This is a genomic window from Pseudomonas sp. UME65 (assembly GCF_014170225.1).
GTDB lineage: Bacteria > Pseudomonadota > Gammaproteobacteria > Pseudomonadales > Pseudomonadaceae > Aquipseudomonas > Aquipseudomonas protegens.
Window position 1 is genome coordinate 564,761 of sequence record NZ_LZZQ01000010.1, and the last position, 53,660, is coordinate 618,420.

62 protein-coding genes and 1 pseudogene (1 of these 63 cut by a window edge) are annotated in these 53,660 nt (G+C 63.1%); 31 read left to right on the forward strand and 32 right to left on the reverse strand.

All coding sequences use genetic code 11. The features are described from left to right. Window positions 1-96 precede the first annotated feature (96 nt). Window positions 97-285 (reverse strand): hypothetical protein, encoded by a 189-nt coding sequence (locus A9971_RS10320; protein WP_016962619.1) that lies wholly within the window; start codon window positions 283-285, stop codon window positions 97-99. Window positions 286-627: 342 nt separating this feature from the next. Between A9971_RS10320 and A9971_RS10325 the strand changes: the two genes are divergently transcribed. The 3 genes from A9971_RS10325 (at window position 628) to A9971_RS10335 (ending at window position 2,925) form a co-directional block, all read left to right on the forward strand. After that, a complete protein-coding gene (locus A9971_RS10325; protein ID WP_183000562.1) occupies window positions 628-1,464 on the forward strand; it encodes a S1 RNA-binding domain-containing protein in 837 nt (278 codons plus the stop codon). Between the two features lie 28 nt (window positions 1,465-1,492). Next, window positions 1,493-1,915, forward strand: coding sequence for a DUF2177 family protein (locus A9971_RS10330; RefSeq protein ID WP_053149681.1), 423 nt, complete (start codon window positions 1,493-1,495; stop codon window positions 1,913-1,915). Between the two features lie 86 nt (window positions 1,916-2,001). Beyond that, window positions 2,002-2,925, forward strand: a complete 924-nt coding sequence (locus A9971_RS10335) for a DMT family transporter (protein WP_183000597.1) — start codon at window positions 2,002-2,004, stop codon at window positions 2,923-2,925. Between the two features lie 8 nt (window positions 2,926-2,933). Here the strand turns inward: A9971_RS10335 and A9971_RS10340 are convergent, their stop codons facing one another. Continuing rightward, window positions 2,934-4,100 carry a YbfB/YjiJ family MFS transporter gene (locus A9971_RS10340; protein WP_183000563.1) on the reverse strand — a complete coding sequence of 389 codons (1,167 nt, stop codon included), beginning with the start codon at window positions 4,098-4,100 and terminating at the stop codon, window positions 2,934-2,936. A gap of 104 nt (window positions 4,101-4,204) precedes the next feature. On the opposite strand from A9971_RS10340, the gene A9971_RS10345 reads away from it, so the two are divergent. Further along, window positions 4,205-5,098, forward strand: a complete 894-nt coding sequence (locus tag A9971_RS10345; protein ID WP_011059907.1) for a putrescine utilization regulator PtrR — start codon at window positions 4,205-4,207, stop codon at window positions 5,096-5,098. Window positions 5,099-5,231: 133 nt separating this feature from the next. Further along, window positions 5,232-5,360 (forward strand): PA1414 family protein, encoded by a 129-nt coding sequence (locus A9971_RS32890; protein WP_011059908.1) that lies wholly within the window; start codon window positions 5,232-5,234, stop codon window positions 5,358-5,360. Window positions 5,361-5,448: 88 nt separating this feature from the next. On the opposite strand, the gene A9971_RS10350 is transcribed toward A9971_RS32890, so the two are convergent. The 6 genes and pseudogenes from A9971_RS10350 to speB all read right to left on the reverse strand — a co-directional run bounded on the left by A9971_RS10350 (window position 5,449) and on the right by speB (window position 9,355). Then, window positions 5,449-5,709: a hypothetical protein gene (locus A9971_RS10350; protein ID WP_011059909.1), complete on the reverse strand. Its 261-nt coding sequence runs from the start codon at window positions 5,707-5,709 to the stop codon at window positions 5,449-5,451. 27 nt (window positions 5,710-5,736) lie between these two features. Then, entirely contained in the window at window positions 5,737-5,994 is a 258-nt protein-coding gene (locus tag A9971_RS10355) for a phosphopantetheine-binding protein (RefSeq protein ID WP_183000564.1), read from the reverse strand. 304 nt (window positions 5,995-6,298) lie between these two features. Next, the gene (locus A9971_RS10360) at window positions 6,299-7,678 is read right to left on the reverse strand and encodes a sodium:solute symporter (RefSeq protein WP_011059911.1); all 1,380 of its coding nucleotides are present in this window, start codon (window positions 7,676-7,678) and stop codon (window positions 6,299-6,301) included. Between the two features lie 132 nt (window positions 7,679-7,810). After that, complete coding sequence (locus A9971_RS10365; protein ID WP_019093738.1) at window positions 7,811-8,026, reverse strand: hypothetical protein; 216 nt, start codon at window positions 8,024-8,026, stop codon at window positions 7,811-7,813. 21 nt (window positions 8,027-8,047) lie between these two features. Then, window positions 8,048-8,239 (reverse strand): annotated as a pseudogene (locus tag A9971_RS32895) (DUF4440 domain-containing protein); the annotation flags it as partial. A 165-nt stretch (window positions 8,240-8,404) separates the two neighbouring features. Continuing rightward, window positions 8,405-9,355, reverse strand: a complete 951-nt coding sequence (gene speB / locus A9971_RS10370; protein ID WP_011059912.1) for an agmatinase — start codon at window positions 9,353-9,355, stop codon at window positions 8,405-8,407. A gap of 359 nt (window positions 9,356-9,714) precedes the next feature. Between speB and A9971_RS10375 the strand changes: the two genes are divergently transcribed. Continuing rightward, complete coding sequence (locus A9971_RS10375) at window positions 9,715-10,608, forward strand: LysR family transcriptional regulator (RefSeq protein ID WP_011059913.1); 894 nt, start codon at window positions 9,715-9,717, stop codon at window positions 10,606-10,608. A 9-nt stretch (window positions 10,609-10,617) separates the two neighbouring features. Next, window positions 10,618-11,214, forward strand: a complete 597-nt coding sequence (locus A9971_RS10380) for a tRNA-uridine aminocarboxypropyltransferase (RefSeq protein ID WP_123473790.1) — start codon at window positions 10,618-10,620, stop codon at window positions 11,212-11,214. 76 nt (window positions 11,215-11,290) lie between these two features. Here the strand turns inward: A9971_RS10380 and A9971_RS10385 are convergent, their stop codons facing one another. Together A9971_RS10385 and A9971_RS10390 are read right to left on the reverse strand one after the other, a co-directional pair. Beyond that, window positions 11,291-11,686, reverse strand: coding sequence for a YbaN family protein (locus tag A9971_RS10385; RefSeq protein ID WP_011059915.1), 396 nt, complete (start codon window positions 11,684-11,686; stop codon window positions 11,291-11,293). Between the two features lie 10 nt (window positions 11,687-11,696). Next, window positions 11,697-12,284 (reverse strand): YecA family protein, encoded by a 588-nt coding sequence (locus tag A9971_RS10390; protein ID WP_011059916.1) that lies wholly within the window; start codon window positions 12,282-12,284, stop codon window positions 11,697-11,699. Window positions 12,285-12,558: 274 nt separating this feature from the next. On the opposite strand from A9971_RS10390, the gene recQ reads away from it, so the two are divergent. Continuing rightward, window positions 12,559-14,685, forward strand: a complete 2,127-nt coding sequence (gene recQ / locus A9971_RS10395; protein WP_065363346.1) for a DNA helicase RecQ — start codon at window positions 12,559-12,561, stop codon at window positions 14,683-14,685. 119 nt (window positions 14,686-14,804) lie between these two features. Further along, window positions 14,805-15,239, forward strand: coding sequence for a MarR family transcriptional regulator (locus tag A9971_RS10400; RefSeq protein WP_011059918.1), 435 nt, complete (start codon window positions 14,805-14,807; stop codon window positions 15,237-15,239). Between the two features lie 96 nt (window positions 15,240-15,335). Here A9971_RS10400 and A9971_RS10405 read toward each other — a convergent pair whose 3' ends face one another. Next, a complete protein-coding gene (locus A9971_RS10405; protein WP_015634596.1) occupies window positions 15,336-17,525 on the reverse strand; it encodes a patatin-like phospholipase family protein in 2,190 nt (729 codons plus the stop codon). Window positions 17,526-17,596: 71 nt separating this feature from the next. On the opposite strand from A9971_RS10405, the gene A9971_RS10410 reads away from it, so the two are divergent. Further along, complete coding sequence (locus A9971_RS10410) at window positions 17,597-17,884, forward strand: SelT/SelW/SelH family protein (protein WP_011059920.1); 288 nt, start codon at window positions 17,597-17,599, stop codon at window positions 17,882-17,884. Here A9971_RS10410 and A9971_RS10415 read toward each other — a convergent pair. Next, on the reverse strand, window positions 17,878-18,771 hold the full coding sequence (locus tag A9971_RS10415) for a DMT family transporter (RefSeq protein ID WP_015634597.1): 894 nt from the start codon (window positions 18,769-18,771) through the stop codon (window positions 17,878-17,880). The two genes, A9971_RS10410 and A9971_RS10415, sit on opposite strands and share 7 nt — an antisense overlap. A gap of 51 nt (window positions 18,772-18,822) precedes the next feature. After that, window positions 18,823-19,638, reverse strand: a complete 816-nt coding sequence (locus A9971_RS10420) for an AraC family transcriptional regulator (protein ID WP_077933576.1) — start codon at window positions 19,636-19,638, stop codon at window positions 18,823-18,825. A gap of 132 nt (window positions 19,639-19,770) precedes the next feature. On the opposite strand from A9971_RS10420, the gene A9971_RS10425 reads away from it, so the two are divergent. Further along, complete coding sequence (locus A9971_RS10425; protein WP_011059923.1) at window positions 19,771-20,592, forward strand: UDP-2,3-diacylglucosamine diphosphatase; 822 nt, start codon at window positions 19,771-19,773, stop codon at window positions 20,590-20,592. A 22-nt stretch (window positions 20,593-20,614) separates the two neighbouring features. On the opposite strand, the gene A9971_RS10430 is transcribed toward A9971_RS10425, so the two are convergent. Next, a complete protein-coding gene (locus A9971_RS10430) occupies window positions 20,615-21,205 on the reverse strand; it encodes an HD domain-containing protein (RefSeq protein ID WP_015634600.1) in 591 nt (196 codons plus the stop codon). 74 nt (window positions 21,206-21,279) lie between these two features. Then, complete coding sequence (locus A9971_RS10435; protein ID WP_011059925.1) at window positions 21,280-21,591, reverse strand: DUF962 domain-containing protein; 312 nt, start codon at window positions 21,589-21,591, stop codon at window positions 21,280-21,282. Window positions 21,592-21,750: 159 nt separating this feature from the next. On the opposite strand from A9971_RS10435, the gene A9971_RS10440 reads away from it, so the two are divergent. Beyond that, window positions 21,751-22,812, forward strand: coding sequence for an AraC family transcriptional regulator (locus tag A9971_RS10440; RefSeq protein ID WP_011059926.1), 1,062 nt, complete (start codon window positions 21,751-21,753; stop codon window positions 22,810-22,812). Here the strand turns inward: A9971_RS10440 and A9971_RS10445 are convergent. Next, window positions 22,769-24,223, reverse strand: coding sequence for a TrkH family potassium uptake protein (locus A9971_RS10445; RefSeq protein ID WP_041752016.1), 1,455 nt, complete (start codon window positions 24,221-24,223; stop codon window positions 22,769-22,771). The two genes, A9971_RS10440 and A9971_RS10445, sit on opposite strands and share 44 nt — an antisense overlap. A gap of 121 nt (window positions 24,224-24,344) precedes the next feature. Here A9971_RS10445 and A9971_RS10450 point away from each other — a divergent pair, with 121 nt between their 5' ends. Continuing rightward, window positions 24,345-24,911 (forward strand): nitroreductase family protein, encoded by a 567-nt coding sequence (locus A9971_RS10450; RefSeq protein WP_011059928.1) that lies wholly within the window; start codon window positions 24,345-24,347, stop codon window positions 24,909-24,911. 81 nt (window positions 24,912-24,992) lie between these two features. Here the strand turns inward: A9971_RS10450 and A9971_RS10455 are convergent, their stop codons facing one another. From A9971_RS10455 to A9971_RS10480, 6 genes are all read right to left on the reverse strand, one after another. After that, the gene (locus tag A9971_RS10455) at window positions 24,993-26,333 is read right to left on the reverse strand and encodes a HAMP domain-containing sensor histidine kinase (protein WP_011059929.1); all 1,341 of its coding nucleotides are present in this window, start codon (window positions 26,331-26,333) and stop codon (window positions 24,993-24,995) included. 66 nt (window positions 26,334-26,399) lie between these two features. Continuing rightward, window positions 26,400-26,837: a Spy/CpxP family protein refolding chaperone gene (locus A9971_RS10460; protein ID WP_015634603.1), complete on the reverse strand. Its 438-nt coding sequence runs from the start codon at window positions 26,835-26,837 to the stop codon at window positions 26,400-26,402. A 143-nt stretch (window positions 26,838-26,980) separates the two neighbouring features. Further along, window positions 26,981-27,658, reverse strand: coding sequence for a response regulator transcription factor (locus A9971_RS10465; protein ID WP_011059931.1), 678 nt, complete (start codon window positions 27,656-27,658; stop codon window positions 26,981-26,983). A gap of 7 nt (window positions 27,659-27,665) precedes the next feature. Further along, the gene (locus A9971_RS10470) at window positions 27,666-28,076 is read right to left on the reverse strand and encodes a translation initiation factor 2 (protein ID WP_019093743.1); all 411 of its coding nucleotides are present in this window, start codon (window positions 28,074-28,076) and stop codon (window positions 27,666-27,668) included. A gap of 110 nt (window positions 28,077-28,186) precedes the next feature. Further along, the gene (locus A9971_RS10475; protein ID WP_011059932.1) at window positions 28,187-28,486 is read right to left on the reverse strand and encodes a YciI family protein; all 300 of its coding nucleotides are present in this window, start codon (window positions 28,484-28,486) and stop codon (window positions 28,187-28,189) included. Between the two features lies 1 nt (window position 28,487). After that, window positions 28,488-29,084: a septation protein A gene (locus A9971_RS10480; RefSeq protein ID WP_011059933.1), complete on the reverse strand. Its 597-nt coding sequence runs from the start codon at window positions 29,082-29,084 to the stop codon at window positions 28,488-28,490. A gap of 87 nt (window positions 29,085-29,171) precedes the next feature. On the opposite strand from A9971_RS10480, the gene A9971_RS10485 reads away from it, so the two are divergent. The 6 genes from A9971_RS10485 (at window position 29,172) to rluB (ending at window position 34,125) form a co-directional block, all read left to right on the forward strand. After that, window positions 29,172-30,032 (forward strand): PHP domain-containing protein, encoded by an 861-nt coding sequence (locus A9971_RS10485; protein ID WP_011059934.1) that lies wholly within the window; start codon window positions 29,172-29,174, stop codon window positions 30,030-30,032. Between the two features lie 13 nt (window positions 30,033-30,045). After that, window positions 30,046-30,675 (forward strand): L-threonylcarbamoyladenylate synthase, encoded by a 630-nt coding sequence (locus A9971_RS10490; protein WP_011059935.1) that lies wholly within the window; start codon window positions 30,046-30,048, stop codon window positions 30,673-30,675. Between the two features lie 120 nt (window positions 30,676-30,795). Beyond that, the gene (locus A9971_RS10495) at window positions 30,796-31,494 is read left to right on the forward strand and encodes a ScpA family protein (RefSeq protein WP_169893818.1); all 699 of its coding nucleotides are present in this window, start codon (window positions 30,796-30,798) and stop codon (window positions 31,492-31,494) included. Window positions 31,495-31,506: 12 nt separating this feature from the next. Beyond that, window positions 31,507-32,520, forward strand: a complete 1,014-nt coding sequence (gene scpB / locus A9971_RS10500; protein WP_183000565.1) for an SMC-Scp complex subunit ScpB — start codon at window positions 31,507-31,509, stop codon at window positions 32,518-32,520. Between the two features lie 77 nt (window positions 32,521-32,597). Then, complete coding sequence (locus A9971_RS10505; protein WP_011059938.1) at window positions 32,598-32,789, forward strand: DUF1289 domain-containing protein; 192 nt, start codon at window positions 32,598-32,600, stop codon at window positions 32,787-32,789. Between the two features lie 145 nt (window positions 32,790-32,934). Continuing rightward, on the forward strand, window positions 32,935-34,125 hold the full coding sequence (rluB, locus tag A9971_RS10510) for a 23S rRNA pseudouridine(2605) synthase RluB (protein WP_041116636.1): 1,191 nt from the start codon (window positions 32,935-32,937) through the stop codon (window positions 34,123-34,125). A 140-nt stretch (window positions 34,126-34,265) separates the two neighbouring features. Here the strand turns inward: rluB and A9971_RS10515 are convergent, their stop codons facing one another. Further along, on the reverse strand, window positions 34,266-35,231 hold the full coding sequence (locus A9971_RS10515; protein ID WP_015634612.1) for a hypothetical protein: 966 nt from the start codon (window positions 35,229-35,231) through the stop codon (window positions 34,266-34,268). A 63-nt stretch (window positions 35,232-35,294) separates the two neighbouring features. Beyond that, complete coding sequence (locus A9971_RS10520) at window positions 35,295-35,432, reverse strand: hypothetical protein (protein ID WP_011059941.1); 138 nt, start codon at window positions 35,430-35,432, stop codon at window positions 35,295-35,297. 49 nt (window positions 35,433-35,481) lie between these two features. Here A9971_RS10520 and A9971_RS10525 point away from each other — a divergent pair, with 49 nt between their 5' ends. From A9971_RS10525 to arfB, 3 genes are all read left to right on the forward strand, one after another. Further along, entirely contained in the window at window positions 35,482-35,802 is a 321-nt protein-coding gene (locus A9971_RS10525; protein ID WP_183000566.1) for a hypothetical protein, read from the forward strand. Window positions 35,803-36,453: 651 nt separating this feature from the next. Continuing rightward, window positions 36,454-37,875 (forward strand): amino acid permease, encoded by a 1,422-nt coding sequence (locus A9971_RS10530; protein ID WP_011059942.1) that lies wholly within the window; start codon window positions 36,454-36,456, stop codon window positions 37,873-37,875. Between the two features lie 204 nt (window positions 37,876-38,079). Beyond that, window positions 38,080-38,493 carry an alternative ribosome rescue aminoacyl-tRNA hydrolase ArfB gene (arfB, locus tag A9971_RS10535; protein WP_011059943.1) on the forward strand — a complete coding sequence of 138 codons (414 nt, stop codon included), beginning with the start codon at window positions 38,080-38,082 and terminating at the stop codon, window positions 38,491-38,493. Here the strand turns inward: arfB and A9971_RS10540 are convergent. The 5 genes from A9971_RS10540 to A9971_RS10555 form a co-directional block, all read right to left on the reverse strand. After that, window positions 38,490-39,689 (reverse strand): MFS transporter, encoded by a 1,200-nt coding sequence (locus tag A9971_RS10540; RefSeq protein ID WP_011059944.1) that lies wholly within the window; start codon window positions 39,687-39,689, stop codon window positions 38,490-38,492. The genes arfB and A9971_RS10540 overlap by 4 nt on opposite strands. A gap of 116 nt (window positions 39,690-39,805) precedes the next feature. Beyond that, window positions 39,806-39,988, reverse strand: coding sequence for a hypothetical protein (locus tag A9971_RS10545; protein WP_011059945.1), 183 nt, complete (start codon window positions 39,986-39,988; stop codon window positions 39,806-39,808). Window positions 39,989-40,071: 83 nt separating this feature from the next. After that, entirely contained in the window at window positions 40,072-40,203 is a 132-nt protein-coding gene (locus A9971_RS32900) for a hypothetical protein (protein ID WP_015634613.1), read from the reverse strand. Window positions 40,204-40,431: 228 nt separating this feature from the next. Next, complete coding sequence (locus A9971_RS10550; RefSeq protein ID WP_047284470.1) at window positions 40,432-40,749, reverse strand: cupredoxin family copper-binding protein; 318 nt, start codon at window positions 40,747-40,749, stop codon at window positions 40,432-40,434. Window positions 40,750-40,761: 12 nt separating this feature from the next. After that, the gene (locus A9971_RS10555) at window positions 40,762-41,733 is read right to left on the reverse strand and encodes a metallophosphoesterase (protein WP_183000567.1); all 972 of its coding nucleotides are present in this window, start codon (window positions 41,731-41,733) and stop codon (window positions 40,762-40,764) included. A gap of 148 nt (window positions 41,734-41,881) precedes the next feature. Here A9971_RS10555 and A9971_RS10560 point away from each other — a divergent pair, with 148 nt between their 5' ends. Both A9971_RS10560 and A9971_RS10565 read left to right on the forward strand, forming a co-directional pair. Then, window positions 41,882-42,388: a sigma-70 family RNA polymerase sigma factor gene (locus tag A9971_RS10560; protein WP_065363353.1), complete on the forward strand. Its 507-nt coding sequence runs from the start codon at window positions 41,882-41,884 to the stop codon at window positions 42,386-42,388. Then, window positions 42,388-43,158: an anti-sigma factor gene (locus tag A9971_RS10565; protein WP_183000598.1), complete on the forward strand. Its 771-nt coding sequence runs from the start codon at window positions 42,388-42,390 to the stop codon at window positions 43,156-43,158. The genes A9971_RS10560 and A9971_RS10565 overlap by 1 nt, the downstream gene beginning before the upstream one ends. A gap of 104 nt (window positions 43,159-43,262) precedes the next feature. Here A9971_RS10565 and A9971_RS10570 read toward each other — a convergent pair whose 3' ends face one another. The 3 genes from A9971_RS10570 to phhA form a co-directional block, all read right to left on the reverse strand. After that, the gene (locus tag A9971_RS10570; RefSeq protein ID WP_183000568.1) at window positions 43,263-44,459 is read right to left on the reverse strand and encodes an amino acid aminotransferase; all 1,197 of its coding nucleotides are present in this window, start codon (window positions 44,457-44,459) and stop codon (window positions 43,263-43,265) included. After that, window positions 44,459-44,815 (reverse strand): 4a-hydroxytetrahydrobiopterin dehydratase, encoded by a 357-nt coding sequence (locus A9971_RS10575; protein WP_007930096.1) that lies wholly within the window; start codon window positions 44,813-44,815, stop codon window positions 44,459-44,461. Before A9971_RS10575 ends, A9971_RS10570 begins: the two co-directional genes overlap by 1 nt. A gap of 70 nt (window positions 44,816-44,885) precedes the next feature. After that, window positions 44,886-45,677: a phenylalanine 4-monooxygenase gene (gene phhA / locus A9971_RS10580; protein WP_011059947.1), complete on the reverse strand. Its 792-nt coding sequence runs from the start codon at window positions 45,675-45,677 to the stop codon at window positions 44,886-44,888. 307 nt (window positions 45,678-45,984) lie between these two features. On the opposite strand from phhA, the gene A9971_RS10585 reads away from it, so the two are divergent. From A9971_RS10585 to flgK, 7 genes are all read left to right on the forward strand, one after another. Then, window positions 45,985-47,553 carry a sigma-54-dependent phenylalanine hydroxylase transcriptional regulator PhhR gene (locus tag A9971_RS10585; RefSeq protein WP_015634615.1) on the forward strand — a complete coding sequence of 523 codons (1,569 nt, stop codon included), beginning with the start codon at window positions 45,985-45,987 and terminating at the stop codon, window positions 47,551-47,553. Window positions 47,554-47,758: 205 nt separating this feature from the next. Continuing rightward, window positions 47,759-48,499, forward strand: a complete 741-nt coding sequence (gene flgF / locus A9971_RS10590; protein ID WP_015634616.1) for a flagellar basal-body rod protein FlgF — start codon at window positions 47,759-47,761, stop codon at window positions 48,497-48,499. Window positions 48,500-48,544: 45 nt separating this feature from the next. Further along, entirely contained in the window at window positions 48,545-49,330 is a 786-nt protein-coding gene (gene flgG, locus A9971_RS10595) for a flagellar basal-body rod protein FlgG (RefSeq protein WP_011059950.1), read from the forward strand. Window positions 49,331-49,391: 61 nt separating this feature from the next. Next, the gene (gene flgH, locus A9971_RS10600) at window positions 49,392-50,087 is read left to right on the forward strand and encodes a flagellar basal body L-ring protein FlgH (protein ID WP_011059951.1); all 696 of its coding nucleotides are present in this window, start codon (window positions 49,392-49,394) and stop codon (window positions 50,085-50,087) included. 15 nt (window positions 50,088-50,102) lie between these two features. Next, on the forward strand, window positions 50,103-51,212 hold the full coding sequence (locus A9971_RS10605; protein WP_011059952.1) for a flagellar basal body P-ring protein FlgI: 1,110 nt from the start codon (window positions 50,103-50,105) through the stop codon (window positions 51,210-51,212). 10 nt (window positions 51,213-51,222) lie between these two features. Continuing rightward, on the forward strand, window positions 51,223-52,485 hold the full coding sequence (gene flgJ, locus A9971_RS10610; RefSeq protein ID WP_011059953.1) for a flagellar assembly peptidoglycan hydrolase FlgJ: 1,263 nt from the start codon (window positions 51,223-51,225) through the stop codon (window positions 52,483-52,485). 10 nt (window positions 52,486-52,495) lie between these two features. Next, on the forward strand, window positions 52,496-53,660 hold the 5' portion of the coding sequence (gene flgK / locus A9971_RS10615) for a flagellar hook-associated protein FlgK (RefSeq protein ID WP_011059954.1). It continues 887 nt past the right edge of the window; 1,165 of the gene's 2,052 nt are visible here — the first part of the coding sequence; it begins with the start codon at window positions 52,496-52,498; the stop codon falls past the right edge of the window.

The following is a 53,660-nucleotide window of genomic DNA, read 5'->3' on the forward strand; positions in this document are numbered from 1 at the left end:
CGTTCGTCGATTTGCTGGTAGTGGGGAGGAGAGCGGGTGCCTGTCCTAGCGCTTTGGGGGCAAAGCGCTAAGGGACCAGGATAATGCGCGGGGGAGTTACTTCTTGCCCAGGCTGATCTGCTTGGACGGGCCGAAAGTCTGGCCGCTGACGCCTTTGGCGATCTGCTGGATTTCGCCGCCCGATTTCAGGAACGCTGCGATCTGTTCGTTGATCGATTCACTGGTTTCAACGGCGGGAGCTGGTTTTGCTTTGCTGTTGGAGGCTTTTACTCGCATGGCGGCCATTTAACCTTTCGGGAAAATTAATTTGGCCAGGCATCTTATCAGAAATACTTGACAATTGCTTGGTAAATATCCCCTGGAACAGAAAGGCGCTTCCTGCTGTTTTTCCTAAGTTTATTTTTCGGATATTTTCCTAAGTCGCTGTTTTAACTAAGGACCCATCGAAAAAAATGCCCTCTCGCTGTGCTCCGCAAAGGCTCTATGCACGGCTGTTTGCCTGACGAGCGGCCGGTTGAGCGCCGGGAACGCCAGAAAAATCAAGGATTTCGTGGCCAGCGATTCAGGAGCGTCAACGCAGGCCTGGAAAACAGGTAGAATGCCGCCCACGCAATGAGGGTATTGGAAATGGCTTTAGTCGGGCGTTACAACAGTTTGCAAGTGGTTAAACACACTAACTTTGGTTTGTATCTGGACGGTGGGGCAGACGGCGAAATATTGCTGCCCAATCGTTATATCCCCAAGGACATTCCCAGTGAAGATGAAGACTGGCTGAATGTTTTTGTTTACTTGGACAGTGCTGACAAGTTAATCGCAACTACCGAAAAGCCGAAAGTTCAAGTTGGTGAGTTCGCCAGTCTTAAAGTCGTCGAAGTTAACAGTATCGGGGTGTTCCTGGACTGGGGGCTGCCCAAGGATCTGCTGCTGCCGTACTCCGAGGAAAAGCGCCAGATGAACGCCGGCGAATACTGCGTGGTGCATGTCTACCTGGACAAGCACACTCGCCGTATCACCGCCACGGCCCGTCTGGACCGCTACCTGGACAAGACGCCGGCCAACTACAAGGCCGGCCAGGAAGTCGACTTGCTGGTGGCCGAGTCCACCGACATGGGCTTCAAGGCCATCATCAACAACAAGCACTGGGGCCTGATCCACAAGAACGAAGTGTTCAAGTTCCTGCGCTCGGGGATGCAAGAGAAAGGTTTCATCAAGGAAGTGCGCGCCGACGGCAAGATCAGCCTGAGTCTGCAACCTGTCGGTGATCAGGCGGCCACCAGCCTGAACTCGAAGATCCTCGCCAAGTTGCGGGAAAACGATGGCTCGCTGGCGGTCAGCGACAAGAGCGACCCGGCCTTGATCAGCAGTTTGTTCGGGGTTAGCAAGGGCAACTTCAAGAAGGCCATCGGTGCCCTCTACAAGCAGGGCCAGATTGTCATTCACGCGGATCGTATCGAGCTAAGCTGAGACTCACTTCATGCGGCGGGCGAGGCTTATGAAAACCACGCTGGTTGCCTGGCTCGCCACCTTGCTGGCGTTCCTGCTACTCGACGCGCTCTGGCTGGGGCTGATGATGGGCGAAACCTACCGGGCCCAGTTGGGGGCGCTGCTGCTGGAACAGCCACGGCTGTTGCCGGCAGCGCTGTTCTACCTCCTCTACGTTAGCGGTTGCCTGCTGTTCGCCGTGCGGCCCGCCCTGCAGCAGGGCGGCTGGCGCCGGGCTGCGTGCCTGGGGGCGCTGCTCGGGCTGGTGGCCTACGGCACTTATGACCTGAGCAACTGGGCGACCTTGCAGGGCTGGTCGGCTTCCCTGGCGCTGCTGGACATGGCCTGGGGCATGCTGGCCAGTGCCCTGGCCTGCAGTTTCGGCGTCTTCTGTGCCTGCCGCTGGGCGCCAGGCGCAAACGGCGGGAACTAGGTCTGCTCCAGGGGACCCGTCAGGCGCGGCGGCAGTTCTTTATTTCGGGTAGGGGTCATGTCATTGAATCAATGTGAGGTATGGCGGTGAGCATCGAACGGCGCAACGCCGATGGGTTTGCCCTGCAGGTGATGTTGGGGCTGTGCCTGATCTGGGGCGTGCAGCAGGTGATGATCAAGTGGGCCGCGGCGGACATCGCGCCCATCATGCAGGCGGCCGCCCGTTCGGGGATCTCGGCGCTGCTGGTGGCTCTACTGATGTGCTGGAAAGGCGGCTGGTCCCAGGTTTCCAGTACCTGGCGCGGCGGCTTGCTGGCCGGCGCTCTGTTTGGCCTGGAGTTCCTGTTTATCGCCGAAGGCCTGAAGCTCACCAGTGCCGCGCACATGTCGGTGTTTCTCTACACCGCACCGATCTTCACCGCCCTTGGGGTCAATTGGCTGTTGCCCAGCGAACGCTTGCGGCCCTTGCAATGGTTGGGGATCGTCCTGGCCTTTATCGGCATCAGCATTGCCTTTGCCGGCGGGATCTCCCTGGACAACCTGGACCGGCGCATGCTCCTGGGCGACATTCTGGGATTGCTGGCGGGGCTGGCTTGGGGCGCGACCACAGTGGTGGTGCGGGCTTCGCGCCTGTCCGAGGCGCCGGCGACCCTGACCCTGTTCTATCAGTTGATCGTCGGTTTCGTCGGCCTGTTGCTGATCGCCGTGCTCAGCGGCCAGGTGACCCAGGTCAGCCTGACTCCGGTAGCGGTGGCCAGCGTGTTGTTCCAGGGGCTGGTGGTATCGTTCTTCAGCTACCTGACCTGGTTCTGGCTGCTGCGGCGTTATCTGGCGGCGAACCTGGCAGTGTTTTCCTTCATGACCCCGATGTTCGGCGTGACCTTCGGCGTGCTGTTACTGGGCGAGCCCTTGAGCCTCAACTTCGTGCTGGGGGCAATGCTGGTGCTGCTGGGTATTACCTTCGTCAGCGCCGAACAGTGGCTGCGGCGGCGGATCCAGCGCTTGTTGTAGCCCGCGCTTCACGAGACGAACGCACAGCGCTGTGCCCTTGGTCGCAGTTGCCAGAGCAGGCTGGCGCCGATCAGCAAGCCGCAGCCCGCCACCACCAGCGCCAGTTGCAGGTCGCCGCTGAAGTGGCTGCTCAGGGCGGCCAGCAACGGGCCGCTCAACTGGCCCACGGCAAAGCAGGCAGTGAGCAGGCCGGCGTTGCGCTGGGCCGACTGCGGTGCCAGTTCCCGGGAGCGCTGCATCACCAGCTGCATGCAGGCCAGGAACGGCGTGCCGCACAGCAACACGCCCAATACCAGCCCCAGGCCACTGCCCAGCAGGCAGGCAAAGACCCCGGCGGCCTGCAGCCACAAGGTCGCCATCAGCCATTGCCGGGTGCTGTGCGGGGTGTGCCGACGCAGGCTGGCCAGGGCCACGCCCACGGCCGCGGCCAGGCCGAAACCGGGCCAGAACAGGTCGGCCTGCCACTGGCCCTGGAAGCGCGCATTGGCCATCTGCGAAAGGAAGGTCGCGGGGATGATGTAGCCCACGCCATACAGGGCGTAGACCAGCCCCAGGCGCGCCACGCTGTGCTCAGTGGCGCAGGCGCTCTGCGTTTCGCCACTGGGGCGCGCCGAGGCCGAGGCCGGGGGCAGGATCGGCAGGATCACCAGCAGCATCAACAAGGCGACCGCGGCATACAGCAGCCACAGGTTGGCCGAGCTTTGCCCCAGAAGATTGGAGCCCAGGGCCAGTAGCCCGGTGAGCATGATGCCCAGCCCCGGGCCGGCGAACACCAGGGCCCCGAGGCGTGGCCGGCCCGCCGCCTGGGCCAGGGGTTGGCTCAGGGCCGTGATCATCACCAGCACCCAGGCGCTGGCCACCCCGGTGCCGAAGCGCAGCAGCAGGTGCGGCCAGAAGCCCTGGGCCCAGAACGAGGCCAGGGTCAGCAGCACGCACAGCCACAAGCCGCCCAGCAGGCGCAGGCGCACCTGGGCCGGACGCCGGGCGAACATGGCGTCCAGGGCTCCGAGGAAATAGCCCAGGTAATTGGCGGCGGCAATCAGCCCGGCGGCGGTCAGGTCGACCTGGCCTTCGCTGATCAGGTGCGGCAGTTGCGGGGTCAGGGCGAAGCGGCCAATGCCCATGGCCATCATCAGGGCAATGAAGCTGGCGAGCAGGCGGAGCAGGGGAGACATGGTCGGCTTTCCATCGATGGGGACAATGACCGTCAGGCTAGGACTGATTGACTTTCTTTAAAAATGAATAATATTGAGTAACTTGTTCAGTTTTGGAGAAAGTCATGGAGTTCAGCCAATTGCGCATCTTCCAGGCCGTGGCCGAGGAAGGCTCCATCACTCGCGCCGCCGAGCGCCTGCACCGAGTGCCGTCGAACCTCTCGACCCGGCTCAAGCAACTGGAGGAGCAACTGGGGGTCGAACTGTTCCTGCGCGAGCGTCAGCGCCTGCAGTTGTCGCCGGCGGGCAAGGTGCTGCTGGATTACGCCGCGCGCCTGTTCGCCTTGCACGATGAGGCCCATGCCGCGGTGCAGGGCGGTCAGCCGGCCGGGGAGTTTGTCCTGGGCACCATGTACAGCACCGCGGCGATTCACTTGCCTGCGTTGCTGGCGCGTTATCACCGGGCTTATCCGGCGGTGAACCTGCAGGTGCAGTCCGGGCCCAGCGGCGAGTTGCTCGAAGGCTTGCTCACCGGGCGCCTGGATGCGGCCCTGGTGGACGGGCCGCTGGAGCTGGCAGGCCTGGATGGCGTGCCCCTGTGCGACGAGACCCTGGTACTGATCAGCGAAGCCGACCATCCGCCGGTGCGTACGGCCCGGGACGTGGAGGGCCGTGCGGTGTTCACCTTTCGCCAGGGCTGCTCCTATCGCATGCGTCTGGAATCCTGGTTTGCCCACTACCACGCCGCGATGGGGCGGGCCATGGAGATCGAGTCCTATCAGGGCATGCTGGCCTGTGTGATCGCCGGTTCCGGGGTGGCGCTGATGGCTCAGTCGATGCTCGACAGCCTGCCGGGGCGCGAAAGCGTGGCGGTGCATGCCTTGGCCGAGCCTTTTGCCCGTGCCACTACCTGGCTGATGTGGCGCAAGGGCATGGTCGGGGCCAATCTCAATGCCTGGATCGAGCTGCAACAGGGCGCTGGCGTGCAGCTTGCGCAGCAGGCTCGGGCCCATGCTTGAGCACCCGATGGCCATTGGCTTTAATCCAGTAACAGTTCATTGCCATTGCGCAGCAGCGCGCTGGAAAAGATAGGGCTATTATCTGCTTGAGGCGGCGCAGTATCGCCGCTCGGCACGACCCTGAGGGGGCACTATGAAAGATAAACTGCAAAGCTGGCTGCACGACCTTGGCGTCGCACTGGGCCTGATCGAGCCACCGCTGCAACCGGTGCCGATTCCTACCGACGAAGAGCTGCGGCGCCGTCAACAACGTCGTCGCTGAAGCAGAGGCGAGAGCGGAGTGCAGGCTCCGGCTCTCGCGGATGTTTTCTAGCCGGCAGTCGCTGGGCCACAGGCCTGGGGCAATCGGGTCAATCCTGGTTTTGCCGGGCCTTTTCCAATAACCATTGCACCAGGTCATCCACCCTTTCCAACTGCCCGAGCGCTCGCTGCTCTTCACGGGGCAAGACACCCAGGTCGAACCTGTCCTCCAGGCGCCACAGCAGCGCCTCGATATCATCCCTGTCCAGCCCCAGTTCAGAGAGACCGCTCTGGTCATCGAAATCCACAGGCTCATCCAGCCAGTGGCGAATGAGCAGGTGCACTGCCGCGCGCGCTTGGGCCCGATTCATCTGCGTTGCTCCCCATACGACAGCAGGTCAGGCGGGACGGGCAGCGTCGGCGCGGGTCTTTTCCAGGATGAACAGGCTCAGCTCGCTGATGCTGCTGATTCGATACAGGTCGCGGTCGGGATCCAGGCGAATGTTGAACTCTCGCTCCAGGCTGTGCAGCAGGGCCTTGAGGTCCAGGGAGTAGCTGTCGTGTTCGCGGGCCTGGCAGGGCGGGATTGGCCACTTCTGGGCCATTTGTGCATCGATGGCATGACGGATGCTTTGCTGGATGGAGAAACGGTCCATAAACACCTCGGGGCAGGGAGAGGCTCTTATTGTTTTATGACCCCATCCAAGGGTGAAGCGATAGCGTGCACTGAGGCGGCCAGCGATCCTTGTACTGTTTTCCTGCGGGAACAGTCGTCGCTGGATCTGAGTACAGCACAGGTTTTTTTCCGGCGGGGTAACCATTCGTCCATTCATGGTCCTGACGAAAATGGCTGCGGGCTTTGCCCGTCGGTGCCGCGAGGCTTTTGCCAGGCGAAAAAAAACGGGTGCGGCCACCGACGCCGCACCCGTCGAAGAAAAGCTTCAGACCTCCGGCTTCACGTCAGATTGCGTTGGCCAGGGGCGCAGGGCGCCGGGAAGCCAGGCTCACCACCACGAAACTCACCAGGCCCACGGCCAGGCTGTAGTAGATCGGTGTGTTGGCATCCAGGCCGTCCTTGAACATGAAGGCCAGAGCCGTGACGAAGCCCAGGCCCATGCTGGCGATAGCGCCGGCAGTGGTGGCGCGTTTCCAGAAAATGGCACCGATCAGCGGGATCAGCATGCCGCCCACCAACAGGTTGTAGGCCAGGGTCAGGGCGCTGATCACGTCGTTGACCACCAGGGCAATGCCCAGCACCACGATGCCGGTGAGGAAGGTGAACAGGCGGTTGATCCCCAGGCTCGATTGCTTGCCGCCGCGCAGCCTTGGCAGCAGGTCTTCGGTCAGGGTGGTGGAGGCGGCCAGCAGGCCGGCGCTGGCGGTGGACATCATGGCGGCCAGCGCCGCAGCGATCACCAGGCCACGGATGCCGTCCGGCAGCGAGGCTTTGACGATGGCGGCAAAGGCGTTGTTGACGTTGTCCAGGTCCGGCAGCAGAACATGGGCGGCCATGCCGATCAGGGCGCAGGCCAGGCCGTAGAGGATGCAGTAGAAGCCCGCCAGGGTGCCGGCGTATTGCGCGACTTTCTCGGTCTTGGCGGTGAACACCCGTTGCCAGATGTCCTGGCCGATCAGGATGCCGAAGAAGTAGATCATGAAGTAGGTGATGATGGTGTCCCAGCCGATGGCGGTGAAGCTGAAACTGGACGCTGGCAGCTTGGCCACCAACTCATCCCAGCCGCCTACGCGGTACAGGCAGATCGGCAACAGGATGAACATCAGGCCCACGGTCTTGATCACGAACTGGACGATGTCGGTCAGGGTCAGCGACCACATGCCGCCGATCGCCGAGTACACCACTACCACGCCGCCGCCCAGCAAAACCGAAACCCAGAACGGCAGGCCGAACAGCACTTGCAGAACGGTGCCGATGGCGAGGATCGAAGTCACCCCGATCATCAGCGCGTAGGCCAGCATGATCACTGCGCTGGCCTGGCGGGCCATGGGGTTGTAGCGCTTCTCCAGCACCTGGGTGACGGTGAAGATGCGCAGCTTGAGCAGCGGCTTGGCCAGCAGCAGGTTCAGGGCAATGATCCCCGCCCCCAGGGCGGCGCACAGCCAGAAACCGGAAATGCCGTGGACATAGCCCAGGCGCACGGTGCCGACGGTGGAGGCACCGCCCAGGACCGTGGCGGCCATGGTGCCCATGTACAGGGTCGGGCCCAGGTTGCGGCCGGCCACCAGGTAGTCCTCGTGGGTCTTGGCCTTGCGCATGCCGTAGTAGCCGAGTACGAGCATGCCGGCGGCATAGATGAGTACGACAAATAGATCTAAAGCCATGGTGGCGTGTCTCCGATTATCTTTTTTATGTGAAACAAACGGTTCATGCAGGTGCTGGCTGCTCAGCGAAGGCGGGGTCAAGTCTTGTGCAAGACCCAGGGGCTCTATCGCGAGGCCGGCCGCTCCAGGAGGTTATCCGGGCAGTAGCGCGCGACTTGCCAGCAGCCCGCTGGTACAGCGGCTGGCCATGCTGGAGTGCGCAGTTTCGAGAGTGGCGATGGCGGTGCTGGCCAGGCCGGGGGGCAGGCGAAACAGGTCGCAAGGCCTGGTGTCGCGCTGGTGCTCGAGGATCTGTCCGATCCTGTTGGTTGCGATGTTGCTAGGGTTTTTTTCTTTGTTGTTATTCATGATCTGCTCCGATCACATTGGCTAAGGGGGTGGCAGCCCTTCCGGCACAGCGGACAAATGGTTGTGACAGGCCAGCCAGAGGCCTTGTTGTTTTGTGCGAGACCCAATGGTTTCGCGTTCCTGGCTGAAGTCTTGCTCCCCTTGCATGCGCAGCTTCGTGGCTACGTCATGAGTCAATCCGGCGCCGTCCCCATGTGGGCGGACGACGGCGTTGTCCGGGATGCGTCACCGCACCTCGGAACCATCCTTGGCCCCTTATCGGCCCGGCTAATGCCTGGCAGGCATTGCGCAACAGCAGCCGAGGACGGGGTAAAGATGAAGCGGGTAGTACCGCTTTGCGCCGCAAACGGTCTGGCGGCGCGCAGCATGTGCTGAGTCTCAGCGATGGGCGACGCCAGGCAGTACGCAGAGCATTTCGTACAGCAGGTTGGCGCCCAGCAGCGAGGTATTGCCGGTGGTGTCATAAGGCGGCGAAACCTCCACCAGGTCGCAGCCCACCAGGTCCAGGCCCTGGCAGCCACGGACAATCTCGATGGCCTGGATGGTGGTCAGGCCACCGATTTCCGGGGTGCCGGTGCCTGGGGCCCAGGCCGGGTCGATGCCGTCGATGTCGAAGCTCAGGTACACCGGGCCGTTGCCGACTTTCTCGCGGACTTCGGCCATCAAGGGCTCCAGGGATTTGTGCCAGCATTCTTCGGCCTGGACCACGCGAAAGCCCTGCTTGCGGCTCCAGTTGAAGTCTTCGGCGGTGTAGCCCTGGGCGCGCAGGCCGATCTGCACCACGCGGTCGCAGTCCAGCAGGCCTTCTTCCACGGCGCGGCGGAAGGTGGTGCCGTGGGCGATCTTCTCACCGAACATGTGGTCGTTGACATCGGCGTGGGCATCGATGTGCACCAGCCCGACCTTGCCGTGTTTCTTGTGGATGGCCCGCAGGATCGGCAGGGTGATGGTGTGGTCGCCGCCCAGGGTCAGGGGAATCACGTTGTGTTCGAGGATGCCGTCATAGGCTTCTTCGATGATGCGCACCGCGTCCAGCAGGTTGAAGGTGTTGATCGCTACGTCGCCGATGTCGGCCACCGACAGCGAGTCGAACGGGGCAGCGCCGGTGGCCATGTTGTAAGGGCGGATCATGACTGATTCGGCACGGATTTCCCGCGGGCCGAAACGGGTGCCGGCACGCAGCGAGGTGCCGATGTCCAGGGGCACGCCGACGAACGCAGCATCCAGGCCGGCAGCGGATTGCAGATGGGGAAGACGCATCATGGTGGCGATGCCGCCGAAGCGCGGCATTTCGTTGCCGCCCAGTGGTTGGTGGAGAATCTTGTCCACGGGATAGGCCTCATCGTTGTTTTATATTTATGGGGTCGACGGCGCAGCGAATCCTGCCCGAGCAACCGAGTGGGGCCGATTCTGCGAAATGTAGTGCGGGGAAAGAATCGCTACGAACAAATACTTAGTTCAGATTTTTCTAAACTAATGGCCGATGGCGCGCTAGACTCCCGCGCTGCTCCCCAGGCCCTTGGTGGCGAGGGAGCTTGCTCCCGTCCGGTGGTGCAGCCGCCGTTATCCGGGTTGCAGGGTTGGATTGAAAGCGGGCATGGAGGCCATCGGGATTGCTTTGCCGCTCGGCGAGAACCCGCACCCTCGCCGCAGGGACGTTGTCGTTTTGCCTGTTATCGGAGCCTGTCATGGCCAACGCTTTACCTGATCTGAAACTATTGCGCATCTTCGTCAGCGTGGTGCGGCATCAGGGGTTCGCCAACGCCCAGCACGAACTCAATCTTTCCACCTCGGCCATCAGCACCTACATGAGCCAGCTGGAGGCATCCCTGGGCCTGGTGCTCTGCCACCGTGGCCGGGGCGGTTTCAGCCTGACCAGCAAGGGCGAGCTGTTCCACCAGGAAACCCTGCGCCTGCTGGGCGAGCTGGAAGGTTTCGAACAGTACGCCGCAGCCCTCAAGGGCGAGCTTCGCGGGACCTTGAACCTGGGGGTGATCGACTCCACGGTGAGTGATAAGGCCCTGCCGTTCGCCGAGGCCATCGGCGCCTATAGCCAGGAGCATCCGGCGGTGCACCTGCACCTGTCGGTGATGAGCCCCCACGAGTTGCAACTGGGGGTGCAGGACAATCGCCTGGACCTGGCCATCGGTGCCTTTTCCACGCGCATGAGCGGCCTGGTGTACATGCCGCTGTACCGCGAGCAGCATTGGCTGTATTGCAGCAACCGTCACCCGCTGTACAGCGAGCGGCGCATTCCCGAGCAGGTGATCACCCAGCAACGCATGGTCGGCCGCGGCTACTGGAGCCAGGCCGAACTGGCCCGGCACGGCTTCAAGCACAGTGCGGCGACGGTGGAGAGCATGGAGGCGCAGTTGATCCTGGTGCTGTCCGGCGCCTACATCGGCTACCTGCCGGAACATTACGCCCAGGCCTGGGCGGACAAGGGCGACTTGCGGGTGCTGCTGCCGGCAACCTTTGGCTACCAGGCGCCGTTCTCCATGATCATGCGTCGCGGACGCGGTCGAGAGCCGCTGATCCAGACCTTTCGCGACCTGCTCAAGGCGCAGCTCAACCAGTCATAAGGAGGTCCCATGTCTCGAGCACGCTGCGAGCGTTGCCTGCGCCCTGCGGGCCATTGTCTGTGCCCGCTGATTCCCCAGCTACCCAGCCGCACCCGAGTGCTGTTGTTGCAGCATCCCAGTGAGGTCAATCATGCCTTGAACACCGCACGTCTGGCGGCGCTGGGGCTGAACAACGCCGAACTGGTGGTGGGGGAGGTGTTCGAGGAGCTGCCGGCGTTGCTCGACCAGCCCGGATATCGAGCATGCCTGCTGTTCCCGGCGGATGATGCCCGGCCATTGCAGGCCTATGCCGAGACGGATGCACCGCTGCTGCTGGTGGTGCCCGACGGCACCTGGCGCAAGGCGCGCAAGTTGCTGCACCTCAATCCGTTGCTGGCGGCGCTGCCACGGGTGACCCTGGCGAGCGCGGTGGAGTCTCGCTATCGCCTGCGCAAGGCCCCGGGGCCGGGAGCCTTGTCCACTGTGGAAGCGATCGTGCAGGCATTGCAGGTACTGGAAGCACCTGCTTCGTTCGAACCGCTATTGCGGCCTTTCGAGGCCCTGATCGAAGGGCAGATTGCCGCGATGGGCGAAGACACCTACCAGCGCAACCACGCCAAATCCTGACCGCTCCCGAATCCGGAGCCGCAGGCGGTGATGGCGCGCGCAAGGGCTCCGCTCTTCCCGGCCACCCCACAAACCTTCAGGAGCGCCGCAGGGTCTTCTGCCGCAGGATATAGAGACTCACCAGCACTGCGCTGGTCAGCATGAAGCCCCGGGCCCAGGGCGATGGCACCAGATAGCAGGAGAAACCGATGCTCAACCACATCAGGCCGATGGCGTAGACCTTGCCCTTGAGCGGAATGCCGTTGCCGTCGAGATAGTCGCGGATCCACGGACCCAGGCGCGGGTGTTGCACCAGCCATTGGTAGAAGCGTGGCGAGCTACGGGCAAAGCAGGCGGCTGCCAGCAGCAGGAAAGGCGTGGTAGGCAATACAGGAAGGAAGATACCCACTACCCCCAGCGCTACGCTCGACCAGCCGATGGCCAGCAGAACGTAACGCCATAGCAGGGGGCGTTGGCCTATGGGCTTGGCCATAGGCAACGACTCAGTGGTGGCGCGGCTTGAGCAGTGCAGGTTTTTCGTCGGGGGCGTTGCACAGCAGGTACAGCGCGGTCAGCGCTTCGGGGATCTGCACGATCATGTCGTCCATCAGGTTGGCATCGCTGGCAATGTCGGAGAACTCCGGCTGTTCGTCGAACAGGCCGGAACCCACCATGATCGGCAGCAGCATCTCGCTGACTTCTTCCTCGGCGGTTTCGAACCAGGCCGCTTCACGCAGGAACACGCCTTCCATGAAGCCGATGCACCAGCCGCGCAGGTCGGAGTCGTCCGGGTCTTCGCCCAGGTCGAGTTCGCAGGGCAGCTCGAATTCTTCGTCGGAAGCCAGTTGGCGGGCGATGTGCGCCTTGAGGGCCAGCAGGGTCGACTCGATGGCTTCGCGTTCGGCGTCGTCACGGTAGTGCGGCTCTTCGGCGAACAGGGCGTCGATCCATTCACGGTCCGGAACGCTTTCCGAGCAGATGGACAGCGCGGTCAGGTAGCCGTGAGCGGCCACGTAGTCCAGCGCCTCGTCGTGCAGATCATCTGCATCGAGGAAGACTTGCAGGCGGGTTAGTTGCTCAGCGAAGGACATTGACGGCTACCTTGGGGAATAAACGATGCTGAATTCTAGGCTTTCTTGCGCGCTCAAGCCAGCCGCGGTGCCGATTTGAGCGGTTCTAAAGGTTACCAGCGGTCCATTGTCGGTGCCCTCTGCCGGGAAGGGGTCGGGTATACTCGCGCGTTTTGTGATGCCCTGCAGGCTGGCCGTCTGTTCCGGACAAGTCCGCTAACGCAAATGTCGGTGAAGCGTGCCGGCTTTTCGTCCAGTCTGCCCCCAGGGATTTCAGCGATTTTTGGAGTTTTTCATGCTCGAACAGGCTCAACGCGTCCTCAAGGACATCTTCGGCTACGACAGTTTCCGTGGTCGCCAAGGTGCGATCATTGAGCGCGTGGCCAGCGGCGGCGATGCCTTGGTACTGATGCCCACCGGTGGTGGCAAGTCGCTGTGTTTCCAGGTCCCGGCGCTACTTCGCGAAGGGCTGGCGGTGGTGGTTTCGCCGCTGATCGCGCTGATGGACGACCAGGTTGCAACCCTGGAGGAACTCGGTGTCGCGGCGGCAGCCTTGAACTCCACCCTCAGCCCCGAGCAGCAGCGTGACCTGGCCGCGCGCATCCGGCGCGGCGAAGTGAAGATGCTCTACCTGGCCCCCGAGCGCCTGGTCCAGCCGCGCATGCTGGCGTTTCTGCAGAGCTTGGAAATCGCCTTGTTCGCGATTGATGAAGCCCACTGTGTGTCCCAGTGGGGCCACGACTTCCGCCCCGAATACCTGCAATTGGGGCAGCTGGCGGAAATGTTTCCCCAGGTGCCGCGCATTGCCCTGACCGCCACGGCTGACAAGCGCACCCGGGAAGAGATCGTCAATCGCCTGCACCTGCAGGATGCCGAGCGTTTTCTCTCCAGCTTCGACCGGCCGAACATCTTCTATCGCATCGTGCCCAAGGAGCAGCCACGCAAGCAGTTGCAGGCCTTCCTCAACGAGCGGCGCAGCGATGCCGGGATCGTCTATTGCCTGTCGCGCAAAAAGGTCGACGAAGTGGCTGCATTTCTCTGCGAACAGGGTTTCACCGCGCTGCCCTACCATGCCGGGTTGCCCAATGAGCTACGGGCCTATCACCAGAAGCGCTTCCTCAACGAAGAAGGCCTGATCATGGTGGCCACCATTGCCTTCGGCATGGGCATCGACAAGCCCAACGTGCGCTTCGTGGCCCACATGGACTTGCCCAAGTCGCTGGAAGCCTACTACCAGGAGACCGGTCGCGCCGGTCGTGACGGCCTGCCGGCAGACGCCTGGATGGCTTACGGGCTGCAGGACGTGCTGATGCTCAAGCAGATGCTGCAGAACTCCGAGGGCGACGAGCGCCACAAGCGTCTTGAGCAGCACAAGCTCGATGCGATGCTGGCCCTGTGCGAGGAAACCCGTTGCCGGCGCCAGACCCTGCTGGCCTATTTCGATGAAGACATGCCGCAACCCTGCGGTCACTGCGACAACTGCGTCGATGGGGTACAGACCTGGGACGCCACCGAGCCGGCACGCCAGGCGCTGTCGGCGATCTATCGCACTGGCCAGCGCTACGGTGTCGGTCACCTGGTGGATGTGCTGCTGGGCAAGGACACGGAAAAGGTCCGCAGTTTCGGCCATCAGCACCTGTCGGTATTTGGTGTCGGCAAGGCCCGCAGCGAAGGCGAATGGCGCTCGCTGTTCCGCCAGCTGGTGGCCCGCGGCCTGGCCGACATCGATCTGGAAGGTTATGGCGGCCTGCGCCTGAGCGACAGCTGCCGCCCGCTGCTCAAGGGCGAAGTGACCCTGGAGTTGCGTCGTGATCTCAAGCCGCAAACCACCCCCAAGAGCAGCACCAGCCAGGCCAGCCAGCTGGTACGGGGCGAGGAGCGCGAGCAGTGGGAGGCGCTGCGGGCCCTGCGACGCAAGCTGGCGGAAGAACATGGGGTGCCGCCTTATGTCATTTTCCCCGATTCCACCTTGCTCGAAATGCTCCGCAGCCAGCCCGGCTCCATGGCCGAAATGGCCGAGGTCAGCGGCGTGGGTGCGCGCAAGCTGGAGCGTTATGGCGCAGCCTTCCTCGAAGTCCTCGGCGGCGGTGTCGAGGCGCCGAAAGTGGTTGCCGACCTGCGCCATGAACTGATCACCCTGGCTCGCGCGGGGATGACTCCGGTGCAGATCGCCGGCCAGTTGCAGTGCACGGAAAAGAACGTCTACACCCTGCTCGCCGAAGCCATCGGCAAGCAGCAGCTGTCGCTGGAACAGGCCCTGGACTTGCCGGAAGACCTGCTGGGAGAGATCCAGGATGCGTTCCTCGACGGCGAGGGCGAGTTGCCGCCCGTGGCCGAGGTTATCCCGGTGTTTGCCGGAAGGGTGCCGGAAGGGGTGCTGTATTGCGTACGTGCGGCCTTGGAGTCGGAGTTTGAAATGTGAAGGGGTGCGTCAATGTTGTAACGATTCAGTCCCTTACAGGCCTTGCCTCCGGGCAAGGGGCATGCTTAGCTGACTAATAATTAGTTTTTCTTTATTTTCAGTCTGATCATGAGTGTTTTATGCCGTTAACCGATGAACACCGTTTTGGTATGCAGCTGGCGCATATGTCTCGCGGCTGGCGTGCCGAACTGGACCGCCGCCTGGCGGGGCTCGGCCTGTCCCAGGCCCGCTGGCTGGTGCTTTTGCATTTGGCTCGCTTCGAAGAGGCGCCCACTCAGCGCGAGCTGGCGCAAAGCGTCGGCGTAGAAGGGCCGACCCTGGCCCGGCTGCTGGACAGCCTGGAAACCCAGGGCCTGGTTCAGCGCCAGTCGGTGGTGGAAGATCGCCGGGCGAAGAAAATCGTTCTCTGTCCGTCCGCCCGGCCCTTGATCGAACAGATCGAAACCATCGCCACCGCCCTGCGTCATGAGCTGTTCGTTGGCGTTGACGAAGAAGACCTGCGGGTCTGCATTCGCGTTCATGAACGCATCCTGGCCAATCTGGAAAAATCCTGACGCCTTCAACCGGGGTTGCCTGACCCCGGTTTGTCTTGTTCCTCTGCCATTCTGAATTCAAGCCTGCTGCGCCAAGGGGCGTTTTTTGCGTGCCTGTCAAAAGGTCTGGCCCAGATTCAGTGACAGGGCTTTCTGGTTGTCGTCGTTGAAGCCGTAGCTGAAGTTCAGCGGCCCCAGCGGCGTGTCGAAGCCGAGAAAGATGCTTGCCGCGTTGATGTAGCCGCTGTCGAAGGCATTGTCGTTGTTCCACACCCGGCCCCGCTCCAGCGAGCCTCCCAGGTACAGTGGAAAGTCCAGGGGCAGATAGGAGCGCGGTGTCAGGCGACGGAAGTACACGGCGCGAGCCAGGCTGATGTTCTGCCCGGAGAGGGCGTCCTGACGGAAACCGGACAGTTGTCGAGCTCCACCGAGCAGGAAGCTGGACGTCACCACGTCGGCGTTGTCCAGGGTCCGGCCATAGCGACCGCCCAGGACAAAGGTATTGGGGCCGCTGCTCAGCGCCTTGTCCAGCTTGAACTCCCACTGCCGGTAGCGATTGTCCGAACCCAGGCTCGGTTCGAACTGGCGCAGGCTCAGCTTGATGTCTTCGCCGGAGTGAGGAAAGTAGACGTTGTCCAGCGAGTCGAAGGAGTACTGCAACTGGTAGTAGCCTTCGTTGAAGTTTTCGCTGGGCAGGTTATGGTCGCCGATGCGCACATCGGCCTTGCCCCAGGCCTCGCCGACGCCGAAACGCACTTCGCCGCTGTTGCCGATCTGGCGCCCTAGGTTGAGCCCGAAACCGTAGCGTTCCACGCGATATTCGGCGATCGGGTCGTTGTCCAGCACCGCCTCGACGTTCTGCGCTTCGGCGGCGATGAAGGGCGCAATGAAGTAGCGTGAACCGGCATCCAGTGGCTGGTAGAACTCGCTGTAGAGTTCCTGCTGATCACCGATCTGCACCCGGGTCAGCCATTCTGCACCCAGGCTGTTGATGCCGTTCATGCGGTAGCTGGCGCCGATATTGAACGCGCTGTCGCCACGCATGTCATCGGACAGGTTCAGCCCCAGGCGCAGGTAGTCGGTACCACTGCGCTTGCCCCGGGCGCTGATCACCAGGGTGTTGTCCTGCCCCTTGTGGGCTACGCGATACTGCACCTGTTCGAAGAAATCCAGGCCGTACAGGGTGCCCATGTCGGTTTCCAGGCGGCCCAGGTCCAGCGGCTCGCCGATGCGCTGGCGGATGTAGTAGCGGATCACTTCGTCGCTGACCTTGGAGTCGTTTTCCACCTTGATCGCGCTGATGATCGGAGTGCGCTGGCTGGGCTGGCGCGCAGCGGTCAGTTCGGCATCCAGCGCATGGGCCGGACGCAGACGGGCCAGGCGCGCGTCGAGGATACGGGTGGCGCGGTAGCCGGCGTCGATCATTTCCTGGGCCCGGCCAAAGTCGGTAACGCCAAAGCTCGACAGCGCTGGCTGGATCAGCACGTCATCCTTGTGCAGTGCCGCCAGTTGCACCTCCGAGTTGCGCCGGGTCATCAGGGTGATGGACTGGTTGAGCACGTCGACCACGGTATTGAGTTGCTTGCGCGAACGCAGCGGTGTGCCGATGTCCACCACGATGGCGATGTCGACTCCCATGTCCCGCGCCACGTCCAGGGGAATGTTATCGGTCATGCCGCCGTCCACCAGCAGACGGCCATCCAGTTCCACCGGTGCGAAGACCGCCGGGATCGACATGCTGGCGCGGATCACCTGGGGCAGGTGGCCCTTGCGAAACACCACTTTCTCGCCGCTGGCGATATCGGTGGCCACGGCCCGGAAGGGGATCGGCAGCTTGTCGAAGTCACGGGTATCGCTGGCGTGGGCCAGCTTGCTTTCCAGCAGCAGTGCCAGGTTCTGTCCCTGAATCACCCCCAGCGGCAGGCCCAGGCTGCCATCGTCGCGGAAGCTGAGCTTCTGCTTGACCAGAAAATCCCGGTCGTCCTGCTTGCGCCGGAACGGCACGTCTTCCCGGGGCGGGGCATCGGACAAGGCCTGTCGCCAGTCGATGTTCAGCGCAAGCTTTTCCAGCTCGTCGATCTTGTAGCCCGAGGCATACAGCCCGCCGATCACCGCGCCCATGCTGGTGCCGGCGATGGCGTCGATGCGGATGCCCTGTTCCTCCAGGGCCTTGAGCACCCCGATGTGGGCCAGGCCGCGGGCGGCGCCCCCAGACAGCACCAGGCCGATTTTCGGTCGTGGCGCTTCGGCAGATTGAGCGAGCAAGGGCAGCAGGCAGAGGAACAGGCAGGACAGCAGGCGGCGCATTACGGTTCTCGGGGCGGGCGATAAAGCCGGCTATTATAACGACGCCCTTGAATCCAGGAGTCGGCCGTACCATGACTGAACGTAAACCCGAAGTGATCATCACCTATTGCACCCAATGCCAGTGGCTACTGCGGGCGGCGTGGCTGGCCCAGGAGCTGTTGAGCACCTTCAGCGACGACCTGGGCAAGGTGTCCCTGGAGCCGGCAACCGGCGGGGCCTTTCGCATCACCTGCGATGGCGTGCAGATCTGGGAGCGCAAGGCCGATGGTGGCTTTCCCGAGGCCAAGGTGCTGAAGCAGCGGGTTCGCGACCAGATAGACCCCGAGCGCGACCTGGGTCACAACGACCGTACTCAGTGAGAACCGGCTTCAGCCGTGGCTGCCTTGCTGCCCGAACCCGCCGACAGGCGGCTTGAAACCACGATGGCAACGATGATCAAGGCCCCACCGAACAACATGCGCAGGGTCGGGTTTTCGCCGAACAGCAACCAGGCCACGGTAATTCCGTAGACCGGTTCCAGGGCAAACACCACCGCTGCGGTGCGCGCCTTGATCACTGCCAGGCTGGCGACAAACAGGCTGTGGGCCAGACCGGTGCAGAAAATTCCCAGCAGGCTGATCCACAGCCAGTCCATGGCCCGCACCTGGCCAAGCTCGGGAGCCGCCACCGGCAACAGGCACAGGGCGACCACCACGTTTTGACAGAGCGCTGCCTGCACCGCGGGGATCCGCCCGGAGCTGGCACGGTTGTTCAGTGACAGCAGCGCAAACAGCAGGCCCGAGCCCACGGCCCAGAGCAGGCCGGTGGTGGCCTGGCTGGCCAGGTCGAAGTCCGGGGTCACCAGCACCAGGCCGATGCTGACCAGCAGCACCAACAGCATTTCGTTGAAGCGGATCCGCTCGCGGAAGATCAGGCCTTCGAGAATCACGGTGAACGCCGGGAAACTGGCAAAGCCCAGGGTCGCGATAGCCACCCCCGCGACCTTCACCGCCACGAAGAAACTCACCCAGTGCCCGGCCAGCAGCAGGCCGCTGAGCAGCAGGCGCCGCCAATCGGTGGCGGCCAGTTTCTGCCAGGGGGTGTTGCTCGCCAGGCGGGCGAAGACACCCAGGGCGAGCACGGCAAAGGCTGCACGGCCGAAGACGATGACCGCGGGCGAAGCGGCGGCGAGCTTACCGAATACACCGGTCAGGCCGAACATCAGGGCACCGATATGCAAGGCGCCAAGGGCGGTACGCGGAGTCATTTTTATCCTTAACCACAAGACGGGCAGTAATGGCCTTAGGCGGCAATGGGCTCAGTCTACGGGCGGGGCGGCCTGTTGGTCTGTCGCGATCCTGGCGTTTTTTGTCGAAGGACTAGCGTCTGCCCCTTGGCGCAGTTGGCGCGGCGAGTGGCCGTACTGCCGCAGTATCGCCGCGGCAAAGGCACTCTGGGAGCTGTAACCCACGCGGCTGGCGATTTCGCCCATGGGCAAGGTCGATCCGCGCAACAGTTCCAGGGCCATGTGCAAGCGCCGGCGTCGCACGTATTCCATGGGGCTGGCCCCGCACTCGGCAATGAACCGTGCATGCAGGCGGGCAGCGGACAGCCCGGCGATACGGGCCAGGTCGGCCACCTGCAAGGGGTGGGCGGCGTGATGATCGATATGGGCATTCAGGGCGGCATAGGGCAGGCGGCGCTCGCGGGGCTGGCTGTCGGCGCGATGATTGAGGCTGGCCAGCAGCAAGACCGCGCCTTGCTGGGCAATCAAGGGGTCGTCCACCGGGCTGTCCGCCAGCCAGTTGACCAGGCGGCTCTGGCTCGGCCCCAGGACCTGGTGTCGGGGCGCATCGAGCAAACGCCGACTGGCCTCGGCATGTTCCCCCAACGATTGCTGCACCCAGTGTTCGCCGGGTATGTCCAGCACCAGGCAATGGCTGCCGCTGGGGCTGCCGCAGACATGCCGGGCGCCGGCCGGCACCACCACGAAGCTCTGCTGCTGCACCCGGCTGCCCTGGCCTTCGACTTCGAAATCGAGCTGGCCACGCAGGCCGAACACCAGTTGCGCATGTTCATGGCTGTGGGCGATCAGGTCATGGGTGTAGTGGCGCAGGGTGAGGATAGATCCCATCACGGTCTCCTTGGCAGGCGGCCAGTCTACACCGGCGGTCGGGCGTTTCGCGCTGTCATCGCACTGCCGCATTTGTGTCATGGGCTATTAATCGCTGGGGCGCAAGCTCGCAAAAAATCCAGGAGAGCGTCCATGACCCATGCCGAACTCGCCAAGCCCAGCCGCAAGCAACGGGTGCGGACCCTGTGGATTTCAGATGTGCACCTGGGCACCCGGGATTGCCAGGCCGAACACCTGGCACGCTTTCTCAAGGCCTATCACGCCGATCGCATCTATCTGGTGGGCGACATCATCGATGGTTGGAAGCTGCGCGGCGGCATGTACTGGCCCCAGGCCCATACCAACGTGATCCGGCGCCTGCTGACCATGAGCAAGCGTGGTACCGAGGTGATCTACGTCACCGGCAACCACGACGAATTCCTGCGGCGCTACTCCAGGCTGATTCTCGGCAATATCCAACTGGTGGACGAGGCGGTGCATGTCACTGCGGACGGGCGTCATCTGCTGGTGATCCACGGCGATCAGTTCGATGTGATTACTCGCTATCACCGCTGGCTGGCCTTTCTCGGCGACTCGGCCTACGAATTCACCCTGACCCTCAACCGCTGGCTCAACCACTGGCGGGCGCGTTATGGCTATGGGTACTGGTCGCTGTCGGCCTACCTCAAGCACAAGGTCAAGACGGCGGTGAGTTTCATCAGCGATTTCGAGGAAGCCATTGCCCACGAATGCGTCAAGCGCGAGTTACACGGGGTGGTCTGTGGCCATATTCACCATGCCGAGATCCGCAAGGTGGGCGAGGTGGATTACCTCAATTGCGGTGACTGGGTGGAGTCCTGCACGGCGCTGATCGAGCACTGGGACGGCAGCATCGAGCTCTATCGCCTGGCCGAGGCCCAGGCCCGTGAGGCCCAACTCAAGGCTGAGCGGATGAAAGTCGCGGAGCCGGCCTGAGCCCGGGCCCGAACACGGTTTTTCAGGCCGGGCTGGCCTGCTCCATGGCCGCCTTGTACAGCGACTGCCGGGGCTGGGCGAACAGCCGTTGCAGCATGGGCTCGAAGAAGCTCAGGGGCAGGCTCTCGTAGGCCGGATCGAAGGCGGCGGCGTCGTACTTGGCGCAGAACTCGGCGGTGTACTGGTACAGCGGGTGGTCACTGAACTGCTCGCGCAGGTGGCGATCCATGCCCAGGTGATGGAAGAAGTAGTAACCCTGGAAGATCCCGTGCTTCTCCACCATCCACAGGTTTTCCGGGCTGACAAAGGGTTTGAGAATGGCGGCGGCGATATCCGGATGGTTATAGGAACCCAGGGTATCGCCAATGTCGTGGAGCAGGGCGCAGACCACGTATTCCTCGTCGCGCCCGTCGTGCCAGGCGCGGCTGGCGGTCTGTAGCGAATGGGTCAGGCGGTCCACCGGGAAGCCGCCGAAGTCGCCTTCCAGCAATTGCAGGTGGGCCAGGATGCGTGTCGGCAACTGCTTGGCGTAGGCACTGAAATCCGCGGCGATGATCGCCCAGTCCTCCTGGGTACCGTCCTGCATATGGGTAAAGCGCGCATGGGTGTTCATCGGCCATCCTCTTGTTGTCATGGGGCGGGTCTGCAAGGCCTGGCCCTGTGGGGAGCCGCTGGCGGCCCTGGGGTCTAGAAGGGCACCTTGCCGAGGATCATGTCGCGGTACATGACGAAGTCCCCCAGCAGGCTGTACAGCGGATGCTGGAAGGTGGCCGGGCGGTTTTTCTCGAAGAAGAAATGCCCGACCCAGGCGAAGCCATAGCCGGCTATCGGCAACACCAGCAGCAGCCACCAGGCGCCTTTGCCGATGGCCAGGGCGAGGATGAAGATCACCAGGCTGGTGCCGATGAAGTGCAGACGTCGGCAGGTGCTGTCGCTGTGCTCGCTCAGGTAGTAGGGGTAGAACTCGGCGAAGCTGTTGAACTGTCGGATGTTTTCCATGGCCGCGATCTCTGTGTCTGTTGTTCTGTCGGCGGATGTTCGGCGGGGAGCCTATTTGAGTCTAGAGTCCTTGGCGGCGCAGGCCAGTGACAATAGGCGCCACTTTAGTATCCTTGGGAAATTGGCCGTAGCATGCGGCTCATCATGTAAGAACCCCTCATGAGCGAACGAACGACTTCTGCAAGCTGGACCCTGGGAATCGTCAAGGCCCTGGAGATGGACGGCCTGGATTGCCGGGCCTTGTTCAAGCAGTTGGGGCTCGACTACGGTGCCCTGGAAGATCCCGACGCGCGCTTCACCCAGGACTCCATGACCCGGCTCTGGCAGCGCGCCGTCGAGCTTTCCGGCAACCCGGCGATCGGCCTGAACATGGGCAAGGTGGTGCGTCCGGCGTCTTTTCACGTGGCCGGGTATGCATTGATGTCGAGTCGTACCCTGGCGGAGGGGTTTCAGCGGCTGGTGCGTTATCAGCGGATCATTGCCGAAAGCGCTGACTTGAGTTTCCGCCTTCTTCCCGAGGGCTATGCACTGATCCTGACGGTGCATGGCGACCATCTACCGCCCACCCGGCAAAGTGCCGAGGCTTCGCTGGCCTGTGCCCTGGCCTTGTGCGGCTGGCTGACGGGGCGCGCGTTGCAGCCGCGCAAGGTGTTGCTGCAGGGCGAGCAGCCCGGGGACCTGCAACCCTACAAGGACATGTTCCACGCGCCCCTGGTGTTTGCCGCGCCCTTTGATGCGCTGATCTTCGAGCGTGCCGACATGGAGGCCACGCTGCCCACCGCCAACGAGGCCATGGCCCTGCTGCACGATCGTTTCGCCGGCGAATACCTGGCGCGCTTCTCCGAAAGCCGGGTGACCCACAAGGCGCGGCAGGTCTTGTGTCGCCTGCTGCCCCAGGGGGAGCCCAAGCGCGAAATGGTGGCGCAGACGCTGCACCTGTCCCAGCGCACCTTGCAGCGCCGCCTGCAGGAAGAGGGCACCAGCTTCCAGGCGCTGCTGGATGACACCCGCCGGGAACTGGCAGAGCAGTACCTGGCGCAGCCGCGCATGACCCTGCTGGAAATTGCCTACTTGCTTGGGTTTGCCGACCCGAGCAACTTCTTCCGTGCATTCCGCCGCTGGTTCGATGCCACGCCCGGTGAGTACCGGGCGCGGTTACAGGCCGCGCCGGCCCCGGTCAATGACGCCAGAATGCCGGAATACACAACACGAACACCGTGATGATTTCCAGCCGGCCCAGGAGCATGCCCAGGGACAGGATCCACTTGGCGGCGTCCGGCAGGGTCGAGAAGTTGCCGGCCGGGCCGATGGTTTCACCCAGGCCCGGGCCCACGCCCGACACGGTGCTGGCGGCACCGGTGAGGGCGGTCATCCAGTCCAGGCCCAGCAGCGACAGGGCCAGGGCGATCATGCAGATGGTGATGGCGAAGAAGAACGAGAAGGTCAGGATCGAGCGGACGATTTCTTCGTCCAGGCGATGGCCGTTGTACTTCTGTTTGATCACCGCCCTCGGGTGAATCAGTTGATTGAGGTTGGCCTTGAGCAGGATGTAGGCGACCTGGAAGCGGAAGATCTTGATCCCGCCGGCAGTCGATCCCGAACAGCCGCCTACGAATCCCAGGTAGAAGAACAGCATCAGCGAGAAGTTGCCCCACAGGCTGTAGTCGCCCAGGGCAAACCCGGTGGTGGTGACCACCGACGTCACGTTCAGCGCTACGTGGCGCAGGGCATCCAGCCAGTGCAGGTCGGTGGTCCACCAGTACCAGGTGCCGAGCACCAGCCACGTCACCAGGAGCATGCCCAGCAAGCCCTGGACCTGCTGATCCTTGATCAGCGCCCGACGATTGCCCCGCAGGGTCGCCACATAGAGGGCGAAGGGCAGGCTGCCGAGGATCATCACCACCACCGCCACCCAGTGCACCGCCGGTTGTTGCCAGTGGGCCAGGGATTCGTCGGAGGTAGAGAAGCCACCGGTGGAGATCGCCGACATGGCGTGGTTGATGGCGTCGAAGATGTTCATCCCGGCCCACCAGAAGGCCAGGCTGCCGCAGATGGTGATGCCGACGTAGCTGGCGACAATCAGGCGCGCCACCATGTGCGAGCGCGGCATGACCTTTTCCGAGCGGTCCGAAGACTCGGTCTGGAACAGGCGCATGCCACCGATACGCAGCAACGGCAGGATCGCCACCGCCATGCCGATAAAGCCGATACCCCCCAGCCAGTGCAGCATCGAACGCCAGATCAGGATGCCAGGCGACATGCTGTCCAGGCCGCTGAGCACCGTGGCGCCGGTGGCGGTGATGCCGGACATGCTTTCAAAGAACGAGTCGGTGTAGCTGATGTGCTGGGTCAGCAGGAATGGCAGGGCGGCAAAGATGCACACCACCACCCAGCTGGAGACCGTCAGCAGGTACATGTCGCGGGGGCGCAGATGAATATGTTCGGGACGGCCGGGAATCACCAGGGCCAGGCCGGCGATGAAGGTGATCATGCTGGCCCAGAGGAAGGACGGCAGGTCGCCGGTGCGTTCGAAGATCACCAGTGTCGCCATCGGCACCACCATGGCGATCGCCAGGGTGATGAGGAAGATGCCGATGATGAAACCAATGATCCTTAAGGTCGGCAACGCCATGTGTTCCGCTCGGGCTGGTAGATGAAGGGCGCCCATTCTACCTGCGGGGCAGGGCATGTAAACCGGCACCCGGCCGGCAGATCCCGCTAGAATGGCGGACATTTTTTTCAGGAGGTGGCCGATGGAGGCTCTCGACGCTTTGCTCAACCGTGTTTCCGTGCCGCGCCTGGTGGAGCCCGCGCCTAGCGCCGCGCAGCGCGAAGCCTTGTTCGCCGCCGCCCTGCGCGCGCCGGATCATGGTCAGTTGCGCCCCTGGCGGTTCCTTACCGTCGAAGGTGCGGCACGCGAGCAGTTGGGCGAGTTGCTGGTGGAGGCGGTACAGCTGCAGGGCGGCGAAGTGACCCAGGCGGCCCTGGACAAGGCCCGGGCCATGCCCCTGCGCGCACCACTGGTGGTTGTGGTGGTCGCCCGTTTGCAGGAGCACTTCAAGGTGCCCAGGAGCGAGCAGTTGCTGGCAGCGGGCTGCGCGGCCCACGGTATCCTGCTGGCGGCCTACGCCCAGGGGATCGGCGCGGTGTGGCGTACTGGCGAGTTGTCCTACTCGCCCCATGTAGCCAAGGGCCTGGGCCTGGAGGACGGCGAAGAGATCATTGCCTTCCTGTATCTTGGCACGCCGCTGAATGAGCCGCGGATCGCCCCCAAGGTCGATACCGCCGAGTTCGTCAGCGCCTGGACTGCCAAGGCCTGATTTTCCTCTTCTAACGCTGTGTACCTCGCGGGCAAGCCCGCTGTTGCCGGACCCGGCGGCAGCGGCTTGCCCGCATTGCGTTCAGGCCTGCACCACGGCGCCGGGGACCAGGGGCAGTTCCAGGGTGGCGATGAATCCGCCCTGAGGGTGGTTGGCCAGCAGCAGGCTGCCACCGTGACGCTCTGCGGCGCGGCGGGCGATGGCCAGCCCCAGGCCATGGCCCGGAGCGCTTTGCCCCGGGGCGCGGAAGAAGGGCTCTCCCAGCTGGCTCAAGTGCTCGGCTTCTACGCCGGGTCCATGATCGCGCACGCTGATCTGGATCTTCTCGCCCTGGCGTTGGGCCGTGACTTCGATCGCTTGCCCGGCGGGGTTGAAGCGCTGAGCGTTGCGCAGAAGGTTGTCCACTGCCCGCTCCAGCATGGTCGGCCAACCGCGCAGGTGCAGCTGTGGCGGGGCGGTTATCAGCACCGGCTGTTCCGGGCAGGCCAGTTGCGCGTCTTTCTGCACGGCGACCAGCAAGGCGTTGAGGTCCACTTCTTCGGCGCTGGCGTTGTCCGCATCGACCCGGGCCAACACCAGAATCTCGCTGATCAGCGCTTCCAGGCGGTCACATTCGCGGGTCAGCCGCGGCCAGAGCTTTTCCCGTTCTTCGGGGGCGGCCCGTTCCGCCAATGCCAGGGCGATGCGCAGGCGGGCCAGGGGCGAGCGCAGTTCGTGGGACACGTCCCGCAGCAGTTGGCGCTGGCTGCCGATCAGGCTCTGCAGGCGCGAGCCCATGCGGTTGAAGTCCCGGGCCAGTACACCGAATTCGTCGCGGCGGTTGGACAGGCGCGCCAGGCTGTTCTGCTGGTAGGTGGCCTGGCCCAGGTCGTGTACCGCGCCGCGCAGGCGGCTCAGGGGACGAGTGATGGACAGGGTGACCAGGAGGCTGAACAGGGTCAGCACCACCAGGGCGATGGCCAGGGCGCTGAGGGGCCAGGTCAGGCTGTCGCGGTGCCAGGCGTCCAGTTCCGGATGGGGGATGCGATAGATGAACAGGTAGGTGTCGCCGGTTTTCGGGCTGGTGTATTCCGCCGTCAGGCGGCGCCAGGGCAGGTGCCGGTCGTCATTGTTCTGCCGGGCTTCGAAGGCCGCGGCGCGGCGCGGGAAGGTGCCGCGAACCACTGGGTCGCCGCTCTCGTTGAGCACCTGGACATCGATGTGGTACTGGCGCTTGCGCTGCTGGAGGATGTCCTGGGCAGCGTCCTCGCCCTGGTTCTCGTAGGTCTGTGTCCATTCCTCGGTCAGGCTGTTGAGGCCGGGGTGACGGCTGAGGATCCAGGCATCCTGGTTGAGCATGTGCCCGAGCAGGATCGACAGCCCTGCAACCAGGGTGATGGCCAGCCAGAAGCTGGCCAGGATGCGCCAGAACAATGAACGCACAGGAACTCCTCGAACGCGAAAGCCCAGTGGGGGGAGGCCACTGGGCTGGGGGTGGACGCTAACGCATTATTGCGCTTTTTGCGGTTGCTGCGCTTTCCAGGCCTTGAACTCGGCCCATTCGGCGCGACGCTCCTCTTGTTTCTTGACGATGGCGTCAAACTCTTTCTGCTGCTCTGGCTTGAGCAGGGCGCGGATATCGGCCTGGGTCTTCTGGTGCTTGGCGGTCAGCTCATCCTTCATGGCTTTCTGGTCGGCCGGCGAGAGTTTCTCCAGGTACTTTTCCACCACGGCCTTGCGGTCGTGCATTTGCTCGCCCATCAGCTTGCCGATCTGCTGGCGCTGTTCGCGGCTCAGGTCCAGTTGGCTGAAAGGGCCTTTGCCGCGCATGTGCTCGCTGTGCCGAGGGCCGTCCATGGGGCCCATCGGGCCGTGACCTTCCGGCATGGCCATGGCCACGGTTGGCAGGGCGGCGGCGAACATCAGAGCGATCAGGGTCTTGCGCATGGTGTATCTCCTTGTCTCATTCCCGGTAAGTTCCGGATGAGTTCAGGTTACCCAGATCAAGGTCAGCGGCAGTCAGCGGAGGGTAAAGCTTGGGTAAAGAAGGTATTTCACGGCCCTGACAAATCTGCCAGGGCACATCGGGATCAGAGGCTGTAGTAGTAGCCGCGGCTGCGCAGGGCGACGATCCGTGGACGGCCGTCGGGGTGCGGGCCGATCTTCTTGCGCAGGTTGCTGACATGCATGTCCAGGCTGCGGTCATACAGGGTCAGCTTGCGGCCCAGGGCGATCTGCGCCAGTTCCTGCTTGTCCAGGGGCTCGCCCGGTTGCTTGAGCAGGGCTTCGAGCAGGCGGCTTTCGGAAACGGTCAGGGTAATGTCCTGCTCGTCGATGTTGACCACACCGCGCAGCGGGCTGAAGCACAGGTCGCCCAGTTCCATCTGGCTGGAGGCCGCCACCGGATGGCTGCGGCGCAGTACGGCACGCAGGCGGGCGGTGAGTTCACGGGGGTCGCAGGGCTTGGCCAGGTAATCGTCGGCACCCAGTTCCAGGCCGAGGATGCGGTCCAGGGGTTCGCCACGGGCCGAGAGCATCAGCACCGGCAGGTCGGGGTGCTCATTGCGCAGTTGCTTGAGCAGCTCCAGGCCGCTGCCGTCGGGCAGCATCACGTCCAGTACCACCGCTGACGGCGCCGTTTCGGCCAGGGCGCGACGGGCGCTCAGGCCATCGTGGCAGGCCCGCACCAGAAAACCTTCCTGGCTCAGCCAACTGCTCAGGAGCTCGCACAGCTCCTGGTCATCATCAATCAGTAACAGGTCGCTCATGAATCTCTCAATTTAGCCATTGTCGACGCTTGCGATGCCCGCCACTGGCGAAGATCCCGCAGAGCAGGGCCAGCAGGGCCACGCCGCCGCCGGTGACGAACCACTGCTGTTGATCGGTCAACAGGCGGGGTGCCGGGTTGGCCTGGGCCTCTTTGAGTTGCAGCTTGAGGCGCTGGTTCTCCTGGCGCAAGCGGGTCAGTTGGGGGCTTTCCCGTTCGGCATCGGTATTTTGCAATTGTTTGCTCAGTTCATCGCGCAGGCGCTCGCTTTCTTTCAAGCGTTGCTGCAACTCGGTGATCTGACTGCCGGCGCTCAGGGACAGCGGCGTGGAATGGCCGGTGTCTTGGGTTTCCTCGGCAAGGGCTGGAGCCCCGATCGACAACATGACCAACAGCAGGCACAGCGGACCTTGGCGCATCGAAACTCCTGATTCCAATCGAGTGTTGGGCAGGTTGTCGGCAGTCAAACGAGAATAATGAGCGATTGAGAGCGCGATGAACCGCGAAGGTTCATCGCACCCGGGAGGATTTACGGCATCGATTGCTTGAACGGCTTGACCAGTACATGGGCGTAGACGCCGCAGGTCACGAACGGGTCGGCGTCGGCCCAGGCCTGGGCGGCGCTCAGGGAGTCGAACTCGGCGACGATCAGGCTGCCGCTGAAACCGGCCGCGCCCGGGTCATTGCTGTCGATCGCCGGGTGCGGGCCGGCGAGTACCACGCGCCCCTGATCCTTGAGCACTTGCAGCCGCTCCAGGTGCGCCGGCCGGTTGGCCAGGCGTTTTTCCAGGGAGTTGGCGACGTCTGTGGCAATGATTGCGTAAAGCATGTCAGTCCTCGGTTTTCGGGGTGGTGGGATCGGCGTCATGCAGGTGGCGCGAGAGGTAGATACCCTGGCCCACCAGGAACAATACGGTCATGCCCAGGCTGCCGAAGACCTTGAAGTCGACCCAGATGCTCTGGAAGGTGAAGGCGACAAACAGGTTGGCGGCGCCGCAGAACAGGAAGAAGGCGATCCAGGCGATGTTCAAGCGGGTCCATACCGGGTCTGGCAACGTCAGGGCGTGGCCCATGATGCGCTTGATCAGCAGGCGGTCGCCGACGAAGTGGCTGCCGATGAAGGCCAGGGCGAACAGCCAGTTGACCACCGGAGCTTTCCATTTAAGGAAGGTTTCGCTGTGGAAGGCCAGGGTCAGGCTGCCGAAGACCAGGCAGGCGATCAGGGTCAGCCACTGGCTTTTTTCCAGCTTGCGCTGGGAGATGAACAGGGCGCCATACACCACCAGTGAACTGATGATCAGCACCGCTGTGGCGCTGTAGATGCCGCCCAGGGTGACTTCGTGACCGGCAAGGTCGACGACGCGGGGATCAATTTTATAGACGATGAAAAACAGGAACAGCGGGATGAAGTCGATGAATTGTTTCACAGTGGCAGCCAGAAGCAGGATGTCCCGGCATAATAACAAACATCCTTGGTAGCGAAAGCGCCAGCTGACTTGAGGTTTTATCGTCCTGTGAATGTTGATTTGCACTGCCATAGCACGGCCTCCGACGGCGCCCTGGCGCCCGCGGTTCTGGTTGCGCGTGCGTACGAGAGAGGCGTGCGAATCCTGTCCCTGACCGACCACGACACCCTCGAAGGGCTGGACGAAGCGCGCCAAGCGGCGCAGCAACTGGGCATGCAGCTGGTCAATGGCGTCGAGCTTTCCTGCACCTGGGGCGGCGCCACTATCCATGTGCTGGGCTACGGCTTCGATACCCAGGCCCCGGCTTTGGTGCAAGCCATCGAAAAGCTCCACGAAGGCCGCTGGCTGCGTTCGGAGGAGATCAGCCGCAAGCTGGCCCTCAAGGGCATGCCGGGAGCGCTGGAAGGCGCCCGGGCGATCCAGCAGGAACTGGGGGACAGTGGCAATGCACCGGCGCGGCCGCACTTTGCCGACTACCTGGTGCGTGCCGGTTTCGTGAAGGATCGCGCCGAGGCGTTTCGCAAATGGCTGGGGGCCGGCAAGCTGGGGGACGTCAAGCAGCACTGGCCGACCCTGGAAGAAACCGTCGGCACACTGCGGGCCGCGGGGGCCTGGGTCAGCCTGGCCCATCCCTGGCATTACGATTTCACCCGCAGCAAGCGTCGCCGCTTGATTGCCGACTATATTCAAGCCGGTGGTCATGCTATCGAAGTGGTCAATGGCCACCAACCTGCAGAGCAAGTGGGCAGTTTGGCTATCCTTGCTCGTGAATTCGGACTGCTGGTCAGCGCTGGCAGTGACTTTCATGGCCCTGGAGGCTGGTCCGAGATTGGTGAGTATCGCCCGGTCCCGGAAGACCTGCCGCCCCTTTGGTGTCGGTTCAAACATGAGCCAATTATTGCCGCCTGAACAGGTAGAGACAGTGAGTCAATTTTTCCAGATCCACCCGGAAAACCCCCAGCCACGCCTGATCAAACAGGCCGTCGAGATCATTCGCGGCGGCGGTGTGGTGATCTATCCCACGGATTCGTCCTACGCCGTCGCCTGCCAGATGGGTGACAAGGGCGCAATCGAACGGGTTCGACGCCTGCGCCAGCTGGACGACAAGCACAACTTCGCGCTGATCTGCAGCGACCTTTCGCAGTTGGGCCTGTTCGCCAAGATCGACACGGGCACCTTCCGTCTGCTCAAGGCCCATGTGCCGGGGCCCTACACCTTCATTCTCAACGCCACCCGGGAAGTGCCGCGCCTGCTGCTGCACCCCAAGCGCCGGACCATCGGCCTGCGGGTGCCGAGCAACCCGATCGCCCTGGCGCTGCTGGCCGAGCTGGGCGAGCCGCTGATGAGCGTCAGCCTGATCATGCCCGGTGATACCGAGGCCCTGAGCGATCCCTACGAGATGCGCCAGTTGCTGGAGCACCAGGTGGACCTGATCATCGATGGCGGTTTCGGCAGCACCGAGTCGTCCACGGTGATCAACCTCGCCGACGGCGAGCCGGAAGTGATCCGCGTCGGTTGCGGCGACCCCGCGCCGTTCATGGCCGAGGCCTAGATGTCCGCAGTGGAAACCGTCGACGACCAGGCCGGCGCCCAGCAGGAGCTGCCCTTCGCCATGGTCTACGGCCAGGCGGTCATGGAAATGCCCCTGGACCTGTACATCCCCCCGGATGCCCTGGAAGTCTTTCTCGAAGCCTTCGAAGGCCCGCTGGACCTGCTGCTGTACCTGATCCGCAAGCAGAACATCAACATCCTCGACATCCCGGTGGCGGAGATCACCCGCCAGTACATGGGTTATGTGGAGCTGATGCAGTCGGTGCGCCTGGAACTGGCCGCCGAGTACCTGGTGATGGCGGCAATGCTTGCCGAGATCAAGTCGCGCATGCTCCTGCCGCGCTCAGCCGAGGTCGAGGAAGAAGAGGACGATCCGCGGGCCGAACTGATCCGCCGCCTGCAGGAATACGAGCGCTTCAAGGCGGCCGCCGAGGGCATCGACGGCCTGAGCCGGGTCGGTCGCGATGTGCTGGTGCCCAAGCTCGACGCCCCGGAGGCCCGGGCGCGCAAGCTGCTGCCGGATGTGGCCCTGGAAGAGTTGCTGATGTCCATGGCCGAGGTGCTGCGCCGTGGCGACATGTTCGAAAGCCATCAGGTGAGCCGCGAGGCGCTGTCCACCCGCGAGCGCATGAGCGATGTGCTGGAGCGGCTCAAGGGCGGCGGTTTCGTGCCCTTTGTCGAGCTGTTCACCGCCGAGGAAGGGCGCCTGGGGGTGGTGGTGACCTTCATGGCGATCCTCGAACTGGTCAAGGAATCCCTGGTCGAGCTGGTGCAGAATGAGCCCTTTGCGGCCATCCACGTACGGGCGCGAGCCGAATAACGAGCTTAAATCATGAACCTGAATGAACCCCGCGAGCTGGCGCCCCTGCTCGAAGCCTTTCTGTTGGCCTCGGGAAAACCCCAGTCCCTGGAACGCCTGTTCGAGCTCTTCGAAGAAGCCGAGCGGCCGGACCCGGCGGTCTTCAAGAAAGCCCTGGCCCTGCTCGGCAAGTCCTGCGAAGGGCGGGCCTTCGAGCTCAAGGAAGTGGCCTCCGGCTATCGCCTGCAGATCCGCGAGAAGTTCGCGCCCTGGGTCGGCCGCCTGTGGGAAGAGCGCCCACAGCGTTACTCGCGCGCCATGCTGGAAACCATGGCCCTGATCGCCTATCGCCAACCCATCACCCGGGGCGAGATCGAGGACGTGCGTGGCGTGGCGGTCAACAGCCATATCGTCAAGACCCTGCTGGAACGTGAATGGATCCGCGTGGTGGGGTATCGCGACGTGCCGGGCAAGCCGGCGATGTTCGCCACCACCAAGGCGTTTCTCGATCACTTCAACCTGAAGAACCTCGACGACCTGCCGCCTTTGGCGGAACTGCGGGAGATCGAGGCCGAGCCGGTATTGGAATTCGACGACGCTCCGGTGCCCGAGCACCTGCAACAACTGGCCGATGCCAGCGCCGAGCCGGAGGAACCCAAGGAAGAAACCAGCTTCCATACCCTGCTGCTGGAGCTGGATTCCATGGAGGAGGGGATCAAGACCGACTTCGAAGACTTGCACCGTGATGGTGTGGTGGAACCGGAGCAGGGAGGGGTACAAGAGCCGGTGCCGGATCTCCCGCAGGAGGAGGCCCGGACCGAATCTGAGGTCCTCGCCGATGAGCCCGATGAATTCCCGGTCGAACCCGAGGACCGGCCGCCGGTCGAAGCAGAGGATGATGTGCTGGGCGTGGCCGAGGCCCGGGCCAAGTTGCTCGCCGCAGTAGCCGCACTGGAGCCTGCTACGCCGCAGTTGAGCGAGGAAGAGGCCGAAGCCCTGGCCCTGGCCGAAGCCATCGAAAACGAACGCCGCCTGCTGGACGATTGACCTTGTAGTCGCTGGCCGGCTCGGCGCATGGCTGGCGGTTTTTTTCGCCGGCAAGCCGGCTCCTACAGAGGTGATGGATGAGTTCTGCCAAGGATCCCTGCATCAGCGTGTGCAAGTTCAGCGATGACATCTGCATCGGCTGCGGGCGCAGCAAGCGTGAGATCAAGGCCTGGAAGAAGCTCGACAAGGCCGAGCGCCGTCAAGTGCTGGCTGAAGCCGCCATGCGCCTGCTGCAATTGCGCGCCACCGGCCGGCGGAAAAAGTCCTGAGGGGCGACTTATCAACTAGTCTGTGATGCGCAACCGCCGCCATGAGCGTATGATTCGCGACCCTTTGGCGATCCCTTCGCCACAGAACCTGTTTTCACGTCTTCAGGCCGCTCAAGCCTGAAGTGACACACCGGGAGGTGCCCAGATGAGCGATACCGATCAGAACGACCAGGAAATCCGTCCAGCCGGCGAAAAACTGCAGAAAGTCCTCGCCCGCATCGGCGTCGGCTCGCGCCGCGATGTCGAGTCCTGGATCAGCCAGGGCCGGATCAAGGTCAACGGCAAAGAGGCCACCCTGGGCCTGCGCGTCGACCTGCATGACGCCATTTCCATCGATGGCAAGGTGATCAAGCGCGAAGAGGCCGCCGAATCGGTGCGCCGCGTGATCATGTACAACAAGCCCGACGGCGAGATCTGCACCCGCGACGACCCGGAAGGCCGCCCGACCGTGTTCGACAAGCTGCCGCGTCCGCGCGAAGGCCGCTGGATCAACATTGGCCGCCTGGACATCAACACCACCGGTCTTTTGATGTTCACCACCGACGGTGAGCTGGCCAACCGCCTGATGCACCCTTCCTACGAGATGGACCGTGAGTACGCGGTGCGTGTGCGTGGCGAGGTCGACGACGAGATGATCGAGCGCCTCAAGGCCGGCGTCATGCTCGAAGACGGCCCGGCCAAGTTCACCGACATTCAGCAGGCGCCCGGTGGCGAAGGTTTCAACCACTGGTACCACTGCGTGGTGATGGAAGGTCGCAACCGTGAAGTGCGCCGCTTGTGGGAATCCCAGGGCCTGGTGGTCAGCCGCCTGAAGCGCGTGCGCTTCGGTCCGGTGTTCCTGAACTCCGACCTGCCCATGGGCCGCTGGCGCGAAATGAGCCAGTACGAAGTCGATGTGCTCAGCGCCGAAGTCGGCCTGACGCCGGTGGCCATGCCGCAGCTCAATGCCAAGTCCAAGGACAAGCTGGAGCGCATGCAGCGCAAATCCTCGCGTCCGGTGGGCAAGAGCGAGCGCGTGCGCACCCTGCGTCCGGCCAATGGCAGCGCTGCCACCCCGCGTGTTTCCCGCGAGCCGCAGATCGAAGGCGAGCGTCCTGGCCGCAAGCCGGCTGCCCGTCCGGATGGCGAGCGTGGCTCCCGTGCTCCGCGTCCGGCTACTGGCCGCGGCACTCCGGTGGCCGAACGCCCGGCGGACACCAAGCGTCCGGCCAAGCCGGCGCCCAAGTCCAAGCGCCCAAGCCTGGTGCTGGACAAGGACGCACCTTCCGGCAAGCGCCGTGGCGCCCCGGCCGGTTCCGGCCAGCGTCCCGGTTTTGGTCGCCGCAAGCCGGAGTGATTCCCGGCCTGCCGACAAAAACGCCAACCTCCGGGTTGGCGTTTTTTTTTGCCTGCAACTGCGCAGGAGCCGGCTTGCCGGCGAACCGGGCCGCCCGGCTTGCGCAGGCTGATAGCGGCCTTCGCTTGCCAGCTCCTACGCTAGAAGGCGAACTGGCCGTCGAACACAGGCTTGTTATCCACCGCCAGCACTCCGGAACTGAAGATCAGGTCCAGGTGATGGCTGCCTTTGGCGCCGCCCCCCAGGCCCAGGTGCAGGCCGCAATGGCGCTCTTCGAAGCCGGAGTTGCGCCCGTAGAGGGACCTGATGCCCTCGTTGGTGCCGATTCCCAGTTCCTCTATGCGCCGGTTGGACGGGTTGGCATCCAGGTACTTGTTGAAGTCATTGGCCAGCCCTGGCACCTCGGTGGCCACCCGGCTGATGCTGGAGTTCTCGATCCACAGTTCCAGCGGTGCTTTCAGTACCCCGTACTTGCGGGCGAAAGGGATGGTGCTGAGGAAGGTGCCGAGAAACTTCACGTGGCCGTTGATGGCATCGCTGTGGGTGGCGATTTCCCCCGGTGCCAGGTCGTAGTTGCCGACGCCGTTGATGTCGGTCCATTTCTTCACGCTGTTCAAGGGCGCTTCGAAATATGAGCCCTGAAGGTCGCTGAAGCTCAGGGTGGTGGCCTGGGACAGGCGGCGGATCAGAGTGGCGTTGAGGTCGGCAATGCGTTGCGGCTCGACGCTGAAGGTGTCGTAGAAGTACTCGCCGTAATCCTTGAACAGCAGGGATTTCTTCCAGTGCTCGGCCATCAGCCCATGCAGTGGCCGCAGGAACTCCGGGCCGTCGGGGCGTGGCTGGGGCAGGGTCGAGGAGTCGTAGAAGAAGATGTACAGGTCACAGTCGATGATGGCCTGGGCAAGGGTCGCCGCCGGCTCCTGGTCCAGGCGCAGGGCGCTGACTGTCAGTGGGGTGGCCTGGCGCGACTGTTCGAGGATGGCGCTGACCATGGCCTGGTACTCGGCGGTGTGGCCGATCACCACCCTGGAGGGCTGGGCGCCGCTCAAGGCCGGATGCCGCTCGAGGTAGTACAGGAAATGGCGGATGGCGCGGGTCTGGTCCATAAAACCTCCCTGGAGGACAAAGGTGACCGGCGCAGGCACCAGGCCTGCACCGGTCCGGGCGCCTTACATCGGCCACATGGCAGTGCCGAATGGCACCACCGCGTCGGCCTGCATCATTTCCACTGCTGCTTCATGGGTGGCGGCTTCGAACCAGTCGTCCAGTTGCAGTTCGGTTTCCAGGTCTTGTTCCAGTGCTTGCATGGTGTCTCTCCTAGATACAGTGCGTGTAAGCAGTCCATTGGCGGAGCAGTTGAACAGCGGAGAACGGGAAGGTTGCTGGGCCGCTCATCCACTCCCGGAACTTGTCGGCTGGCTGAGCCGGCAAGTGGCTGGAAACCTAGTCCAGGGCATTTTGAAGTGCAAAAAAATAATTAGATTATTTTCTGCTGAACTTTATTTTCTATTTTTAGGTGAAATATTTATTCCCAGAAAACAAAAAGCTAAGGCTTTTCCGCTTGTCGGGCGGCGTGGGTGTCAATTTGCAGTCGGTTCGCCAGTTGATCTGGTTTGGCAATTTATCGTTACGCCTCGTAAAGAAAAAATTACGAAATGCGCCGTGATCCGCCCGTAATCCGCGGCGATGGATGTGCTGTAAGGAAAAGCTGCCGGCAGTTGTTCGGGAAAGCCACCGCCGAGGCTCTAGCCCGCTTGTTCCGGGGCGCCAAGGCAGGTGAGATGCACACCTGCCTGCGTACAGGTGCATAACAAGAAGGAGGCGCAATGAACGCCGTAACCGACTTTCACCCACACCCTTCGATGGGCGATGGCCTTCGCTCATTCATCGACGACCCCACTCGGTCCGTCCACTTTCGCGCCGCCGATGCCGAGCATCGGGCTGGCCCCGCAGGATTCCGGTTACCGGCACGCTGATAAAGCGGTGTCTGGCGGCAGGGAGTCAGGGGTGTACAATGCGCGGCGTTTTAACTGTGACCCAACTGCGTACCCGCGCATTTTGCGCCTGAAACGTGCTTTCCAGACCGCTTGCGAGGCGCTGAAGAGCTCGCTGCAAGGCCAATAAACTCAAGGTTATCCACCTTGTTCACTCCGCCGCGTCACGAGCGTGGTGGGTTCGATTTCGTCACAGATAAAAACAAACAGGTGACGCATGACCGTTAAAAGAACGCTGAACTTCTGGTGCCTGCGCTGGGGTTTGATCCGCGCCGCTTAAGCCTTTACCGGGCGGCAACGTCTGACACACATTACCTTGCGTGAGAGCCTTTTCATGAGTGGACAAAACTCGCATTCGGGCGAGCTGAAACGCGGCCTGAAGAATCGCCATATTCAACTGATCGCCCTGGGCGGCGCGATTGGTACCGGTTTGTTCCTGGGGTCGGCCGGGGTGCTCAAGTCCGCCGGCCCGTCGATGATCCTCGGTTATGCCATCTGCGGTTTCATCGCTTTCATGATCATGCGCCAGCTCGGCGAGATGATCGTCGAGGAGCCGGTGGCCGGCTCCTTCAGCCACTTTGCCCATAAATACTGGGGCGGCTTTGCCGGTTTCCTCTCGGGCTGGAACTGCTGGATCCTCTATATCCTGGTGGGCATGTCGGAGCTGACCGCGGTCGGCAAGTATGTGCACTACTGGTGGCCGGACGTCCCGACCTGGGCCTCGGCAGCCGTGTTCTTCGTCATGATCAACGCCATCAACCTGGCCAACGTCAAGGTCTTCGGCGAGGCCGAGTTCTGGTTCGCCATCATCAAGGTGGTCGCCATCGTCGGCATGATCGCCCTGGGCAGCTACCTGCTGGTCAGCGGCCACGGCGGCCCGCAGGCCTCGGTGAGCAACCTGTGGTCCCACGGCGGCTTCTTCCCCAATGGGGTCAGCGGCCTGGTGATGGCCATGGCAATCATCATGTTCTCCTTCGGCGGCCTGGAAATGCTCGGTTTCACTGCAGCGGAAGCCGACAAGCCGAAGACCGTGATCCCCAAGGCGATCAATCAGGTGATCTATCGCATCCTGATTTTCTACATCGGCGCCCTGGTGGTGCTGCTGTCGCTGACGCCGTGGGACACCCTGCTGGTGACCCTGAACGCTTCCGGCGATGCCTACAGCGGCAGCCCGTTCGTCCAGGTGTTCTCGATGCTGGGCAGCAACACCGCGGCGCACATCCTCAACTTCGTGGTCCTGACCGCGGCGCTGTCGGTGTACAACAGCGGCACCTATTGCAACAGCCGCATGCTCCTGGGCATGGCCGAGCAGGGCGATGCGCCCAAGGCCCTGGCCAAGATCGACAAGCGCGGCGTGCCGGTGATGTCGATCCTCGCTTCGGCGCTGGTGACCTTCGTCGCCGTGGTGCTCAACTACCTGATTCCGCAGCACGCCCTGGAGCTGCTGATGTCCCTGGTGGTGGCGACCCTGGTGATCAACTGGGCGATGATCAGCTACTCGCACTTCAAGTTCCGCCAGCACATGGAGCGTACCGGCCAGACCTCGCTGTTCAAGGCGCTGTGGTACCCCTACGGCAACTACGTCTGCCTGGCGTTCGTGGTGTTCATCCTGGGCATCATGCTGATGATTCCGGGCATCCAGATCTCGGTGTACGCGATCCCGGTGTGGGTGGTGTTCATGTGGGTCTGCTACTGCATCAAGAACAAGCGCAGTGCCCAGCACGCGCTGCAGGCAGCCAGTGCTTCGCTGAAGTAAGCGCGGCCCTGGCAACGACTAACCCGGCTCCGGCCGGGTTTTTCATGGCCGTGATTTTTGTCGGGGGCTGAGATCGCTTTCGCCGGCAAGCCGGCTCCTACGGTGTGCCTGCCCGCTGTAGGGGGCTGGCTTGCCAGCGAAGAGACCCGCAAGAGCGTGGGGAATGGGGGTATCCTATGCGCCCTGAAGACGGATTCCTGTTCCATGCTGGTGATTTCCAACAACGTGCATCTGCCGGATGCCGAGATCGAGCTGACCGCCATCCGTGCCCAGGGCGCCGGTGGGCAGAACGTCAACAAGGTGTCCAGCGCGGTGCACCTGCGCTTCGACATTCCGGCTTCGTCCCTGCCTCCGTTCTACAAGGAGCGCCTGCTGGCGTTGCGCGACAGCCGCATCACCAGTGACGGCGTGATCATTCTCAAGGCCCAGCAGTACCGCACCCAGGAGCAGAACCGCGCCGATGCCCTGGAGCGCCTCACCGAGCTGATTCTCAGCGCCATCAAGGTGGAGAAGAAGCGCCGCCCGACCAAGCCGACCCTGGGTTCGAAGAAGCGCCGCCTGGAGACCAAGGCCAAGCGCGGCAGCATCAAGGCCGGGCGCGGCAAAGTGGACTTCTAGCGCGCCTCGCGTTCCTGGCGCAGCTTGGGCGCCTGGTGGTACAGGTACAGGCTCAGCACCAGGCCGGTGCAGGCAGCGATGGCGGCGAACAGGAAGATCGAGGCAAAGCCGAAACCAGCAGCAATCGCCCCCGCCAGCGGGCCGGTGATGCCCAGCGACAGGTCGATGAACAGCGAGTAGGCCCCCACTGCCGCGCCGCGGCTGGAGGCTGGCACCAGGTTCACCGCTTCCACCCCCAGGGCCGGGAATACCAGGGAGAAGCCAAAGCCGCTCAGGGCTGCGCCGGCCAGGGCCCAATTGGCATCCGGGGCCAGCCACAGCAGCAACAGGCCGAGGGTTTCCACCGACAGGCAGGCAATCGCCACGCGAAAGCCGCCGAGGCGGTTGATCAGGTTGCCGAACAGCAGTCGCGCGCCGATGAAGCTGGCGCCGAACAGGCTCAGGCACAGTACCGCGTTGTCCCAGTGTCGGGTGGCGTAGTACAGGGTGATGAAGGTGGCGATGGTGCCAAAGCCGATGGAGCCCAGGGCCAGGCCGCAGCCGTGGGGAAACACCTTGCCCAGCACGTGGATGAACGGCAAGCGCTCGCCGGCAACGATCGGCGCGGCGAGTTTCGGCCAGGCCAGCAGCAGGCCGAGCAGCGCCAGCAGGATGATGCTCGCTCCCATGCTCCACAGCCCCAGCCGGCTTACCAGCCACACCCCCAGCGGCGCGCCAATGGCCAGGGCGCCGTAGCTGGCGATGCCGTTCCAGGAAATCACCTTGGCGGTATTCTGCGCCCCGACCCGGCCGATGCCCCAGCCGATGGAACCCGAGCCCACCAGGCTTTCCGCGCTGCCCAGGACCAGGCGGCCGATCAGCAGGCTGATCAGGCTCAGGGTCGGCAGGTTGTGCAGCCAGGCCGAAAGCAGCATGAACACCCCGCTCAAGCCGCAGCCGGCCAGGCCGTACATCACCGCGCGCTTGCTGCCCAGATTGTCGATGATGCGCCCGGCATAGGGCCGGCTGAGCAGGGTGGCCAGGTATTGCACGCTGATCACCAGGCCGGCGATCACCGCGCCAAAGCCCAGCTCGCTGTGCACGTAGCCCGGCAATACTGCCAGCGGAATGCCGATATTCAGGTAGCCGATAAAGGTGAACAGGACGATGGAGACGACGTGCAGCGTGACCGTCAAGGGGCGCTGGGTATCTGGCATGGGGATCGGACCACTGCGACAGCTCAATAGATAGGCTGCTTATGATACCGATGTGCAGGGAGGGGTTGTGGGGGAAATCGACGTGTTGTTCAGGTTTTTACCTGGCCGGAGTCGGTTCAGGCGTCATTGTTGCCCAGCAACCGGGTGGTGACCAGGGCGGCCAGGGCATTTTCCTGGGTGCCGAAGCGGGCCAGCAGAGCGGCCTGTTTTTCTTCGCTGAGGCGATTCCACACGTCGATCATCTGTTCGGCAGTGCCGATCAGCACGCTGGCTTGGGTTTCGCTGAAGGATTCGGTCATGGTGCGGCGGGGCTCGGGAGGAGGGTTTCAGGCGGTGTGGAAAGCGCTTGAGTAGCGCTTTCCACACGGTCTGGTTACAGCTTTCAGTCTTCGCTGTCGGCCTTGCGGCTGTCGGCGGCTTCTTGCACTACAGGCTTGTCGGCACTGGCTTGTGGCGGAGTTGTCTGCTCAGTTTCGTGCAGGCTTGGGAAGGGGAGATTCGGGATCTCATGCATGTCGTTGCTCCTCGCAAAGTCTGTTTTTTAAATCGCTGGGTAGATCCGCGCTTTTAAAAAGCCTGGGCAGGATACAGCAGTACAAATGACAGAAAGATTTTTATTTCCCCTCGGTCGAGGGTTATTCGTCAGGTTCTGGGTGCTTTGGCCGCGCATGAAACGGCATGTGCGGGCCGGCGATGGCGGCCCGGTACAGCGCCGCATAAGGCGTTGCAACGGGCCTGTTGCCTAGGGTTGTGGCGGGTTGACGATGATCTTGCCGATCATCTGTGGGTGCAACACACAGAAGTACTGGTAGGTGCCGGGGGTATCGAACTGGTATGAAAAACTGTCGTTGGTGTCCAGTGCAGCGGAACGGAACAGCTTGTGGGTCTCGGTCACCGTGTGCGGTATCTGGTCGTCATTGACCCAGGTGACCCGGGTGCCCGCGGTGATTTGCACATCCTGGGGGTTGTACATGAACGCGCGGATATCGATCTTCACCTCCTGGGCCCAGGCCGGCGTCGCCAGGCAACCCAGAAGCAGCAGCGTGAGCAATGTCTTCATCGCACGAGGACCTCAGACCAGAGTGGAGTCGAGCAGGGCCAGGGGGTGCTCGCCCTGGATTGCGCGAACATCGGTGATGCCCAGGTAATTGCGCAACTGGTCGGCAGCCACGGTCATCGGCCCGGGGTTGGCCGCGGCACCGGGGGCTGGTTGCGGGTAGGCCGTGCCGCGAGCGGTGTGGAAGGTGATGTTGCCCTCGACTTTCTGGATGACCTGGTGGATATGACCGTTGAGGACAGTCACCGAGCCGAAGCGGCGCAGCAGGGCGATGGCCTGGTCGCCGTCCTCCGTGCCCCAGCCCCAGGGCTGATAGATGGTCCACAGCGGGATATGGGTGAAGACTACGATCGGCGTGCTGCTGGCCACTGCCCGCAGGTCGTCCGCCAGCCAGGTCAGTTGCTCGGCGCCCAGGGTGGCCTCATGGCCGGGTTGCAGGTTGAAGACATTCACCAGGGCAATGAAGTGCACACCCTGCTGGTCGAAGCTGTACCAGCCGTTCCCGCGGGTGCCCTTGCCATAGCGCTGCAGGTAAAGCTGGCCGCCGCCTTCATCCAGGGTGTCATGCTCGCCCGGCACATAGTGCACTGTGGAGGGCAGGCCCTTGAGCAACTGGGCGGCGGTGTCGAACTCTTCGGCCCGGGACAGGTGGGTGATGTCCCCGGTATGGAGGATCAGTGCGGGCCGTCTGGGTAGGGCAATGACCTTGTCGATGGCCACTTGCAGGGTCTTCACCGGTTCCGGGTTGGCTTCCTTGTTGAAGCCGATATGCGAGTCGCTGATCTGTACGAAGTGAAAGCTGCTGTTCAGTGCGGTGGGGTCGCTTGGCTGGCCTGCCTGGTCCAGGGCAAAGGCCCGCGGGATCCCTCCGCTCAAGGCCCAGATGACGCCGGCGCCGGCCCAGGCCGAGCACTTGAGCAAAGTGCGTCGGTCGGGGTTCTGCGGGCTGTCGGTGGCTCGGGTGTGCGATGTGGCATGGGTATCCATGGTGCGCCCTCGGTAGCGGTCTACAGTGATGGGTCTCACATCTGTAAAACCGTGCGGTGCGGGGCTTTATTCCAGGAAAGAAGTTTTTTATTTCGGGAATAAAACGCCGGCTTTCACCGTTATAGGGTGCAAAGGAGACGGAGCCACCATGACGCGATTCGAGGAACTGTTCCTGCCGCATCTGAATGCGGCCTATAACCTCGCGCGTTGGCTGACTGATAACGACAGCGCGGCCCAGGACGTGGTTCAGGAAAGCGCGTTTCGCGCAGTGAAGTTCCTCCATCGTTTCGACGGCAGCAACGCCAAGGCCTGGTTCCTGACCATAGTGCGCAACGAAAGCTACAACTGGCTCAAGGCATCGGCACGCCAGGGCGCGGTGGCTTTCGACGAGACCTGTGGCGAAGACGATCCGGCCCTGGCCGATGGACGAACACCGGAGTGGCAACTGATCCAGGGGCAGGAGGTGGAGCAGTTGCAGCAGGCGCTCCTGGCTCTGGCTCCGGTGTTTCGTGAGGTGATAGTGCTCAAGGAGTTGGAAGATATGCCCTACAAGGACATTGCGAAGATCGTTGATATCCCCCTGGGAACGGTCATGTCGCGTCTTGCCAGGGCACGTTCCATGCTCCGGCTGCAACTGCAGAAGTCCCGGCCATGATCAACGATATCGACTGCAAGACCTGTAGGGCGTGGCTGCATGGCTACCTAGACAACGAGTTGGAAACCAATGCCGCTGCCGAGGTGGCCGAGCACCTACGCCACTGTGCCGAATGTGCTCGGGAATATGCCGACGCCCGGCGTCTGGTGGCACAGCTCAAGGCTCACATGTCCTATCACCAGGCACCGGTAGGCTTGGCCCAGCGTCTGCTGGCCAGCATCGACGCACCTGCCTCGCCTCCTGCGGGGTTGTTCCAGCGCTGGCTGGGAGGTGGCGGCTGGCGCTGGCTGGCCCCGGGATTTTCGAGCCTGGCGCTGGCCCTGGCCCTGGTGTTCTACCTGGCAGCGCCCTCTGTCGAGCGGCCATGGCTGGATGAGGCAGTGTCCAGTCATGTGCGTTCGCTGATGGTTGATCACTTGAATGACGTGGTGTCCTCGGACCGGCACACGGTCAAGCCCTGGTTCACCGGCAAGCTGGATTTTGCCCCGCCGGTCTTCGACTTCAGTCAGCAGGGCTATCCGCTGCTGGGCGGGCGCCTGGACTACCTGCAGCAGCAAAGTGCGGCGGCCCTGATCTATGGTCATGGGCGGCACTTGATCAACCTGTTCATCCTGCCCACGGCGGATGCCGATGCAGCAGCGCAAAACCTATCCTTGCGCGGCTATAACCTGGTGGCATGGCGGCGCAATCACCTGCGCTTCATCCTGGTGTCCGACCTGGAGCAGAGCGAGTTGGCGGCGTTGGGGCAGTTGATTCAGAAAGATCTTTGAGGCGGGGCGTTGTTGCGAGGGTGGGGCCAGGGCTTGCGAACTGGGGCAGCTAGCCCAGCCTCGGCACCGCAGTGCAGAGGCTGGGCTTGCCGGTAGGGGAGGGATCAGCCCTTGCAGACGCTGGCGATGGCGCTAGCCAGCAAGTCCAGGCGCGTGGCGTCGATTCCGGCCACGTTGGCGCGGCCGGAGCTGACCATGTACACGCTGTGGTGGTCACGCAGTTCCTGGACCTGGGCAGGGCTCAGGCCGGTGTAGGAGAACATTCCCCGTTGCACGCCGATATGGGCGAAGCGCTCGGCCAGGCCATGGGGTTGCAAGGCTTCCACCAGGCCGGCGCGCAGTTGCGCGATCCGCAGGCGCATGGCTTCCACTTCGTCGGCCCAGAGGCTTTTCAGCTCCGGATCGCCGAGGATGGTGGCGACCACCGCCGCGCCGTGATCCGGTGGCGTGGACCACAGGTTACGGGCGATATGGGCCAGTTGGCTGCGCACATCGAGCAGTTTCTCGGCGTCCTGGGTGCAGACGATCAAAGCGCCGGTCCGGTCGCGGTACAGGCCGAAGTTCTTCGAGCAGGAGCTGGTGATCAGCACTTCCGGCAGTTCGGCGGCGAACAGCCGCACGGCCCAGGCATCCTGCTCCAGGCCGTCGCCGAAGCCCTGGTAGGCGAAGTCGATCAGCGGCAGCAGCTTGCGGCTGCGTACCACGTCCAGCACCCGTTGCCAGTCGGCGTGGCCGAGGTCGAAGCCGGTGGGGTTGTGGCAGCAGGCGTGCAGCAGCACCACGTCGCCCTCGGGCACCTGGTTCAGGGTCGCCAGCATGGCCTCGACGTCCAGGCGGTTGTCGCTGCCCACATAGGGGTAGTGACTGACCTTGACCCCGGCCGCGGTAAAGATGGTCTCGTGGATCGGCCAGGTCGGGTTGCTCAGCCACACGCCACGGCCCGGCAGGCAGTGGGCGATGAAGTCGGCACTCAGGCGCAGGGCGCCAGTGCCGCCCGGGGTTTGCGTGGCGCCGGCACGCTGGGTGGCGATCAGTTTCGAATCGCTGCCCAGTACCAGTTCATTGATCACCTTGCCGAAGGCCGCGTCGCCATGGCCGCCGATGTAGATCTTGGTGTCCTGGCTGTCCACCAGGCGCTGTTCGGCCAGCTTCACCGAGCGCGGGATCGGCGTCAGGCCCTGGGAGTCCTTGTAGACCCCCACGCCGAGGTCGAACTTGCGCGGGTTGGGATCGTTGGCGTAGGCCCCCATCAGGCCGAGAATCGGGTCGCCGGGAACCCGGCCGATGGCGTCGAAGTGCATTACTTGCGTCCTTCTGCGGTCTTGGCCACTTCATCGGTGCGGGCTGCCATGATGAAGTCGTTGCGGTGCAGGCCCTTGATCGAGTGGCTCCACCAGGTCACGGTCACCTTGCCCCACTCGGTGAGCAGGCCCGGGTGGTGGCCTTCGGCCTCGGAGATCTCGCCCATGGCGTTGGTGAAGGCCAGGGCAAATTTGAAGTTCTTGAACAGGAAGACTTTTTCCAGCTGCATCACGCCATCGCGAACTTCGATGTTCCAGTCAGGGATCTGCTTGATCAGTACCGGCAGTTCTTCGTCGCTGACTTGAGGAGCATCGGCACGGCAGGCTTCGCAATGGGCTTGGTTCAGAGCGGTCATGGTGGGTTCCCAGGATTCAATTCTTGTTGGAAGTTACTATCTTTCGCAGCGGCTCGCGAGTGCGGGCCGCTCAGGCCGCCTTGGGTTTTGGCGGAAACTTGGGGGCGTGCAGGCCCAGCTGCATGCCTTGGTGGACCAGGGCCATGATGTCTTCGTGGGCCAGGTCGAACAGGCGCTTGAGGTTGGGCAGGGTGAAATAGATCGGCTGCAGGATGTCGATGCGATACGGCGTGCGCATGGCTTCCAGCGGGTCGAAGGCCTGGTGTTCCGGTTCTTCGGACAGGCTGTACACGGTCTCCTTGGGCGAGGACAGGATGCCGCCGCCGTAGATGCGCCGCCCGGCCGGGGTGTCCACCAGGCCGAACTCGATGGTCATCCAGTACAGGCGCGCCAGGTACACCCGCTCTTCCTTGGTGGCTTGCAGGCCGAGCTTGCCGTAGGTGTGGGTGAATTCGGCGAACCAGGGGTTGGTCAGCAGCGGGCAGTGGCCAAAGATCTCGTGGAAGATGTCCGGCTCTTGCAGGTAGTCGAGTTCTTCGCGGGTGCGAATGAAGGTCGCCACGGGAAAGCGCTTGCTGGCCAGCAGTTCGAAGAAGGTCTGGAAGGGGATCAGCGCCGGTACCCGGGCCACTTGCCAGCCGGTGGTTTCACCCAGGACCTTGTTGATTTCACCCAGTTGCGGAATACGGTCGTGGGGCAAGCCGAGCTTGTCGATGCCGTCCAGGTATTCCTGGCACGCACGACCCTCGATCACTTTCAACTGGCGTGTGATCAGGGTGTTCCACACCGCGTGCTCTTCGGGTGGATAGTCGATAAAACCTTGCGCGTCGGGCTCGCGGGCCACGTACTGCGTCTGCTTCATGCTGCTCTCCTGCCAGGGGATGCGTTCTTGTTATGTGTGACTCCAGTGATACCTGAGGGTGCGACGCTTTGCAGCAGGTGGCCGGTGCGGGTAGAGGGCTGTCGTGCACCCATTTGTAAAGTAAACGTTACGAATCTGGCGGGGTCTCCACCCTGTGGTGGGTTTTCAGGTTTGAAAAAGCGCTTTGCTGTCACATAATCTTGACGATTATCTGCGCCATCCTGCAGAAAGTTTGTAAAGCCCGATGCCATAAGCGTCGGTTTTCGGCGCTTATGCCTTTCACTGTCAGTCCCAGGGCCTTCCTTCTATGCGTATCAAAGTTCACTGCCAGAATCGCATCGGCATCCTGCGCGACATTCTCAACCTGCTGGTGGAATACGGGATCAACGTGGCCCGTGGCGAGGTGGGGGGCGAGCATGGCAATGCCATCTATCTGCACTGCCCGAACCTGATCAACCTGCAATTCCAGGCGCTGCGCCCCAAGTTCGAGTCCATCGCCGGGGTGTTTGGCGTCAAGCGAGTCGGGTTGATGCCTAGCGAGCGCCGGCACATGGAGCTCAATGCGCTGTTGGGGGCCCTGGAGTTCCCGGTGCTGTCCATCGACATGGGCGGCTCCATCGTGGCGGCGAACCGGGCCGCAGCGCAGTTGCTGGGGGTGCGGGTGGACGAGGTGCCGGGCATTCCCCTGTCGCGCTACGCCGAAGACTTCGACTTGCCGGAACTGGTGCGGGCCAACCAGTCGCGGATCAACGGGTTGCGGGTCAAGGTCAGGGGTGATGTGTTCCTGGCGGACATCGCGCCGCTGCAATCGGAACATGACGACAGCGAAGCCATGGCCGGCGCGGTATTGACCTTGCACCGGGCGGATCGCGTTGGCGAGCGCATCTACAACGTGCGCAAGCAGGAGCTGCGGGGCTTCGACAGCATCTTCCAGAGTTCGAAAGTCATGGCGGCGGTGGTGCGTGAGGCGCGGCGCATGGCGCCGCTGGATGCGCCGCTTTTGATCGAGGGCGAGACCGGGACCGGCAAGGAGCTGCTGGCCCGTGCCTGTCACCTGGCCAGCCCGCGCGGGCAGTCGCCGCTGATGGCCCTGAACTGCGCCGGGTTGCCGGAGTCCATGGCCGAGACCGAGCTGTTCGGCTACGGCCCCGGCGCCTTCGAGGGGGCTCGGGCAGAGGGCAAGCTGGGGCTGCTGGAGCTGACCGCCGGTGGCACCCTGTTTCTCGACGGGGTAGGGGAGATGAGCCCGCGCTTGCAGGTCAAGCTGCTGCGCTTCCTGCAGGATGGCTGCTTCCGCCGGGTCGGCAGCGATGAAGAGGTGTACCTGGATGTGCGGGTGATCTGCGCGACCCAGGTGGATCTTTCCGAGTTGTGCGCCAGGGGCGAGTTCCGTCAGGACCTCTATCACCGGTTGAATGTGCTGTCCCTGCACATTCCGCCATTGCGCGAATGCCTCGACGGCCTGACCCCCCTGGTGGAGCACTTTCTCGACCAGGCCAGCCGGCAGATCGGTTGCCCGTTGCCGCGTCTGGCGCCGGCGGCCATGGAACGCCTCAGTCACTACCACTGGCCGGGCAATGTGCGGCAACTGGAGAACGTGCTGTTTCAGGCGGTTTCCCTGTGCGATGGCGGTACGGTCAAGACCGAGCACATCCGGCTGCCGGACTATGGTGCGCGCCAGCCGCTTGGCGATTTCTCCCTGGAGGGTGGCCTGGAACAGATTGTCGGGCGCTTTGAAAAGGCCGTGCTCGAGAGTCTGTACGCCGAGCACCCCAGTAGCCGTCAGCTGGGCAAGCGGCTGGGGGTTTCCCACACCACCATCGCCAACAAACTGCGCGAATACGAGGTCGGCAGGAATGCCGGCGACAATCCCTAGGCTTGTATCCGGGCCGTTACTTGCCGGTAGCGGCATAAGACCGCCGTTTTTCCGTCTTCTGCCAGCGCTGTTTTTTCCTCTGTAATCAGGCAAAGCCTTGCCCCGCCTGGGGATCACCACTGCGTGAAAAAGTTGGTGCGCTTATTGCTTATGGCTTCGCAGTACAGCGGTGGGCGGCAAACGTCCGGCAGACAGAGGAAAGACTGTGGACAAGTACCTTTATGTGGCAATGACCGGCGCCAGCCAGAATGCACTGGCGCAAAAGGCTCATGCCAACAATCTGGCGAACATCTCTACCAATGGTTTTCAGCGCGACCTGGAGCAGGCCCGTGCGATGCCGGTATTTGGTGACAGCTTTCCGGCGCGCGCCTTTGCCATGAGCGAGCGCCCGGCAACGGATTTCAGTGCCGGCTCGATGGTGGAGACCGGTCGTGACCTGGACGTGGCCGTCAGCGGCAACGGCTGGATCGCCGTGCAGAGCCCCGACGGCAGCGAAAGCTATGTGCGTACCGGCAGTTTGAATGTCGACGCCCTGGGTGTGCTGCGCGCCGGCAACGGCATGCCGGTGATGGGCAATGGCGGCCCGATCGCCGTGCCACCCGAGCAGAAGATCGAAGTTGGCCAGGACGGCACCATCAGTATCCGTGCCATGGGCGAGGGCCCGCGAGTCATGGCCGAGGTCGACCGCATCAAGCTGGTCAACCCGGACATCAAGAACCTCACCAAAGGCCTGGACGGCTCGATCAAGACCAAGGACGGCCAGCCGGCACCCGCCGATGCCAATGTCCAGGTGGTCTCGGGCTTCCTGGAGTCGAGCAACGTCAACGCCGTTGAAGAGATGACCGCGGTGCTGGCCCTGTCCCGGCAGTTCGAATTGCACGTGAAGATGATGAACAGCGCCAAAGAAGACGACCAGGCCATGGCTCGGGTCTTGCAGATCAGCTAATTACCAGTATCTAGCGCCGTAAAACAGGCGCGAGAGGAGAAATCAATGCTTCCGGCTCTATGGGTTGCCAAAACCGGTCTGTCCGCCCAGGACACCAACCTGACCGTCATTTCCAACAACCTGGCGAACGTCTCGACCACGGGCTTCAAACGTGATCGCGCCGAGTTCCAGGACCTGCTGTACCAGATCAAGCGTCAGCCGGGGGCCCAGTCCACCCAGGACAGCGAGCTGCCAACCGGCCTGCAGGTCGGTACCGGTGTGCGCATTGTCGGCACCCAGAAGAACTTCACCGCCGGCAGCCTACAGACCACCGAGCAACCTCTGGACCTGGCCATCAACGGACGCGGTTTCTTCCAGATCCTGCAGCCCGATGGCACCACGGCCTACACCCGTGACGGTACTTTCCACCTGAACTCCGACGGCCAGATCGTCACCGCCAGCGGTTTTGCCCTGGAGCCTGCGGTTGTCGTGCCCAACGATGCGCAGACCTTCACCGTAGGCCAGGACGGCACCGTGTCCATCACCATTGCCGGCAACCCGGCTTCCCAGGTGATCGGCAACCTGCAAACCGCCGACTTCATCAACCCGGCAGGCCTGCAGGCCCAGGGCAACAACCTGTTCCTGGAAACCGCCGCCAGTGGCGCGCCGCAGATCGGTACCCCGGGCCTCAACGGTTTCGGCACCACGCTGCAGAACACCCTGGAAGCCTCCAACGTCAGCACCGTTGAGGAGATGGTCAATATGATCACCACTCAGCGCGCTTACGAGATGAACTCCAAGGTGATCTCCACCGCGGACCAGATGCTCTCGTTCATTACGCAGAAGCTGTAATCAAGTCTTGAGGTCGCCACGGGTCTGAAGTGGCGCGCCGGCAACATCGTGAGGAAGGGTCATGAATCGGTTTATTTGTGTTCTAGCGCTGAGTGGGAGTGCCGTGCTCGCGGGCTGTGTCGCCCCGCCGCCCAAGCCCAATGACCCTTACTACGCGCCGGTGCTGCCGCGTACACCGCTGCCTTCCGCGTCCAACAACGGTTCGATCTACCAGGCCGGCTTCGAGCAGAACCTGTACAGCGACCGCAAGGCGTTCCGGGTCGGTGACATCATCACCATCACCCTGAACGAGCGGACCAACGCCAGCAAGGGTGCCAACTCGGCGCTGACCAAGACCAGTTCCAACAGCATTGGCCTGACCTCGCTGTTCGGTGCCGTGCCCAACACCAACAACCCGCTGGGCGACGGCGACCTGACCCTGAATGCCGGCTACAGCGGCAATCGCGCCACCAAGGGCGACAGCAAGGCGGCCCAGAGCAATAGCCTGACCGGTTCGATCACCGTGACCGTGGCCGACGTACTGCCCAACGGCATCATCGCGGTGCGCGGCGAGAAGTGGATGACTCTCAACACCGGCGATGAGCTGGTGCGGATTGCAGGCCTGGTACGGGCGGACGACATCGCCACCGACAACACCGTGTCCTCGACCCGGGTCGCGGATGCACGCATTACCTATTCGGGCACCGGCTCGTTTGCCGATGCCAACCAGCCTGGCTGGTTCGACCGTTTCTTCCTCAGCCCGCTGTTCCCTTTCTAGGTGATGAAAAGACTCATGCTCAATTTCAAGCACCTGATGGCGGCGGCGTTGTTGCTGTCCACTTCCCTTGGCGTCCAGGCCGAGCGGTTGAAGGACATCGCCAGCATTTCCGGCGTGCGTTCCAACCAATTGATCGGCTATGGCCTGGTGGTCGGGCTTAACGGTACCGGCGACCAGACTACCCAGACGCCTTTCACCTTGCAGACCTTCAACAACATGCTGTCGCAGTTCGGCATCAAGGTGCCGGCCGGCTCCGGCAACGTGCAGTTGAAGAACGTCGCGGCGGTGTCGGTGAGTGCCGATCTGCCGGCGTTCGCCAAGCCGGGCCAGCAGGTGGATATCACCGTGTCCTCCATTGGTAACTCCAAGAGCCTGCGCGGCGGCACCTTGCTGCTGACGCCGCTCAAGGGTATCGACGGCAATGTCTACGCCATCGCCCAGGGCAACCTGGTGGTGGGTGGTTTCGATGCCGAAGGACGCGACGGTTCGAAGATCACCGTCAACGTACCGTCGGCCGGGCGGATTCCTGGTGGCGCCTCGGTCGAGCGTGCCGTGCCCAGTGGTTTCAACCAGGGCAACAGCCTGACCCTGAACCTCAACCGTTCGGATTTCACCACCGCCAAGCGCATCGTCGACAAGATCAACGACATGCTCGGCCCAGGCGTGGCCCAAGCCATCGACGGTGGCTCGATCCGGGTGACCGCGCCCCTGGACCCAAGCCAGCGTGTGGACTACCTGTCGATCCTGGAGAACCTGGAGATCGATCCGGGGCAGGCGGTGGCCAAGGTCATCATCAACTCCCGTACCGGCACCATCGTCATTGGCCAGAACGTCAAGGTCTCGCCGGCGGCGGTGACCCACGGCAGCCTGACCGTGACCATTACCGAAGACCCGATCGTCAGCCAGCCCGGCCCTCTGTCCAATGGCCAGACCGCGGTGGTGCCCCGCTCGCGGGTCAATGCTCAGCAGGAAGCCAAGCCGATGTTCAAGTTCGGCCCGGGCACCACTCTGGATGAGATCGTCCGGGCGGTGAACCAGGTGGGCGCGGCGCCAGGCGACTTGATGGCCATCCTCGAAGCCTTGAAACAGGCCGGCGCCTTGCAGGCCGACCTGATCGTGATTTGAGGTGAGCGCCATGGATATTCGTAAGAGCGGACTGATTGGCAGCGGCGACTCCGGGTCTTACTCCGACCTCAACCGCCTGCAGCAACTGAAGGTCGGCGACAAGGACGGCGAAGCCAACGTGCGCAAAGTGGCGCAGGAGTTCGAGTCGCTGTTTCTCAATGAAATGCTCAAGTCCATGCGCAAGGCCACTGACGTCATAGGCCAGGACAACCCGCTCAATACCCCGGCCGCCAAGCAGTACCAGGACATGTATGACCAGCAGTTGGCGGTGTCCCTGTCTCGCGAGGGTGGCGGTATCGGCCTGGCCAATGTGCTGATGCGCCAGATGATGAAGAACAAGCCGGCTCATCCGAATGCGGCCACCACGACTTTGCCGGCCGCGGCGCCGGTGGCGACTCCGACGCCGATCGCTGCCGGTACCACGGCCCAGGATGGTCCGTTGAGCCGGGTCAACGGCCAGCGCCCGATGTGGGCTTCGCGGGCCCACGATCCTTTGCGCACGAGTGTGGCGCATAACGACATGGTGCTGCTCAACCAGCGTCGTCTGTCCCTGCCCAGCAAGCTCACCGATCGCCTGTTGACCGGCATCGTGCCGTCGGCCGGTGCCGTCGAGGGCGGCGCACAGAACGCCGCGCCGACCCGCAACAGCCCGGCCGCCGATGCCGTGCTGCGGGGCGAGTGGCGGGTCAATCAGGGCTACGCCGCATCCCAGGGCAAGATGCGGGTCTATGGCCGGGCCATGGCCCAGCCGCCGCTGGCACCGGCCAAGCGTGCCTTCAGTTCCGCCGACGACTTCGTCGCCACCATGCTGCCGATGGCGCAGCAGGCGGCCCAGCGTATCGGGATCGATCCGCGCTACCTGGTGGCCCAGGCCGCCCTGGAAACCGGCTGGGGCAAATCGGTGATGCGCCAGCAGGATGGCAGCAGCAGCCACAACCTGTTCGGCATCAAGGCCGGCAGCAGTTGGCAGGGTGCACAGGCCCGGGCGATCACCAGCGAGTTCCGCAACGGGCAGATGGTCAAGGAGACGGCGGCGTTCCGTTCCTACGATTCCTATCAGGACAGCTTCCACGATCTGGTGACCTTGTTGCAGAGCAACAATCGCTATCAAGAAGTGCTGAAGGTGGCCGATAAACCAGAACAGTTTGTTCGCGAGTTGCAAAAAGCCGGGTATGCAACGGACCCGGATTACGCAAGCAAGATTTCGCAGATAGCCAAGCAGATGAAGAATTACCAGAACTACGCTGCGGCTGGCGTTTCCACGAATTTATAAGGTCTGAATCATGAGTTTGCTCAATATCGGGATGTCGGGGCTGGCCGCCAGCCAAACGTCGTTGATGACCACGGGTAACAACATTGCCAACGCCGACACCGCCGGGTACTCGCGTCAGCAGACCGTGCAGGGCACCAAGGCCTCCAGCCAGAATGGCAACGTCTTCATCGGCACCGGCACCACCCTGGCGGACGTGCGCCGGGTCTATAACAGCTTCCTCGATGCCCAGTTGCGCACCGCCACCTCGCTCAACAGCGATGCCGCGGCGTTCCAGGGGCAGATCAGTCCGATCGACCAATTGCTGTCGGACAGCGGCACCGGCATGACCGGCGCCCTGACCAAGTTCTTCGCCTCGGTGCAGAACCTCAACGCCAAGCCTACCGACGAGGCTTCCCGGCAGTTGCTGCTCAGCGACACCCAGGCCCTGAGCAACCGTTTCAACTCGGTATCCAGCCAGCTCAACCAGCAGAACACCAATATCAACGGCAACCTGGCGAACATGGCGGACCAGGTCAACAAGCTGGCCAACACCGTGGCCCAGCTCAACCAGAAGATTTCCGAGCTGTCGACCAACGGCAACGGCATGCCCAACGATCTGCTCGATGCGCGTAATGAAACCGTGCGCCAGCTTTCGACCTTCATCGGCGTGCAGGTCTCGGAGCGTGGCTCCAGCGTCGACCTGTACCTGGGCAGCGGCCAGCCGCTGGTCATGGGTAACTCGGCCAATACCCTGGAAGTGGTGCAGGGCAAGAACGACCCGAGCCGCTCCGCGCTGCAGTTGAACCGGGGCTCGAGCAGCATCGACATCACCAACCTCACCACCGGTGGCGAGATCGGCGGCCTGCTGCGCTACCGCAGCGAAGTGCTGGATCCGGCGATGAACGAGCTGGGCCGCGTAGCCCTCGTGGTCGCCGACCAGATGAACAGCCTGATGGCTCAGGGCATCGACAAGAACGGTGATTTCGGCGGCAACCTGTTCAACGACATCAACAGCGCCCGGATGATCAGCCAGCGCAGCATTGGCAGTGCCACCAACAGCGCAGGCTCGGGCAACTTCGATGTCACCATCAAGGACACCGGCAAGCTGAGCACCAGCGACTACACCGTGACCTTCAGCAGTGCCACCGACTACAGCGTCAAGCGCTCCGATGGCACCGACATGGGTAGCTTCAGCA

Excerpts from the sequence above, each read along its gene's own strand:
- A9971_RS10360 (WP_011059911.1), bottom strand. The coding sequence starts at position 7,678 with ATGGCTTTAGATCTATTTGTCGTACTCATCTATGCCGCCGGCATGCTC.
- A9971_RS32900 (WP_015634613.1), bottom strand. The coding sequence starts at position 40,203 with ATGCATGAGATCCCGAATCTCCCCTTCCCAAGCCTGCACGAAACTGAG.
- A9971_RS10520 (WP_011059941.1), bottom strand. The coding sequence starts at position 35,432 with ATGCAAGCACTGGAACAAGACCTGGAAACCGAACTGCAACTGGACGAC.
- A9971_RS10365 (WP_019093738.1), bottom strand. The coding sequence starts at position 8,026 with ATGAATAACAACAAAGAAAAAAACCCTAGCAACATCGCAACCAACAGG.
- A9971_RS10550 (WP_047284470.1), bottom strand. The coding sequence starts at position 40,749 with ATGAAGACATTGCTCACGCTGCTGCTTCTGGGTTGCCTGGCGACGCCG.
- A9971_RS10355 (WP_183000564.1), bottom strand. The coding sequence starts at position 5,994 with ATGGACCGTTTCTCCATCCAGCAAAGCATCCGTCATGCCATCGATGCA.
- A9971_RS10445 (WP_041752016.1), bottom strand. The coding sequence starts at position 24,223 with ATGGCGTTGCCGACCTTAAGGATCATTGGTTTCATCATCGGCATCTTC.
- rluB (WP_041116636.1), top strand. The coding sequence starts at position 32,935 with ATGAGCGATACCGATCAGAACGACCAGGAAATCCGTCCAGCCGGCGAA.
- A9971_RS10345 (WP_011059907.1), top strand. The coding sequence starts at position 4,205 with ATGGAGTTCAGCCAATTGCGCATCTTCCAGGCCGTGGCCGAGGAAGGC.
- arfB (WP_011059943.1), top strand. The coding sequence starts at position 38,080 with ATGCTGGTGATTTCCAACAACGTGCATCTGCCGGATGCCGAGATCGAG.
- A9971_RS10545 (WP_011059945.1), bottom strand. The coding sequence starts at position 39,988 with ATGACCGAATCCTTCAGCGAAACCCAAGCCAGCGTGCTGATCGGCACT.
- A9971_RS10435 (WP_011059925.1), bottom strand. The coding sequence starts at position 21,591 with ATGGAAAACATCCGACAGTTCAACAGCTTCGCCGAGTTCTACCCCTAC.
- A9971_RS10440 (WP_011059926.1), top strand. The coding sequence starts at position 21,751 with ATGAGCGAACGAACGACTTCTGCAAGCTGGACCCTGGGAATCGTCAAG.
- A9971_RS10340 (WP_183000563.1), bottom strand. The coding sequence starts at position 4,100 with ATGTCTCCCCTGCTCCGCCTGCTCGCCAGCTTCATTGCCCTGATGATG.
- A9971_RS10420 (WP_077933576.1), bottom strand. The coding sequence starts at position 19,638 with ATGGGATCTATCCTCACCCTGCGCCACTACACCCATGACCTGATCGCC.
- A9971_RS10400 (WP_011059918.1), top strand. The coding sequence starts at position 14,805 with ATGCCGTTAACCGATGAACACCGTTTTGGTATGCAGCTGGCGCATATG.
- A9971_RS10555 (WP_183000567.1), bottom strand. The coding sequence starts at position 41,733 with ATGGATACCCATGCCACATCGCACACCCGAGCCACCGACAGCCCGCAG.
- A9971_RS10330 (WP_053149681.1), top strand. The coding sequence starts at position 1,493 with ATGAAAACCACGCTGGTTGCCTGGCTCGCCACCTTGCTGGCGTTCCTG.
- flgJ (WP_011059953.1), top strand. The coding sequence starts at position 51,223 with ATGGATATTCGTAAGAGCGGACTGATTGGCAGCGGCGACTCCGGGTCT.
- A9971_RS10540 (WP_011059944.1), bottom strand. The coding sequence starts at position 39,689 with ATGCCAGATACCCAGCGCCCCTTGACGGTCACGCTGCACGTCGTCTCC.
- A9971_RS10605 (WP_011059952.1), top strand. The coding sequence starts at position 50,103 with ATGCTCAATTTCAAGCACCTGATGGCGGCGGCGTTGTTGCTGTCCACT.
- A9971_RS10560 (WP_065363353.1), top strand. The coding sequence starts at position 41,882 with ATGACGCGATTCGAGGAACTGTTCCTGCCGCATCTGAATGCGGCCTAT.
- recQ (WP_065363346.1), top strand. The coding sequence starts at position 12,559 with ATGCTCGAACAGGCTCAACGCGTCCTCAAGGACATCTTCGGCTACGAC.
- A9971_RS10390 (WP_011059916.1), bottom strand. The coding sequence starts at position 12,284 with ATGTCCTTCGCTGAGCAACTAACCCGCCTGCAAGTCTTCCTCGATGCA.
- A9971_RS10350 (WP_011059909.1), bottom strand. The coding sequence starts at position 5,709 with ATGAATCGGGCCCAAGCGCGCGCGGCAGTGCACCTGCTCATTCGCCAC.
- flgH (WP_011059951.1), top strand. The coding sequence starts at position 49,392 with ATGAATCGGTTTATTTGTGTTCTAGCGCTGAGTGGGAGTGCCGTGCTC.
- A9971_RS10505 (WP_011059938.1), top strand. The coding sequence starts at position 32,598 with ATGAGTTCTGCCAAGGATCCCTGCATCAGCGTGTGCAAGTTCAGCGAT.
- A9971_RS10450 (WP_011059928.1), top strand. The coding sequence starts at position 24,345 with ATGGAGGCTCTCGACGCTTTGCTCAACCGTGTTTCCGTGCCGCGCCTG.
- A9971_RS10410 (WP_011059920.1), top strand. The coding sequence starts at position 17,597 with ATGACTGAACGTAAACCCGAAGTGATCATCACCTATTGCACCCAATGC.
- A9971_RS10320 (WP_016962619.1), bottom strand. The coding sequence starts at position 285 with ATGGCCGCCATGCGAGTAAAAGCCTCCAACAGCAAAGCAAAACCAGCT.
- A9971_RS10465 (WP_011059931.1), bottom strand. The coding sequence starts at position 27,658 with ATGAGCGACCTGTTACTGATTGATGATGACCAGGAGCTGTGCGAGCTC.
- A9971_RS32890 (WP_011059908.1), top strand. The coding sequence starts at position 5,232 with ATGAAAGATAAACTGCAAAGCTGGCTGCACGACCTTGGCGTCGCACTG.
- A9971_RS10460 (WP_015634603.1), bottom strand. The coding sequence starts at position 26,837 with ATGCGCAAGACCCTGATCGCTCTGATGTTCGCCGCCGCCCTGCCAACC.
- A9971_RS10515 (WP_015634612.1), bottom strand. The coding sequence starts at position 35,231 with ATGGACCAGACCCGCGCCATCCGCCATTTCCTGTACTACCTCGAGCGG.
- A9971_RS10415 (WP_015634597.1), bottom strand. The coding sequence starts at position 18,771 with ATGACTCCGCGTACCGCCCTTGGCGCCTTGCATATCGGTGCCCTGATG.
- A9971_RS10430 (WP_015634600.1), bottom strand. The coding sequence starts at position 21,205 with ATGAACACCCATGCGCGCTTTACCCATATGCAGGACGGTACCCAGGAG.
- A9971_RS10530 (WP_011059942.1), top strand. The coding sequence starts at position 36,454 with ATGAGTGGACAAAACTCGCATTCGGGCGAGCTGAAACGCGGCCTGAAG.
- A9971_RS10405 (WP_015634596.1), bottom strand. The coding sequence starts at position 17,525 with ATGCGCCGCCTGCTGTCCTGCCTGTTCCTCTGCCTGCTGCCCTTGCTC.
- A9971_RS10570 (WP_183000568.1), bottom strand. The coding sequence starts at position 44,459 with ATGCACTTCGACGCCATCGGCCGGGTTCCCGGCGACCCGATTCTCGGC.
- A9971_RS10325 (WP_183000562.1), top strand. The coding sequence starts at position 628 with ATGGCTTTAGTCGGGCGTTACAACAGTTTGCAAGTGGTTAAACACACT.
- A9971_RS10470 (WP_019093743.1), bottom strand. The coding sequence starts at position 28,076 with ATGCGCCAAGGTCCGCTGTGCCTGCTGTTGGTCATGTTGTCGATCGGG.
- scpB (WP_183000565.1), top strand. The coding sequence starts at position 31,507 with ATGAACCTGAATGAACCCCGCGAGCTGGCGCCCCTGCTCGAAGCCTTT.
- A9971_RS10575 (WP_007930096.1), bottom strand. The coding sequence starts at position 44,815 with ATGACCGCTCTGAACCAAGCCCATTGCGAAGCCTGCCGTGCCGATGCT.
- A9971_RS10385 (WP_011059915.1), bottom strand. The coding sequence starts at position 11,686 with ATGGCCAAGCCCATAGGCCAACGCCCCCTGCTATGGCGTTACGTTCTG.
- phhA (WP_011059947.1), bottom strand. The coding sequence starts at position 45,677 with ATGAAGCAGACGCAGTACGTGGCCCGCGAGCCCGACGCGCAAGGTTTT.
- A9971_RS10380 (WP_123473790.1), top strand. The coding sequence starts at position 10,618 with ATGTCTCGAGCACGCTGCGAGCGTTGCCTGCGCCCTGCGGGCCATTGT.
- A9971_RS10585 (WP_015634615.1), top strand. The coding sequence starts at position 45,985 with ATGCGTATCAAAGTTCACTGCCAGAATCGCATCGGCATCCTGCGCGAC.
- A9971_RS10425 (WP_011059923.1), top strand. The coding sequence starts at position 19,771 with ATGACCCATGCCGAACTCGCCAAGCCCAGCCGCAAGCAACGGGTGCGG.
- A9971_RS10475 (WP_011059932.1), bottom strand. The coding sequence starts at position 28,486 with ATGCTTTACGCAATCATTGCCACAGACGTCGCCAACTCCCTGGAAAAA.
- flgG (WP_011059950.1), top strand. The coding sequence starts at position 48,545 with ATGCTTCCGGCTCTATGGGTTGCCAAAACCGGTCTGTCCGCCCAGGAC.
- A9971_RS10375 (WP_011059913.1), top strand. The coding sequence starts at position 9,715 with ATGGCCAACGCTTTACCTGATCTGAAACTATTGCGCATCTTCGTCAGC.